At 41.8% G+C, this 57,671-nt stretch carries 53 protein-coding genes and 1 pseudogene (1 of these 54 running past the window's edge); 33 read left to right on the plus strand and 21 right to left on the minus strand.

Annotated features, from left to right (window positions below; translation table 11 throughout):
- The first annotated feature begins 226 nt into the window (after positions 1 to 226).
- Positions 227 to 1,294 (plus strand): catalase family protein, encoded by a 1,068-nt coding sequence (locus IQ230_RS11920; protein WP_193932213.1) that lies wholly within the window; start codon positions 227 to 229, stop codon positions 1,292 to 1,294.
- A gap of 75 nt (positions 1,295 to 1,369) precedes the next feature.
- On the opposite strand, the gene purU is transcribed toward IQ230_RS11920, so the two are convergent.
- From purU to IQ230_RS11950, 6 genes and pseudogenes are all read right to left on the minus strand, one after another.
- The gene (gene purU / locus IQ230_RS11925; RefSeq protein ID WP_193932214.1) at positions 1,370 to 2,221 is read right to left on the minus strand and encodes a formyltetrahydrofolate deformylase; all 852 of its coding nucleotides are present in this window, start codon (positions 2,219 to 2,221) and stop codon (positions 1,370 to 1,372) included.
- Positions 2,218 to 3,042: a DUF4340 domain-containing protein gene (locus IQ230_RS27670; protein WP_322742393.1), complete on the minus strand. Its 825-nt coding sequence runs from the start codon at positions 3,040 to 3,042 to the stop codon at positions 2,218 to 2,220. Before IQ230_RS27670 ends, purU begins: the two co-directional genes overlap by 4 nt.
- Positions 3,043 to 3,063: 21 nt before the next feature.
- Positions 3,064 to 3,804, minus strand: a pseudogene (locus tag IQ230_RS11935) (PspA/IM30 family protein); the annotation flags it as partial.
- 45 nt (positions 3,805 to 3,849) lie between these two features.
- Entirely contained in the window at positions 3,850 to 5,388 is a 1,539-nt protein-coding gene (locus IQ230_RS11940; RefSeq protein WP_193932215.1) for a GldG family protein, read from the minus strand.
- A gap of 212 nt (positions 5,389 to 5,600) precedes the next feature.
- Positions 5,601 to 6,413, minus strand: a complete 813-nt coding sequence (locus IQ230_RS11945) for an ABC transporter permease (protein WP_193932216.1) — start codon at positions 6,411 to 6,413, stop codon at positions 5,601 to 5,603.
- Positions 6,410 to 7,438 (minus strand): ABC transporter ATP-binding protein, encoded by a 1,029-nt coding sequence (locus tag IQ230_RS11950; protein ID WP_193932217.1) that lies wholly within the window; start codon positions 7,436 to 7,438, stop codon positions 6,410 to 6,412. Before IQ230_RS11950 ends, IQ230_RS11945 begins: the two co-directional genes overlap by 4 nt.
- A 96-nt stretch (positions 7,439 to 7,534) precedes the next feature.
- Here IQ230_RS11950 and IQ230_RS11955 point away from each other — a divergent pair, with 96 nt between their 5' ends.
- Together IQ230_RS11955 and IQ230_RS11960 are read left to right on the plus strand one after the other, a co-directional pair.
- The gene (locus tag IQ230_RS11955; RefSeq protein WP_193932218.1) at positions 7,535 to 8,128 is read left to right on the plus strand and encodes a methyltransferase domain-containing protein; all 594 of its coding nucleotides are present in this window, start codon (positions 7,535 to 7,537) and stop codon (positions 8,126 to 8,128) included.
- A gap of 471 nt (positions 8,129 to 8,599) precedes the next feature.
- Positions 8,600 to 8,884 (plus strand): Calvin cycle protein CP12, encoded by a 285-nt coding sequence (locus tag IQ230_RS11960; protein WP_193932219.1) that lies wholly within the window; start codon positions 8,600 to 8,602, stop codon positions 8,882 to 8,884.
- Between the two features lie 160 nt (positions 8,885 to 9,044).
- Here IQ230_RS11960 and IQ230_RS11965 read toward each other — a convergent pair whose 3' ends face one another.
- Positions 9,045 to 9,194: a hypothetical protein gene (locus tag IQ230_RS11965; RefSeq protein WP_193932220.1), complete on the minus strand. Its 150-nt coding sequence runs from the start codon at positions 9,192 to 9,194 to the stop codon at positions 9,045 to 9,047.
- Positions 9,195 to 9,991: 797 nt separating this feature from the next.
- Between IQ230_RS11965 and IQ230_RS11970 the strand changes: the two genes are divergently transcribed.
- The 5 genes from IQ230_RS11970 (at position 9,992) to IQ230_RS11990 (ending at position 14,598) form a co-directional block, all read left to right on the plus strand.
- Entirely contained in the window at positions 9,992 to 10,489 is a 498-nt protein-coding gene (locus IQ230_RS11970) for a DUF2231 domain-containing protein (protein ID WP_193932221.1), read from the plus strand.
- Entirely contained in the window at positions 10,486 to 11,082 is a 597-nt protein-coding gene (locus IQ230_RS11975; RefSeq protein WP_193932222.1) for a DUF2231 domain-containing protein, read from the plus strand. Before IQ230_RS11970 ends, IQ230_RS11975 begins: the two co-directional genes overlap by 4 nt.
- Positions 11,083 to 11,245: 163 nt before the next feature.
- Positions 11,246 to 12,163 (plus strand): cytochrome c oxidase subunit II, encoded by a 918-nt coding sequence (locus IQ230_RS11980; RefSeq protein ID WP_228054811.1) that lies wholly within the window; start codon positions 11,246 to 11,248, stop codon positions 12,161 to 12,163.
- 45 nt (positions 12,164 to 12,208) lie between these two features.
- The gene (locus IQ230_RS11985; protein WP_193932224.1) at positions 12,209 to 13,924 is read left to right on the plus strand and encodes a cytochrome c oxidase subunit I; all 1,716 of its coding nucleotides are present in this window, start codon (positions 12,209 to 12,211) and stop codon (positions 13,922 to 13,924) included.
- A 65-nt stretch (positions 13,925 to 13,989) separates the two neighbouring features.
- A complete protein-coding gene (locus tag IQ230_RS11990; protein ID WP_193932225.1) occupies positions 13,990 to 14,598 on the plus strand; it encodes a cytochrome c oxidase subunit 3 in 609 nt (202 codons plus the stop codon).
- Positions 14,599 to 14,713: 115 nt separating this feature from the next.
- On the opposite strand, the gene IQ230_RS11995 is transcribed toward IQ230_RS11990, so the two are convergent.
- Entirely contained in the window at positions 14,714 to 14,977 is a 264-nt protein-coding gene (locus IQ230_RS11995) for a four helix bundle protein (protein WP_228054802.1), read from the minus strand.
- 117 nt (positions 14,978 to 15,094) lie between these two features.
- On the opposite strand from IQ230_RS11995, the gene IQ230_RS12000 reads away from it, so the two are divergent.
- The 3 genes from IQ230_RS12000 (at position 15,095) to IQ230_RS12010 (ending at position 18,006) form a co-directional block, all read left to right on the plus strand.
- Positions 15,095 to 16,597 carry a GMC oxidoreductase gene (locus tag IQ230_RS12000; protein ID WP_193932226.1) on the plus strand — a complete coding sequence of 501 codons (1,503 nt, stop codon included), beginning with the start codon at positions 15,095 to 15,097 and terminating at the stop codon, positions 16,595 to 16,597.
- A gap of 111 nt (positions 16,598 to 16,708) precedes the next feature.
- The gene (locus IQ230_RS12005; protein WP_193932227.1) at positions 16,709 to 17,383 is read left to right on the plus strand and encodes a HEAT repeat domain-containing protein; all 675 of its coding nucleotides are present in this window, start codon (positions 16,709 to 16,711) and stop codon (positions 17,381 to 17,383) included.
- Positions 17,384 to 17,442: 59 nt separating this feature from the next.
- The gene (locus tag IQ230_RS12010; protein WP_193932266.1) at positions 17,443 to 18,006 is read left to right on the plus strand and encodes a phycobiliprotein lyase; all 564 of its coding nucleotides are present in this window, start codon (positions 17,443 to 17,445) and stop codon (positions 18,004 to 18,006) included.
- A gap of 165 nt (positions 18,007 to 18,171) precedes the next feature.
- Here IQ230_RS12010 and IQ230_RS12015 read toward each other — a convergent pair whose 3' ends face one another.
- Together IQ230_RS12015 and IQ230_RS12020 are read right to left on the minus strand one after the other, a co-directional pair.
- Positions 18,172 to 18,723 carry a hypothetical protein gene (locus IQ230_RS12015; protein ID WP_193932228.1) on the minus strand — a complete coding sequence of 184 codons (552 nt, stop codon included), beginning with the start codon at positions 18,721 to 18,723 and terminating at the stop codon, positions 18,172 to 18,174.
- 43 nt (positions 18,724 to 18,766) lie between these two features.
- Complete coding sequence (locus IQ230_RS12020) at positions 18,767 to 20,914, minus strand: PD-(D/E)XK nuclease family protein (RefSeq protein WP_193932229.1); 2,148 nt, start codon at positions 20,912 to 20,914, stop codon at positions 18,767 to 18,769.
- Between the two features lie 87 nt (positions 20,915 to 21,001).
- Between IQ230_RS12020 and IQ230_RS12025 the strand changes: the two genes are divergently transcribed.
- The gene (locus IQ230_RS12025; RefSeq protein WP_228054805.1) at positions 21,002 to 22,342 is read left to right on the plus strand and encodes a proton extrusion protein PcxA; all 1,341 of its coding nucleotides are present in this window, start codon (positions 21,002 to 21,004) and stop codon (positions 22,340 to 22,342) included.
- Between the two features lie 108 nt (positions 22,343 to 22,450).
- On the opposite strand, the gene IQ230_RS12030 is transcribed toward IQ230_RS12025, so the two are convergent.
- On the minus strand, positions 22,451 to 23,125 hold the full coding sequence (locus IQ230_RS12030) for a hypothetical protein (RefSeq protein ID WP_193932230.1): 675 nt from the start codon (positions 23,123 to 23,125) through the stop codon (positions 22,451 to 22,453).
- A 181-nt stretch (positions 23,126 to 23,306) separates the two neighbouring features.
- On the opposite strand from IQ230_RS12030, the gene cobU reads away from it, so the two are divergent.
- From cobU to IQ230_RS12060, 6 genes are all read left to right on the plus strand, one after another.
- Entirely contained in the window at positions 23,307 to 23,876 is a 570-nt protein-coding gene (gene cobU / locus IQ230_RS12035) for a bifunctional adenosylcobinamide kinase/adenosylcobinamide-phosphate guanylyltransferase (RefSeq protein WP_193932268.1), read from the plus strand.
- Positions 23,877 to 23,972: 96 nt separating this feature from the next.
- On the plus strand, positions 23,973 to 24,401 hold the full coding sequence (locus IQ230_RS12040) for a hypothetical protein (RefSeq protein ID WP_193932231.1): 429 nt from the start codon (positions 23,973 to 23,975) through the stop codon (positions 24,399 to 24,401).
- A gap of 323 nt (positions 24,402 to 24,724) precedes the next feature.
- Positions 24,725 to 25,438 carry a hypothetical protein gene (locus IQ230_RS12045; protein ID WP_193932232.1) on the plus strand — a complete coding sequence of 238 codons (714 nt, stop codon included), beginning with the start codon at positions 24,725 to 24,727 and terminating at the stop codon, positions 25,436 to 25,438.
- 3 nt (positions 25,439 to 25,441) lie between these two features.
- The gene (locus IQ230_RS12050; RefSeq protein WP_193932233.1) at positions 25,442 to 26,119 is read left to right on the plus strand and encodes a response regulator; all 678 of its coding nucleotides are present in this window, start codon (positions 25,442 to 25,444) and stop codon (positions 26,117 to 26,119) included.
- Between the two features lie 190 nt (positions 26,120 to 26,309).
- Positions 26,310 to 28,187 carry a sensor histidine kinase gene (locus tag IQ230_RS12055; protein WP_193932234.1) on the plus strand — a complete coding sequence of 626 codons (1,878 nt, stop codon included), beginning with the start codon at positions 26,310 to 26,312 and terminating at the stop codon, positions 28,185 to 28,187.
- A gap of 302 nt (positions 28,188 to 28,489) precedes the next feature.
- Positions 28,490 to 29,263: a DUF928 domain-containing protein gene (locus tag IQ230_RS12060; RefSeq protein WP_193932235.1), complete on the plus strand. Its 774-nt coding sequence runs from the start codon at positions 28,490 to 28,492 to the stop codon at positions 29,261 to 29,263.
- 59 nt (positions 29,264 to 29,322) lie between these two features.
- On the opposite strand, the gene IQ230_RS12065 is transcribed toward IQ230_RS12060, so the two are convergent.
- The gene (locus tag IQ230_RS12065; protein WP_193932236.1) at positions 29,323 to 31,914 is read right to left on the minus strand and encodes a CHAT domain-containing protein; all 2,592 of its coding nucleotides are present in this window, start codon (positions 31,912 to 31,914) and stop codon (positions 29,323 to 29,325) included.
- Between the two features lie 167 nt (positions 31,915 to 32,081).
- Here IQ230_RS12065 and IQ230_RS12070 point away from each other — a divergent pair, with 167 nt between their 5' ends.
- Positions 32,082 to 34,832: a two-partner secretion domain-containing protein gene (locus IQ230_RS12070; protein ID WP_193932237.1), complete on the plus strand. Its 2,751-nt coding sequence runs from the start codon at positions 32,082 to 32,084 to the stop codon at positions 34,830 to 34,832.
- Between the two features lie 302 nt (positions 34,833 to 35,134).
- A complete protein-coding gene (locus tag IQ230_RS12075; protein ID WP_193932238.1) occupies positions 35,135 to 36,967 on the plus strand; it encodes a S8 family serine peptidase in 1,833 nt (610 codons plus the stop codon).
- A gap of 176 nt (positions 36,968 to 37,143) precedes the next feature.
- Here the strand turns inward: IQ230_RS12075 and IQ230_RS12080 are convergent, their stop codons facing one another.
- The 3 genes from IQ230_RS12080 to IQ230_RS12090 form a co-directional block, all read right to left on the minus strand.
- Complete coding sequence (locus IQ230_RS12080; RefSeq protein WP_193932239.1) at positions 37,144 to 37,914, minus strand: SDR family oxidoreductase; 771 nt, start codon at positions 37,912 to 37,914, stop codon at positions 37,144 to 37,146.
- 223 nt (positions 37,915 to 38,137) lie between these two features.
- Positions 38,138 to 38,854, minus strand: coding sequence for an HAD family hydrolase (locus IQ230_RS12085; protein WP_193932240.1), 717 nt, complete (start codon positions 38,852 to 38,854; stop codon positions 38,138 to 38,140).
- A 15-nt stretch (positions 38,855 to 38,869) separates the two neighbouring features.
- Positions 38,870 to 39,736 (minus strand): methyltransferase domain-containing protein, encoded by an 867-nt coding sequence (locus IQ230_RS12090; RefSeq protein WP_193932241.1) that lies wholly within the window; start codon positions 39,734 to 39,736, stop codon positions 38,870 to 38,872.
- A gap of 320 nt (positions 39,737 to 40,056) precedes the next feature.
- Between IQ230_RS12090 and IQ230_RS12095 the strand changes: the two genes are divergently transcribed.
- From IQ230_RS12095 to IQ230_RS12105, 3 genes are all read left to right on the plus strand, one after another.
- Positions 40,057 to 40,830: a DUF3891 family protein gene (locus IQ230_RS12095; protein WP_193932242.1), complete on the plus strand. Its 774-nt coding sequence runs from the start codon at positions 40,057 to 40,059 to the stop codon at positions 40,828 to 40,830.
- A gap of 27 nt (positions 40,831 to 40,857) precedes the next feature.
- The gene (locus IQ230_RS12100) at positions 40,858 to 41,418 is read left to right on the plus strand and encodes a Uma2 family endonuclease (RefSeq protein WP_193932243.1); all 561 of its coding nucleotides are present in this window, start codon (positions 40,858 to 40,860) and stop codon (positions 41,416 to 41,418) included.
- 252 nt (positions 41,419 to 41,670) lie between these two features.
- Positions 41,671 to 42,879 carry a hypothetical protein gene (locus IQ230_RS12105; protein ID WP_193932244.1) on the plus strand — a complete coding sequence of 403 codons (1,209 nt, stop codon included), beginning with the start codon at positions 41,671 to 41,673 and terminating at the stop codon, positions 42,877 to 42,879.
- Between the two features lie 72 nt (positions 42,880 to 42,951).
- Here the strand turns inward: IQ230_RS12105 and IQ230_RS12110 are convergent, their stop codons facing one another.
- The 4 genes from IQ230_RS12110 to csaB all read right to left on the minus strand — a co-directional run bounded on the left by IQ230_RS12110 (position 42,952) and on the right by csaB (position 48,292).
- Positions 42,952 to 45,600, minus strand: a complete 2,649-nt coding sequence (locus tag IQ230_RS12110) for a diguanylate cyclase (RefSeq protein WP_193932245.1) — start codon at positions 45,598 to 45,600, stop codon at positions 42,952 to 42,954.
- Positions 45,601 to 45,918: 318 nt separating this feature from the next.
- Positions 45,919 to 46,710, minus strand: a complete 792-nt coding sequence (locus IQ230_RS12115) for a bacteriorhodopsin (protein WP_322742394.1) — start codon at positions 46,708 to 46,710, stop codon at positions 45,919 to 45,921.
- A gap of 3 nt (positions 46,711 to 46,713) precedes the next feature.
- Positions 46,714 to 46,890 carry a hypothetical protein gene (locus IQ230_RS12120; protein WP_193932247.1) on the minus strand — a complete coding sequence of 59 codons (177 nt, stop codon included), beginning with the start codon at positions 46,888 to 46,890 and terminating at the stop codon, positions 46,714 to 46,716.
- Positions 46,891 to 47,248: 358 nt separating this feature from the next.
- Positions 47,249 to 48,292 carry a polysaccharide pyruvyl transferase CsaB gene (gene csaB, locus IQ230_RS12125; RefSeq protein WP_193932269.1) on the minus strand — a complete coding sequence of 348 codons (1,044 nt, stop codon included), beginning with the start codon at positions 48,290 to 48,292 and terminating at the stop codon, positions 47,249 to 47,251.
- A gap of 150 nt (positions 48,293 to 48,442) precedes the next feature.
- On the opposite strand from csaB, the gene IQ230_RS12130 reads away from it, so the two are divergent.
- From IQ230_RS12130 to IQ230_RS12145, 4 genes are read left to right on the plus strand one after another with little or no spacing between them, the layout of a single operon-like run.
- Positions 48,443 to 48,787, plus strand: a complete 345-nt coding sequence (locus IQ230_RS12130; RefSeq protein WP_193932248.1) for a DUF2499 domain-containing protein — start codon at positions 48,443 to 48,445, stop codon at positions 48,785 to 48,787.
- Entirely contained in the window at positions 48,784 to 49,104 is a 321-nt protein-coding gene (locus tag IQ230_RS12135) for a DUF3593 domain-containing protein (protein ID WP_193932249.1), read from the plus strand. The genes IQ230_RS12130 and IQ230_RS12135 overlap by 4 nt, the downstream gene beginning before the upstream one ends.
- Positions 49,105 to 49,150: 46 nt before the next feature.
- Positions 49,151 to 49,924 (plus strand): 1-(5-phosphoribosyl)-5-[(5-phosphoribosylamino)methylideneamino]imidazole-4-carboxamide isomerase, encoded by a 774-nt coding sequence (gene hisA / locus IQ230_RS12140; protein ID WP_193932250.1) that lies wholly within the window; start codon positions 49,151 to 49,153, stop codon positions 49,922 to 49,924.
- A 10-nt stretch (positions 49,925 to 49,934) separates the two neighbouring features.
- Complete coding sequence (locus tag IQ230_RS12145; RefSeq protein ID WP_193932251.1) at positions 49,935 to 50,480, plus strand: Uma2 family endonuclease; 546 nt, start codon at positions 49,935 to 49,937, stop codon at positions 50,478 to 50,480.
- Here the strand turns inward: IQ230_RS12145 and IQ230_RS12150 are convergent.
- Complete coding sequence (locus IQ230_RS12150; RefSeq protein ID WP_193932252.1) at positions 50,477 to 50,752, minus strand: hypothetical protein; 276 nt, start codon at positions 50,750 to 50,752, stop codon at positions 50,477 to 50,479. The genes IQ230_RS12145 and IQ230_RS12150 overlap by 4 nt on opposite strands.
- Positions 50,753 to 50,931: 179 nt before the next feature.
- Here IQ230_RS12150 and IQ230_RS12155 point away from each other — a divergent pair, with 179 nt between their 5' ends.
- The 3 genes from IQ230_RS12155 (at position 50,932) to IQ230_RS12165 (ending at position 54,342) form a co-directional block, all read left to right on the plus strand.
- Complete coding sequence (locus IQ230_RS12155) at positions 50,932 to 51,882, plus strand: LysR family transcriptional regulator (RefSeq protein ID WP_228054807.1); 951 nt, start codon at positions 50,932 to 50,934, stop codon at positions 51,880 to 51,882.
- A 116-nt stretch (positions 51,883 to 51,998) separates the two neighbouring features.
- Entirely contained in the window at positions 51,999 to 52,940 is a 942-nt protein-coding gene (locus IQ230_RS12160; protein ID WP_193932253.1) for a GNAT family N-acetyltransferase, read from the plus strand.
- Between the two features lie 319 nt (positions 52,941 to 53,259).
- The gene (locus IQ230_RS12165; RefSeq protein WP_193932254.1) at positions 53,260 to 54,342 is read left to right on the plus strand and encodes an AI-2E family transporter; all 1,083 of its coding nucleotides are present in this window, start codon (positions 53,260 to 53,262) and stop codon (positions 54,340 to 54,342) included.
- Here the strand turns inward: IQ230_RS12165 and IQ230_RS12170 are convergent.
- The gene (locus IQ230_RS12170) at positions 54,302 to 56,233 is read right to left on the minus strand and encodes a heavy metal translocating P-type ATPase (protein ID WP_193932255.1); all 1,932 of its coding nucleotides are present in this window, start codon (positions 56,231 to 56,233) and stop codon (positions 54,302 to 54,304) included. The two genes, IQ230_RS12165 and IQ230_RS12170, sit on opposite strands and share 41 nt — an antisense overlap.
- Before the next feature lie 126 nt (positions 56,234 to 56,359).
- On the opposite strand from IQ230_RS12170, the gene IQ230_RS12175 reads away from it, so the two are divergent.
- The 3 genes in view from IQ230_RS12175 to IQ230_RS12185 are tightly spaced (at most 16 nt apart) and all read left to right on the plus strand, a layout consistent with a single transcriptional unit that may run on beyond the window.
- Positions 56,360 to 56,692 carry a type II toxin-antitoxin system RelE/ParE family toxin gene (locus IQ230_RS12175; protein WP_193932256.1) on the plus strand — a complete coding sequence of 111 codons (333 nt, stop codon included), beginning with the start codon at positions 56,360 to 56,362 and terminating at the stop codon, positions 56,690 to 56,692.
- Positions 56,693 to 56,708: 16 nt separating this feature from the next.
- On the plus strand, positions 56,709 to 57,077 hold the full coding sequence (locus IQ230_RS12180; RefSeq protein ID WP_193932257.1) for a helix-turn-helix transcriptional regulator: 369 nt from the start codon (positions 56,709 to 56,711) through the stop codon (positions 57,075 to 57,077).
- A 2-nt stretch (positions 57,078 to 57,079) separates the two neighbouring features.
- Positions 57,080 to 57,671: the 5' portion of a precorrin-8X methylmutase gene (locus IQ230_RS12185; RefSeq protein WP_193932258.1), read on the plus strand. Its footprint extends 503 nt past the window's final position; the window shows 592 of its 1,095 coding nt (coding positions 1-592); it begins with the start codon at positions 57,080 to 57,082; its stop codon lies beyond the right edge, outside the window.

Raw genomic sequence — 57,671 nt, forward strand, 5'->3', positions numbered from 1 at the left:
CAGTAATTCCCATTGTTCATCTGTGAGATCGGTACGATATGATTGACCCATGACTCTCGTTCTCTGTCATTTTTTGCTATTGACAGGTTATTGTAACGAGAGCTTTTTTACTTTTCAGACCTCCTCTAAGAATGTAGCTCGCCAACAACTAGCGTTACTCAGGTGACTTAGTTATAGCAATACAGTTGAATTCTTACTTCAAAAGAGTATAAAAATAGAAACTATTATGCAGCTTAAAAAAGAAAAAATTGAACTTGGCAAAGAGTATCCTATTACAGGAGAAATAGCAGGTATCAAAGAAATTGAGCAAATTAGTATCGATGCCCTGAAGCAAAGTTTTCCAGATAATATTAGACCTGTTTTACGCGATGCTCATCCTAAACATCATGGTTGTCTTCGAGCAGAATTTATTATTCATGATGATATTCCCCAAGAACTAAAAGTTGGTATTTTCAAACAGCCTCGTACTTTTAATGCTGGAATTCGTTTTTCTAATAATAAAGTGCAGGATGATACCAAAAAAGATGTTCGAGGAATGGCAATTAAGCTCTTTGGAATAGAAGGCGAAAAACTCTTAGAACAACAAAAAGATGAGAAAACTCAAGATTTACTCTTAATTAATCATCCAGTCTTTTTTATCAAAGATGTGCAAGATTATGTTGAATTCTTTAGAGCAAGACAAGCCGCAAAAGGGAATTTACCGCTAAAGTTCTTCTTCCTCAATCCCAATCCATTTAAATGGCACTTGCGAGAATTTATTATTGGTATGGTTATGCTCAACAAAAAAGTGAGTAGTCCTTTAGCCATTCAATATTGGAGCAGTACACCTTATAAACTAGGCGATCGCGCGATCAAATTCACAGTTGTACCTAATTCTAATAATGCTACACATTCAGTTGCTAAATCGCCAGACTATCTGCGTCAAGCAATGGTTGAGCATTTAAATAGTCAAGAGGCTAGTTTTGATTTCTTAATTCAGTTGCAAACAGATGCAAAGAAAATGCCCATTGAAGATCCGAGAATTGAATGGAAATCACCGTTTCAAAAAGTAGCAACAATTAAAATTCCTCGTCAGCAATTTGATTCTCTACAACAGATGGAATTCTGCGAACATTTATCTTTTACTCCTTGGCATTCTTTACCAGAACATCAACCTTTAGGCGGAGTTAATCGGGCACGGAAGCAGGTATATGAAGCACTATCGGAATTACGCCACAATTTGAATAATGTCGTTGTTAAAGAACCGTCAGAAGAGGAATTCTTGAAGCTGTTTGGTAGAATGCCTTCCGACTGAAGTCGGGGCTACTCAGACAAAGTGTACCTTCGTACACTAAAACAAAAACAAGTAGCAGCGAATTCATTCGCCAAGTTATTCAAATACCACTGTACGATTCCCGTAAACTAAAACACGATTTTGTAAGTGTAATCGCACTGCTCTTGCTAACACTACGCGCTCTAAATCTTTTCCTTTACGGATCAAATCAGCTACATCATCGCGGTGGCTAACTCGCGCCACATCTTGCTCAATAATGGGTCCTGCATCCAGTTCAGATGTAACATAATGAGCCGTAGCACCAATGATTTTTACTCCTCGTTCATAAGCTTGATGATAAGGACTTGCACCGACAAAAGCTGGTAAAAATGAATGATGAATATTAATAATCTTAGGAAACTGAGTAATAAATTCTGTACTGACAATTTGCATATATTTTGCCAGAACGACTAAATTAATTTTATATTCTTGTAATAGTTCGAGTTGTTTTACTTCTTGAGTAGATTTATTTTCTTTTGTAATTGGGATATAATGAAAATCGATACCAAACTGCTCAGCAACTTCTTTTAAATCAGGGTGATTACTAATAATTACTGGAATTTCAGCAGTAAATTCTTTCGCTTTTTGTCGCCAAATTAAGTCAAATAAACAATGATCTTGCTTACTTACCCAAATTGCAATACGCGGGATAGTATCAGAAAAGTGTAACTGCCAATGTGCTTGTAATGGTTGGGCGATCGCACTAAATGCTGGTGCAATGAATTCCCGTGGTAAATTAAATTCATCAAGTTGCCATTCTATACGCGTTAAGAATAAGCCTGCAGCAAAATCTGTATGCTGATCGGCATGAATGATATTACCGCCATTGGCGTAGATAAAGTTAGCAATTTTGGCGACTAAACCTTTTTGATCGGGACAGGAAATCAGTAAAGTTGCAGTAGGGTTCATGGAGAAGGAGATGGGCTAGCCGGAGTAGGTGTTTGCGGTGTAGGATTATCAGCATCTGGTGTATCGTTTTCAATTCTCCATTCTGCTAAATCGCGATTTACTGCATTTTGAAAATCTGCAGACACCAAGAGTAAATCTACATTACCGCTAGGGTTATTTCCAGGATCAGCTTGAGCATATAAAGAGTTGCCACTAAAATCAGCATTGCCTAGATTCAACTGATGTGTTTGCTGGTTATTGAGCGTGACTATAACAGTTGCTTGTGGATCGGCTAAACCATAATCTGCAAGTTGATTTGTGGGAACTTGAATTGTGCGATCGCTTCTTCCTTGCACAAGTAAATCGAGTAAATAAGAAATTGACGCATTACTTGCGGGAGTCTTTTCAGGCGACGTCATCACCCATTGTCCATTTTGATTGCGTTCAAAGCCTAATGTTTGTCCTTGAGTTTGAATATTTAATGTTTGTACTTGTTCTTGAGTAAACGCAAAAATTTGCTGTTCTCTGACTTCCGCTTCTTGTCGCTGAGTCGCACCTCGGATTTCGTAGAAATAAACAAATCCTCCTAACCCTAGTGCTAAAAGTAGCAAAATCAAAGTGGTACGCTGTAACTTCATAGTGGAAACACAAGGATGACTAACTGTTGGATCTAGTTGTTTGTCTGGTTGTTCTAATTCTGCATTACTAGGGAGCTGAGATTGAGGTGCAGATGATTGTTTTTCCGAGGGTGATGCTGGTTGTGATATAGCTGGAGAAGACACTTGAGCTGTAAGTGTTGCTAATTCCTCGTCAACAATATTGTTTCCTACTTCCAACGCCATAAACTGGCTATTTTGATTGGCACTATCAATAACTGACTCAAACTTGGGTGCAGATGATTGTTTTTCCGAGGATGGTAGTGATGCTTGTTGCAGTGAACTTCCTGGGAGTGACATTTGCGCTTTGAGTGCTGCAAGTTCATCATCAATATCACTTCTGGCTTCTAACGCTGCAAACTGACTTTCAAGATTATCCGTTGCTAACTCGGTTGCGGGTTGAGCGCGGGCTTCTTGCAGCATTATTTTTTCTTCCATCCGCTCAAATGCTGCCATTGCACTGCTTGTTCCCATTCTACCGATCGCGCCTTGCATTTGCTCTTGAGCTTTAGCTGTGGTTATCCGCGCCTTGACCATCTCTTTCTTCGTTTTAGCTTCCGAAATTTTGCTTTCTAGTGCGATCAGGTTGCGCTTAAGCGTGTCAATCTGGCTGGATTGTTGGTCGAAGCTACCGCGTAAAGCAATTGTTGTTTCGACGTAGGTTTTCTTACGTTCGAGTGCTTGGCGTGCTAAGTTTTCGTTGCCTTTTTGCAGTGCTAACTGTGTATTGCTTCGCCACTTATTCACTTCATTTTGCGCTTGATTGTACTGTTGCTCGATACGTTTTTGTGCGGCGATCGCTTGAGCTACACTCTGACGTAGTTGAACTAAGTCTTCTTGCATTTCTAGAAGTAATTGTTCCAGCATTTTTTCGGGATCTTCTGCTTTGCTAACCATGTCGTTGAGGTTAGCTTTGACTACCCGATGACTACGCTCAAATAATTCCATAGCTCTAAAGTTATGCCTTTTTCTTAAGCTTAAGTGTCCTGCACTTTATCTCCTGCGCCACCATAAGAAAACTGCTGAGGCGAAGCCAATTAAGGGAATCAACAGTAGTGCAGTTAAACCTAAAACGTTGGCTTGCTGTGCGGCTAAATTAATCCGGCGGTTTCTTGGTTCTCTGGGGCGAATTGAGAGTGTTTCTTCGTCTTGCTTACTTAACCAACCAACGGAGTTAAGAAATACGTCGCCATTGAGTTGCTGTTCAAATAATCCATCTACCGCAAAATTAGAATCACCAAAAATAACAAGTCTTGCTTCTTGCGACGCTTGATTGTTAACTTGACGGCTCAGTGCAGCACCTATTGTGAGTGGACCTTGAACGTCGGTTTCTGGATTAAACTGCAATTGATCGCCCTGCAAATTACTTTCTGCCCAAGTTTGAGGGCTAGTGATTAATAACGGTGTAGCTTGCACTCCAGCAACTTCACTGAGTTCTAGCGATCGCGCTTCACTGTAAAAAGAAATTCCATTGTTAAAGTCTTGCGTAATCGGATGTTCGCCGTAGGTGTCTACCACAGGAACCGCTGGACCAAAACCGATACTTGCACCCGCTGGATCAATGACAATGCGATCGTCGAGGGTGACGCCCCAAGATTTTAATAAACTATCTAGCCCTGGATTCGTGTTGGGGTCAGTCATCAGAAGTAGACTACCACCAGAATTAAGATAATCAGTCAAAGCCTTGACTTCTGGAGGAAATAGTGCCTGTTTTGGACTTGCGACCACAATCATTGTGGCATCTTGAGGAATCGTCGGGTTTTGAATTAAGTTGAGTGGTTCTGTTGTGTAGCTGCGATCTCCTAACGCCGTGAGTGCTTGTGAGAGTCCGCCTTGTTCAGATGTGACAGGAAGTTCGCCGTGTCCCTGAAGAAAGTAAACTTTCGCAGTGCGATCGCTAATTACTTGCTGAATGCTATTTGTTAAACGAACTTCGGACAATCGTTGCTCATTATTGACAACTTGTACTAATCGCCGCTGTTGTCCTGCTTCGAGATGAACTTCACCAAATTGTTTGACTCCAAACTTTTCGGCTAACCCTCTTTGAACTTGCGGATCGACATACTCAAAGCTAAATTGAGGATTTTGCCGACGATAATTCTCTAGCAATTCGCGATCTTGCTGATCTTGATTGCGGTCAAAAATCCACACATTCACAGGTTGCGATAAATTCCGTACAAGTTGCTGTGATTGTGGTGCTAAAGTAAATAACTGTGCTTCAGTAAAGTCTCTTCGCACTGGATAGCGCACCGCTAAGAAGTTAATTAACCCTAAAAGTGCCAATACAGATAGTGTGGCAATAAGTGCATTAGTTCCCGCTTGTGTTGAACGGCGACTCCACCAGCGGTTTTGGTTAGCACTAAATATCAGCCATAAGCCAGTGATGACAACACCAGCAATCAGTAACCCTAAAGGTACTGGTTCCCAATCGTTAGATACCAATCCAGCAGTTAATCCAGCAACAAAAAGAACTGGACCAAGCCAAAACAGATACTTCCAATATTTATAATTTCTTCTCGCAATAGACTTCATAAACAACTAAGATTTAGAGGGGCAGGGGTTGGGTAGGCGGGTAGTTGGGTAGTTTGGTAGGTGGGGAAACTAAGAGAGTTATGAATGTTGAGTGTTGAGTTAAGAAAACTCAAAGTTCAAATTTCTTTTAATTCAAAACGTGCTAACGCACCGCTACGCTAACAGAACTCAAAACTCAAAACTCTATTACCTACACTCCTACTTTGCTTGTCTTAAGAACGTTGAAAGCGTAGTGCATCGATAGATTGGGCAGTTAAAAAGATACCTAAAAAAATGTAACTGGCAAATACAACAATACTACCTGTGTCAAAAATGCCTTGGACTAAATTATTAAAATGTCTGAGTAACGAAAGATGACCTAATGCTTCTCCTATTGGACCACTAAATGCTCGTGCAACGGTATCAATTACCCAAAGAAATAGAACTAAGGCAAATGTGAGTACTGCTGCGAGTAATGTACTATCTGTCAGCGAAGAGATAAACATTCCCAAAGACAACACACTGGCTGCTAGAAGAATCAAGCCCAAGTGTCCTAGCAAAGGAACTGCGGGCGGAACCGGAGGATTTGAGGCGCTAAGAGCGATCGCTTGATACGCTAATAACGGTAGAATCATGGCAATAAAAAACGTCAGTACTCCCAATAACTTACCGACAGCAACAGCCCAATTTGTCACAGGTGACGTCGCGAGTAACTCTAAAGTGCCGCGTTTGCGTTCTTCAGCATACAAACCCATCGAGAGGATGGGAAGGACAAATAATGCCAGCGAACCCATAATCCCTAAAAAAGCGCGTAAAAACTCGTAAGCAACATCAATTGGTGGTGCTGGTAATCCGATTTGTTGGGCTTGTAAATCGGCTTGGGCAGCCAGGGAAATATATCCTTGGGGACCTAAGAGAATAATCGTAAAGAAGAAGCCCGACAATAGCCAAAAAATCCCAGCGATTGCGTATGCTAAGGGCGATGCAAAGTAGCTTTGTAACTCTTTGCGATAAATCGCCACAATATTAGCCCAAATCAGTCTCATGGCGTTACCTCTTCTTTTTGCTTTTCTTCTGTTGCGGTTGCGTTCACGAAGTGTGCGCTTTGCGCATTCGCACCGTCTTCTAATTTTTCTTGAGTCGTTAGACGTAAAAAGACATCTTCTAAACTCGCCCGCGTACGTCGCATTTCACACACACCAATTCCCATACTCACTAAAGTGGCAATAATTTCTTTTCCTGGTTCAATTCCAGGTTCAGATACGACGCGCAAAACCGCCCGATTTGCGGGGATTTCAGTTGTTGCAATTGGTTCTACTACCCGCACTCCTGACACTCGTTGTATTTGTTGCTGGGCAGCGGTAGAATTACCTTCAATTTCTAACTCATAGCCAGAACCACCCGCTAAACTTGCTTCAAGATTATCCGGCGTATTTGTCGCCACAACTTTTCCTTGATTAATAATTGTGACGCGGTTACACGTCATACTCACTTCGGGCAAGATATGCGTAGACAGGATAATCGTGTGAGTTCCTGCTAGGCTTTTGATCAGATTGCGGACATCAATAATCTGTCGCGGATCGAGTCCGACGGTTGGTTCATCGAGAATAATTGCGGGAGGATCGTGAACGATCGCTTGGGCAATTCCAACACGTTGGCGAAAACCTTTAGAAAGTTTGCGAATCAACACCCGACGTTTTTCTAGCAAATTACAGCGCTTGAGGGCAGCGTCTACTTTTGACGGGCGATCGCCTGCGGGGACTCCTTTGAGTCTCGTGACAAAGTACAAAAACGCCTCAACAGTCATTTCAGGATACAACGGCGGCGTTTCTGGCAAATAACCTATTCGCTGTCGTACGGCTAAGGAATTCTCATGGACATCGTACCCTGCAATTTTGGCACTTCCACTTGTTGCGGGGAGATAGCCAGTCAAAATCCGCATTGTCGTGGTTTTACCTGCGCCGTTTGGTCCTAAAAAACCGACAATCTCACCTGGTTCGACACTAAAGGTGACATCTTGGATTGCTGGGGTAGATCCGTAAATCTTACTTAAATGCTCAACTGAAATCATCGTTTTGCAGCGGATTTAGTTTGAGACTCTATATTAAACCACCATGTGTTTTAGCATAAAAAGGGGTGAGGAGCGAGTAGTGAGGGGTGAGGATTAGTGGTTAGTACCTCAGAATATTGGGAACAGCGATATCAAGAAGGAACAACTCGTTGGGATTTGGGACAAGCTGCACCAGCGTTTGTGAGTTTATTGCAGTCACATTCTTTACAACCAGGCAAGGCAGCAGTTTTAGGTAGTGGTCGCGGCTATGATGCGATCGCATTTGCCAAGTATGGCTTTGATGTCATCGGTTTTGATTTTGCACTCCTCGCGATCGCTGAAGCTACTGCAATTGCCCAAGCTAGAGACAGTTCAGCTCAATTTTTGCAACGTGATATTTTTGACTTGCCTGCTGAATTCTCTCGGTATTTTCACTACATTATTGAACATACTTGTTTTTGTGCGATTAATCCACAACAGCGACAGGATTATGTAAAATTAGTGCGAGAAATTTTGCAACCACGAGGCGAACTGATCGCAATCTTTTTTACACATTCTCGTCCTGGCGGTCCCCCTTTTGGCGTTAGTCCAGAGGAAATTAAACAGTATTTTGCCACAGATTTTGAAATTCTGAAGTTACAGCCAATTACTAATTCTGTACCAGCGCGTCAAGGCGAAGAACACTTTGGACACTTTCGCTTGAAACTGTAAAAAGTAGTACTACTAATATCATGTTGCTAGCTGCTAAATAACATGAGAAGAGCTGATTCGGTTTCAACCGCAACTACACCAATAGAAGCAACAGGGGAGATAGAAGATTAGAGCGTTTAATTGGGTGCAACCATTTTTTTATTGGTATGAGTAAACGTGGTATGAGTAAACGAATCCTACCTTTATCGATTTATACAAGCCTGATTTTATGAGTCCACCTCAGTGAACTACCCTGTGGGAAGCCGCTGCGCGTCTATGTTTGTTTAGCTGCGAATATTATTTGCCAAGCGCTAAATTCACCGAATACGTTCCAAAACGGCTGCTAGAGGTGTACGGGCTAGTATCTTGCAGTTAAGCAAACCCTATCATTAATAGAAACAACTTATATTTTAATGGTATTGTTATTAGAACTATTTATTGTTAAAGTGAGTCCAGTTAGCGAAACCGACAGCACTTAACAGGAGAAGTTCAATGGTTTACATTGCTGAGAAACAACTAGTTACAACAACTTCAATCTCTCGCTCTGAAAGCAAAAAATCTTTGGAAACATCCCTCCAAGCTGCTTTGGAGCACGCTCGTCGCCTCACCCAAATGTACGGGATTGGAGTAACTGAGGTAGCTGTAGCCTGGGACGTGGTCGAAGAATTAGCAACTGCCAGGTTTCGCCAGCGGGAAAATAAAAGTTCTTCTTCTGCATTTGAACGCTACTGTGCCTTACATCCAGATGCACCTGAATGTCGCATTTACGACGTTTAAACAGCAGATGCTTCATTCGCAACGTATCTTCTCGGATGAAGCCTACACTGCCTTGGTGTGATAGTTCACGATGTTGTTGCGATCTCACTTAGCGTGAGCCTTTAGATCTTTCCTTGCAGGAGCATAACAAATGGCTACGCCAAAACGGCAGGGTAATGTTTTAGCTAAGTTGACAACGAGATTTACTGTCTGCTTTCACTATTGCGTTGTAGTGCGATCGCTGCATCCAACGCGGTGACAAATTTACAGACAAAGCAGAGCCAACACCTGCACAGCGCGGGCGTTGCAGTTTCTTCTTTGCCCTTGTCATCCCTGCTTGTAGTCGCTGGCTCGGTATGTTCGGCTAAATGTTGAATCACCATATCTGTGCCAGCATCTAGCAATTCTGAAATAGTGGTTAACTGCTGCTATAAATAATAAGATTTACTTATAATCTATCTAGAAGCTATTAGCTTTGGGTTTAAGACCTCCGTTAAAAATCTCTGATTTTAACGGAATTCCTTTAACGGTGAGTGCCATCTCCCATTAAAAATTAATTCTCGTACTATGCCAATAAACCAAGCTCGAGCATCGCGCCAGCTAACGGCTAACAGCTATTGAATGTATAAAAAGAATTTATCTTAAATACAGATTATTAATTTAACAACAGAAGTGATAGAAAATAAATAGCTAGGATGCTTATATGATAAGTATTTCAGCCTTGGTGTAACTTTTTTGTTATTACTTATATCAACACAACGATCCCAACTGGGGTAGCTGAGGCTATCGCCTATGGCTAGCGCGATCAATGCCATTAAGAACCACAACAATCTGCCAGGGCAGTCGCACGATCTCAAGTGGGCAATTACAATCAATGTGCTGAAGAATTTCTCAACTAATCAGCAGGGCATTGAATGCATTATTGGGGAGAGAAAGGAGGACGCTTCTCTCTAAAGAGAGATTTTGTAAAATCAAAAATGAAGATAACCTCCAGACAGAAACTCTTGCAACTCAGGTATTATGGCTCTATTCCTATTAGACCTTTTTAAACACCCATTAAACAGTTAAATTGCCCACTTATCTCAGTACTCTCGCCATTTTACTGTAACTGCATTATTCTAAAAACCTGTGTTTAAGTATCTTCCACCTCTCAATGAGCATAACCTTCCTTATCCCGATACCATTCACCCAATCGTGGTGCATTTCGTGATTGCGATGGTGCTGTTTGCAGTGTTTTGCGATATTCTTGGGTATTTCACAAAAAATTCTAAATTGTATGAAGTCAGTTGGTGGAATCTGGCTTTCGCAACAGTTTCGATCTTCATTGCAATTATTTTTGGACAGATTGAAGCAGGTCTGGCAGAACCTTATGCTGCATCTGTTTCAACGCTGAATGTCCATACAGTTTTGGGCTGGTCGCTCTCAGGAATTCTGGCGATCGTCACTGCATGGCGCTATGTGATTCGGTTACAGGAAAGACCGCAGTTACCCATTCCTTACCTTGCAGCGAATGTGCTGCTAGTTGGGCTAGTTTGCGTTCAGTCATACCTGGGCAGCTTACTCGTTTGGGTCTATGGTTTGCATACGATTCCTGTCGTAGAGGCAATCAGAGGAGGTCTACTATGAATCCAGAGCTGCTGAACCAGTGGAGTAGTTTGGGAGCGAATGGGTTGCCTTACCCAATTCCCATCCATCCCAACCTGGTGCATCTAACACTAGGGTTATTTATCGTGGCGATCGCTTTTGACATTGTAGGGGCGTTGTTTCCCGTCGAGAAAGCAGTTTTTAAGTTTCTAGCGATTCCCGTTACCCGTTCGTCGCTGTTTGATGTCGGTTGGTATAACCTGTTGGCATCAGCGATCATTACCTTTTTTACGGTCATGGCTGGTTTGTTTGAAGTTTCTTTGGCTGTACCGCTTGCGGATGTCACTAGTGCCTGGGGGCTTCATGCCCTAGAAACGATGATTCTACACGGTGTTGGGGGGGTGCTCATTTTGACATTGATTGTGGGAATGACCGTTTGGCGCGGCTTTCAACGCTATCAGTGGCGCAAAGACAAGGCAAGACAGGTGCAGTGGATTTATCTCGCTGCTGGTTTATTTGTTTTCGCTTTGATGTTTGTGCAGGGAACACTAGGCGCACATTTGGGTGGTGAGTTCGGCGTTCACGTTACAGCAGATCAGATGCTGTACTTAGGCGAAAATCCTAATCAACTGTAGGGAAGGCGAAAGGCAAAGGACAAAAGTTGAAAGTCTTCCTGCCTCCTGCCTTATCCTCCCAGTTCACTGTTATAACTATGGTGCGATCGCTGTCATGAGCAAACTCCGCGCAATTTTAATAATGACGGTCTATGCCATCTTGGTGACGTTGGCTAGTATTTGGATGGCAAAACAATCCTACTCATGGTTTCCGCCAGAAGCATCGGCAGAATCGAAACTGCTGGACGATCTGTTCAGTCTCTTCACGGGGTTAGGCACGTTCATTTATTTGGGCGTGATCGGACCTTTCCTCTACTCGCTGGTCTTTCATCGAGCCAGGAAATATGACATGAGCGATGGTCCCCCGATTGAGGGTAATACCTGGCTGGAGATTGTCTGGACGGCAGTGCCATTGGTTTTGGTGTTAACGCTTTCCTTTGTTAGCTATCGTACTTACGAAAAAATGGCGGTGCGGGGTCCGATGGAACTCGTGCATTTGCACCTACCCCAGATAATACAGCCTGCTTACGCTGCACCTTTTGATAGCACGCCGCAGCAGGAGATTGAGAATGCAGTAGAAACTGCTCCCATTGAAGAAATTGACGTGACCGCTAAGCAATGGGCATGGGTTTTCCATTATCCAAAACAGGATATCACCAGCACTGAATTACATTTACCTGTCAATCGCCGAGTGCGGTTCACGTTGCGATCGGAGGATGTGTTGCATGGCTTTTACATTCCGGCATTTCGCCTGAAGCAAGATGTCGTTCCCAATCACGAAATCGATTTTGAACTAACTCCTGTTAAAACTGGCACCTATCGCCTGCGTGATTCCATGTTTAGTGGTACTTACTTTGCGGCAAATCAGGCAGATGTCGTTGTTCAGCCATTCAACGAGTATCAACAATGGCTTGCTGATGCTGCTGCTGCGTCGCCCACCCCTGCGTTTAATCAGGCTGCTTTTGAGTACAGTCAAGCAAACGATCAAGAGGGTGCAACGAAAGACAACGTAGTCGTTCGCGGTTGGGACACGATCCCACCAGCATCACCACCTGTGGTGAATTATGCCCCTAAGCACGAACCTGACAGTCCACCTACCTGATGTGGCTTACTTTCATAAGAGCGTTCGCTCAAGGATTACTAACTTATGACGAATATCTCGCTTGAGGCTCCAGAAGTCGTTCGCGGACAGCCCTACCCTGGTGCGCCCGACAACTGGAAGCGATTCTTTACCTTCAGCACCGATCACAAAGTCATCGGCATTCAATACATCGTCACATCGTTCTTCTTTTTCCTAATTGGTGGCACGTTGTCAATGATTATGCGGGGTGAACTCATTACCCCCGATGCCGATTTAGTCGATCGCACCGTTTATAATGCGCTATTCACGATGCATGGCTCGATCATGCTGTTTATGTGGACATTCCCCGTTTTAGTGGGACTGGGAAATTACCTGGTGCCGCTGATGATCGGGGCACGAGATATGGCATTTCCTCGGCTCAATGCGGTTTCTTTCTGGATGGTTCCCGTGGTGGGCGTGTTGATGCTTGCCAGTTTCCTGGTACCAGGAGGTCCATCGCAGTCGGGATGGTGGGCATATCCGCCTGTCAGTATACAAAACCCAACAGGAAACCTGCTGAACGGGCAGGTGTTATGGATTTTGGCAGTGGCAATTTCGGGTGTGTCTTCGATCATGGGCGCGGTGAATTTTGTCACCACTATCTTCCGAATGCGGACACCAGGAATGACCTGGTTTAGAACACCTGCTTTTGTCTGGTCAGTGCTAGGAGCACAGTTAATTCAACTGTATGGGCTGCCTGCACTAACTGGAGGAGCAGTGATGCTGTTGCTCGATATCACGATCGGTACCAGTTTTTTTGCACCAGAGCGGGGTGGCAATCCCATCTTGTATCAACACTTTTTCTGGTTTTACTCGCATCCGGCAGTCTATGTAATGATTCTGCCAGTGTTCGGGATGTTTTCCGAAATTTTGCCCGTTCATGCCCGTAAACCTCTATTTGGCTATCGGGTGATTGCAGCATCATCTATTTTGATTACGGTTGTCAGTGGTTTGGTGTGGGTGCATCATATGTTTGCCAGTGCAACCCCCAGTTGGATGCGGATACTGTTTATGGTGACATCAATGCTGGTTGCCATTCCATCGGGTATCAAGGTGTTTGGTTGGGTCGCAACGATTTGGGGTGGCAAGATTCGCTTCACTACGCCAATGCTGTTTGCTCTGGGCGGCATTAGTAACTGGCTATTTGCTGGAATTACCGGAATCTTTCTTGCTTCTGTGCCGATCGATATCCACGTCAACAACACCTACTTTGTGGTCGGACATTTCCATTACGTGCTATATGGCGCGATCGTCATGGGTATCTATGCCGGAATTTATCACTGGTTTCCCAAAATGACCGGACGCATGTATTACGAAGGTTTGGGCAAACTGCACTTTGCCTTGACTTATCTGGGAACGGCGTTAACCTTCCTGCCGATGCACCCCGCTGGATTGATGGGAATGCCGCGTCGTGTCGCATCCTATGACCTGGAATTTGCTTACTGGAATGTCTTAGCAAGTCTTGGCGGTTTTCTATTGGGTCTGTCTACGCTACCATTTATTCTCAATATGGTGAGTTCCTGGATTCGTGGCGAGAAAGTGGGCAACAATCCCTGGCGAGCATACGGCTTAGAGTGGCTCACCTCTTCACCACCGACTGTCGAAAACTTTGAAGAACTGCCGCTTGTGGTTTCGGGACCCTACGGCTACGGCAGGAACCAACCATTGGTAGGAAATACTCCCAATCCAGGCTTGACTGAATTTCCTGAATCTCTCACCGCTATGCAGAGTGATGAGTTATGAATGATGAATTTTGAATTATAAATAATGAATGGGATTAACTCAAAACTTTTGAAGCAGCAAACATCATGACAGCAGAAAGAGTCATTTCCCAAGACGTTGAAGCGACCGTTCGACAGCACCAGGAGCATGACGCAGCAGGAAACAGTAAGTTTGGCTTTATCGTGTTTTTGCTCTCGGAAAGTGTCATCTTCCTGAGCTTCTTTACGGGTTACATTGTCTACAAAACCACCAATCCTGACTGGTATCCACCAGGTGTGACTGGTTTGGAAACCAGAGAGCCACTGATTAATACGCTTGTGTTGGTATCGAGTAGTTTTGTCATCTACGTGGCTGAGCGTTATTTACACGATAAAAAACTGTGGGGGTTTCGGATATTTCTGCTAGCAACAATGGCAATGGGGGGATACTTCTTGCTTGGGCAGGCAGTGGAATGGAGCAGTTTACCGTTTGGATTTAAAGACGGTTTGTTCGGGGGCATGTTCTATTTACTGACCGGATTTCATGGTCTGCATGTCCTCACAGGCATTCTACTGCAAACATTGATGCTGGGGCGATCGTTTATCTCCGGTAACTACGACAACGGTTTCTTTGGTGTTGAAGCAACGTCTTTATTCTGGCACTTTGTTGATGTCATTTGGATTGTGTTATACACGCTAATTTATGTTTGGCAGTGAGGAAGGCAGGAGGCAGGAGATTAGGTATGGGATTTGAGTTTGTTGAGGGTTGCGACTAGAAGTCTTTGCATTTGTTCGATATCGCTTAGGAGAGCAGTGAATTTTGATGCTTCAGCTAGATTAACTTGTTGAGCGATGACCAATTAGTGTATCGAGTTCTCGCAACGAACCCAGAGCAATATGTAGAAACTGGATATACGTCGCGCTTTGTTTTTCTACCATATCCCTCTGCAATGTTAGATGCAACTGAAACAGATGCTCGTCTAATTTGACTCGTTAAACCATAAATTTCTGAGCGCGGAAAACCTTGCGTCAGCTGGTAACACTTAACAGCTAACTCCACTCCCTTCCTCCAAATAAACTGCTCCCTATGACTCATCACTAATATCCAACATATCTAATAGCACCTTATTTCTAATAATTCCCACTATCCTCCAATATCTACTCTCTACCTTCTACTACCCTCTACCCTTCTTCCCCCTAACAGGAGATTTCTATGATCGTTGACGACCAATACTATGACGTAATTATTGTTGGCACGGGTGCAGGCGGTGGAACCCTGGCGCGAAAGCTAGCACCAACTGGTAAAAAGATCTTGCTGGTAGAGAGGGGAGAACTGATCTATCGCGAAAGCTCAGAGTTGGTCGATACAGAAATTTTTAAGAAAGAACAATTTCATGCGCCTGAATCCTGGTACGACAATACAGGAGAGCCATTTTATCCGCAAACATATTACGCCGTTGGTGGCAATACAAAAATCTGGAGTGGCGTTCTGCAGCGCATGCGCGAACGTGACTTTGAGGAAGTGCAGCATCAAGGAGGAATTTCTCCCGCATGGGCGCTGAAATATCATGACTTTGAGCCTTACTACACAGAAGCCGAGAAGTTGTATCAAGTACACGGTAAAGTCGAAGATGACCCCACTGAGCCGCCCCGTAGCGAAGCGTATCCTTTTCCAGAAGTTGCCCATGAGCCGATGGTGCAACGCATTGGCGACGCCCTTTCTCAGCAGGGTTTGCATCCTGTTCATTTGCCTTTAGGGTTGGGTAATCGCGGTAGAACTGATGCTGAGGACACCGGAGTTAGCCCAGTCCTCAACAACGAAAACGTGACGCTCAAAACCTCTGCTCAGGTTGTTTGTCTGCATACCAATCCATCAGGCTCAGGGATCAAAGCAGTTCAAGCAAAAATTGGGGAACAGTCCTATTTGTTTTTAGGCGACATTGTGGTTCTTGCCTGTGGTGCTGTGAACTCGGCAGCCTTGCTGCTGCGGTCTGCCAACGAAAAACATCCCAACGGAATTGCGAACGGCTCTAATCAGGTGGGGCGCAATTTGATGAAACAACTGCTGTCGGTTGTGGTGCAGTTAACCTCTACCGCTAATTCTGGGTCATTCTCCCGCACAATGGGGCTAAATGATTTTTATTGGGGAGACAAGGATTTTCCGTATCCGATGGGTCACGTACAAAACTCTGGTGGCATTTTTCAAGATGTGATTTTTGCCGAAGCACCACCGATTTTATCGGCATTATCTAGGCTGATGCCAAATTTTGGCTTGCGGCAGTTGGCAACCCATTCAATCGGTTGGTGGCTGAAAACGGAAGACTTGCCCCATCCCAACAATCGCGTTCGCTATGTGGGAGACAAACTGCGAATTGATTACACCGCGAATAATGTAGAAGCGCACGATCGCTTGGTATATCGTTGGGTTGATGTATTGAAAAGCGTCGAGCAGTCTCAACCCAATATATTTAACCGCGCAACCCATCCTCGCAGCGATATGCCTGTACAGGTTATTGCTCATCAGTGCGGCACTTGTCGATTTGGAGAAGATCCGGCGACTTCTGTGTTGGATCTGAACTGTCGTGCCCACGAAGTGCATAATCTCTATGTTGTAGACAGCAGTTTTTTCCCATCTCATGCCAGTGTTAGTCCTGGTTTAACTGTCATTGCCAATGCTTTGCGGGTAGGCGATCGCTTAATCGAGCAGTTGAAGTAATACCTATTTTCACTTCCTAAATTCTCCAAAACCTCTCGTTTGGAGGTAGATCTCAACGTCAAAAATGGTAACAGTATATTAAGAACATTAAAATAAGGCATTGAAAACTATATGGCAAACTCCAGCCTAGCAGAAATTTCCGCACAGTTAGAAAGTCCAAATTCGCGCGATCGCATGTTGGCGCTTGCATCGTTGCGCGATGTTTCTCCAGCCGATGCTGTCCCTCTGATTAAAAAAGTCTTAGAAGATGAAATTTTGCAAATCCGCTCAATGGCGGTGTTTGCGTTGGGAATCAAGCCAACAGATGAATGTTATCCAATCTTAGTCAAACTCTTAGAAACCGATCCTGATTACGGAATTCGTGCTGATGCAGCTGGGGCTTTGGGTTATTTAGGTGACTTGAGAGCATTTGAACCTCTAGTACGAGCATTTTATGAAGATACCGAGTGGTTAGTTCGCTTTAGTGCGGCGGTATCGCTAGGGAATTTAAAAGATTCTCGCGCCCATGAAGTGCTGTTGCAAGCCTTAGACAGTGATGAAGTTGTGTTACAGCAAGCAGCGATCGCTGCTTTAGGTGAAATTAAAGACATTGAATCAGTCGATCATATTCTGCGTTTTGCCCAATCAGAAGACTGGTTGACGAGACAACGCTTGGCTGAAGCTTTGAGTCAGTTACCTAGTGACAAGAGCGTATCTGCACTAAAATATCTAGAAAAAGATAGCCACCCTAATGTTGCAGCAGCAGCAAAAATTGCTCTAGAACGCCTTAACCAAGCTTCTACTTGATTTGAAACACTCCAGCAAGCTGCTAACTTAGGAAATAGGTTTAAATGCAGGATAAATTAATGGATATTCAAGAATTTTTTGAGCAAAGTGCTGGCAAATGGTTTTCACATCGCACAAGTCATCACTTAGCTTTTAAACAATCTGAGTCGGGAAAATCTGACATCACAATTGAAACATTACCAAACGATCACCCAGAAGTGATTAAACTTTGCGAACAGTATGAGGTCGATCCTGCACAAGCAAGTTGTGGTGCGCGTGTTAGCTGGAATGGCACAATGGAATGGGATGAAGAAAAACACGTTGGTTCTACGGTTTTAGTTTCAGTTCCCGATCCTGAAAATCCCCAACAAGGTAAGCTACTCCGCGAGATTGGTTACGCCGAGAAAGTTCCTGTTGCAGGGCGTTATATGATGGGTGACGATGGGGCGTTAACCCTAATAACAGAATACGAAACGATGTCTTCTGAAGAACGGCTATGGTTTGCCAGTCCCAATTTGCGGATGCGAGTCAGCGTCTTAAAGCGCTTTGGTGGCTTTAGCATGGCGTCGTTTACTTCTGAGATTCGTATGGGTGGTGCGAAGCCTGCTTCTCAAGAAACTGAAACATCAAGTGTATCAACTTGAAGCTTGGCGAATGAATTCGCTAGCTAAACAAACCATATCCACCAATTTTTAGAGTTATGAGTTATGAGTGCTGAGTTATGAGTTATGAAGAGTCTCTTAATTCAAAACGTGCTAAGGCACCGCTACGCTAACAAAACTCAAAACTATGCCTGAGTAGCCCCGACTTTAGTCGGAAGGCAAGGATTCTGATTGCTTGTTTTTTGCACTGCGGGAAATTGCTTTGAGTTTTGCGTGAAAGTCTGAAGTGGTAGCTTCTGGTGGAGTAAATCGCACAATCGGCGAGTAGTTGCTGCTTGTGGGCGATCGCACTTCATGGGTGGATCTACTCACATGGGGTGTAATGGTTGTAGGCTTAACTACCATAACTGATGAGTTTTGGAGTGGATTAGCTGCGGCAACAAAATGCATTTGCTCGTAGTGCGTGCTATTGTCTGTAGATTCGAGTTCAACAAGTGTATCAGGTAAGTTAGCACAGACAAGACGCTCGAAGTCATGGGTGAAATGATGTAGTGCATCACCCCGACGTTGCCATACTGCCAAAATTTGATCGATAGAAACTGCTTTGTAACGTCCGCGATACAAGGCTTCAATGACCGCAGCACGTACCCATTTTTCTGGGTAATTATGGAACCACTGAGCAATTAATTCACTGCTTGTATAGCCTCCTAAATCAAAGCTGTAGTGAATTAACAACGCGGTCACTAATTCAGCGGTCATGTTTGTACCTAATTGATTCATCAGACCCCATGAAAGTGTCAAGCTAGATGAGAGTGTAATCTTTAAAGTTGATTGGTGCAGCAGCATTGACTAATGCTAGCAAAGGACCATCTTGTTCTTGTCCATTAACGGCTAAATCGCTGTGACATAAATAAACTCTCTCTTCTACTCTAGAAAGTAAATCTTGCAAAATTCGTTGTAGTCTTTGCCAGTCAGCATTGATGGTATCTTCGGCTGTCCAACCACGTGCATAGCGATCGTGCAGAAACAATGGCGCACCAAATAATGTTGCTGCACCACCACTCAACCACAGCGGCGAACCGGCATCAAGCCAAAATTGCCAGCGATGACATTTTCGACTCGAACGGTATTGAAAAATTGTTGCTAATGTAACAGCACGACTCATTGGACCAATTGGACGTACAGGATAGGGATTGGCAGTAATAGTTCCGCTTTGCAAAAGTTGAACGAATTGTGCTGTAGCTTGGGGCGGAGATTCCGTTGCTTCGGTCTGCCGACGAGTATCAACTTCCCAGTAGTGTTGCGCAGTTTCTAAAAGTTCTCGCAGGGCGGCTAATTGTTCGTAGGGTAAATTGCTACCATTCCATAAAAACCTCTGAATAGCGCGATCTAACAGGGAAATTGGGCTAGGAATTAATCGTTGTTCTTGCTGCGATCGCTGTAATTCGATCCATTGCACGATTTCTTCATAAGCTGTCGTCGCAGCATATCCCAAGCGATCCCAGCGATCGTATGCTGTTACTGGTAATAAATTAGGTTGTTCTGGATGCGGCGCATAGCAATAATCGGCAATTAATCCTGCCCGTACTAAATCTATATTAGGAATGAGCGATGACTCCTGGCGGTTTCTACTCAATACAACCAGCATCTCAGCTACCGCATTGCGATCTACCAAGCGTCCTAAACCAGGATAGACAAAGCTTAATAGCGTCAGTAAGGCACGAATAATTGGATAACTCACCAGTGGACGCTGATCGTTCAACGGGGCTACAGGAATTCCCTGTTTGGTTAGCAATTCTATAAGTGTATACCGCGCGATCGCGTCTAAACCTGGAGCAATAACAGCGATTTCTTGCGGTTGAATTTGGTGCGATCGCACTGCTTGGGTAATGACTTCGGCTGTTTGTTGTAATAAGTCACGCCGAGAAGTTGTTTGAATGGACTGAAATTCACTTGGTAGCGATATGACTCCAGCTGTGTTATCGAGTAATTCGCCAACTGGAAGTGATAAGGTATTGGCAAGGCAATTTAGGAGTGGCTGTGGTAAAAGCTCTACACGACAGCGATCGCGTAAACCTGCCATATAATCGGGATCGGCACCTAATCCTAAACGTACGCGACCATCGGGATTATAAGTAAATGCGCCAACAACTTTGCGACCGAGCAAAAAGTCAAAGAAATCGCGCATAATTCCTGGATAGTCATCAACGTCATCGGCAAGAACTGCTTGATAACGGCGCAGTAGATGTTGTTGATAGTTGCTATCGGGTAACAAATGTTGATAATACAGCTCAGTAATGATGCCATAAGTCAATAATCCACGTTCTAGACACCAATTTCGCCATTGCAACAGCATTGTCTCTAGTAAAGGCGTTTCCACGATTCCTGTCGTAGTGACTTCTGCTGCGCCAAAACTGCGTTCCAACAAAGGCGCAATTTCTGCGATCGGCGTTCCACTATAAGCTGCAAGTTGCAAAATATCGAGGATACGACGAATTAACCGATACTCATTTACATCCGTACGGCGTAATTCACTGTCAAAATGCGATCGCCACAAGTGGGTAGCTAACTCTTGTTCTGTTTCTGGACGCAATCGCACGGGAAACTGTGCTCTTAAGTTGAGGATCTGAATCAGGAGAGGCCAAAATAACATCACCTCATCTTGCAAAAAACCCAAAGGTGTCTTAGCGCGAACAGGATATTTTCCTGCAGTGGCACTGACAATTCTTTCTGCTAGTTCTCGACGATTCTCATCGTTTGCCGCTAAACACAATAGGGCTGGCGCTGTTTGATACTTGCTTAAGTATTCTTGACTATTTACAGCATTACGCTGCCTACGGGTATCAGATTGCCCGTTAGTCTTGTCTACCCAGGTGCAAAACTGCGCTATCAAGCGAGCCGACTTACCGCTACGACTCGAACCTTCAATCCAAACCGAATCTGAAAGCACTAACTGTAACCTCTGAGATTTGTTAAGATACCTCGTACATTGATTAACTAATAAAAATTACTATACAAGGCTGGATAACTGCCTGCCATGAAAAGGTCTATTCCCCAACAAGTTTACTCGTTCTTAGTAAAAGCACAACAGTGGTATTTGGATACGCCAGAGAGATCTTTAGAGGAAGCATATAAAGCAGCCTTATTAATTAAGGCAATGGAAGATGAACACTTTAATGGACAAAAGATAGCACCAAATCCGAATTATGGTAGCAGTGCGATCGCCTATTTTCAATCAGAACTTAAAAAACACTTAAAAACTATCCGAATGCGATTGACAGAGTTTAAGGCAAGTCGTTCTTGGATAAATCCTGATTACCAAAATATTACTAAAATCACTAAAAACGATGGCACATTTACTGATAAAGACTCCTTTGCAATTCAAAAAAGAAATAATCAATCACGGATTTTAGAGAAACTTCGGTTTATTGATGATATTCTCGCTAAGTACGATCCAGAAGTGTCTGTCGATGCTGTTGTTGTTACCGAGAATCCTATTGTTTCTTCCGAACTAGCACCACCGATTGCGCCTAACGCTGTTGTTAAGAATACTAGCACTAGTAAGAAACCAAAAACTAAGGCTGAAACAACAAGTGTACTACCACGGTCTATTCTTAGTACTATTAATCGTCTTAAAGTCGAATTAGATCCTCGCGCCGAAACTGAAGTCGTCAAAAATTTTCGTAATTCACAAAGACGAACATTTATTTCTATTAGATTAATTCTTTTACTAATTATAGTACCTTTTCTGACTCAACAGTTATCAAAGAATTTGATTATTAGTCCAATAGTCGAACACTTTCGTAACTCCCAAGAAGTTATTATCTTTCTTAATCCTGAGATGGAAGAAAGAGCCTTAATTGAAATGCAAAGGTTTGAAGAACAGCTTAAATTTAGAAATCTTTTGAATGAAGAAATGCAGCTTTCTCCTATCCAAATTGAACAACAAATGCATGAGAAAGTTAGAGAACTTGTTGAACACTTTCGTCAAGAAAGTTCCAATGCAGTCAAAAATGTATTTGCTGATTTATTATCTGTAGGAGCTTTTACATGGTTAATTGTCACAAGTAGAAAAGAGTTAGAAGTCCTTAAAGAATTTATGGATAATGTTGTTTATGGATTGAGTGATAGTGCTAAGGCATTTATTATTATTCTATTTACAGATATTTTTGTCGGATTTCACTCAACACACGGCTGGGAGGTTTTATTAGGAACTGCGTCGCGTCATTTTGGTTTACCTGAAAATAGAGATTTTATTTTCTTATTTATTGCAACATTTCCAGTCATTTTGGATGCTGTGTTTAAGTATTGGATTTTCCGCTACTTAAATCGGATTTCACCATCAGCCGTTGCAACTTATCGTAATATGAATGAGTAGGCTTAAGGGCTAGAAGAGGAGTGAGTGAATAGAGTGACTAGTGACTAGCAATTAGCAACCAACCAGCAGAACGATGCTGAAAGTTTGATTATTTAACCGGAGATGATATTAAATATTCCCTCTTCTTTCTCGTTCTTGTAGTCGTTCTAAAAAAGCTTCTAAAGAACGCTTGCGTGCCAAAAGATATTGCATTTTTTGGAAACGGGCAACTGCAAGACTTACACTAGCTAACTGTTCGACAGGACAAGGATAAGACCACTTTTGACCAAAGGTATCGACACCACAAAGGCGATAGCCTGGACGAGGTGATTCACAGGTAACTTCACTTTGATTGAACTTATAAGTCTCTTTTATATAGTCTATAGTCATAACTTCTGGTGCAGAATTTTGAGACTGCGACTCTAGCCAACCATCAACAATTGGTCCTTCCTGATAAAGATCTTTAATTTGTTGGACAATTTGCCGAATTTGGTTTTTGCACGTAGCCGCATCCATTTTTGGTTTGGGTAGAAATCGCCTGTAAGTTGAGTGATTGGTTTTGCGATCGCTGTTACTAGTACTAATAAACTGAGGTAACTGTGGTTCTCTATAGGTTTGATCTGAAGCTGAGAACGAGTCGTCAACTTGTGCAGAGTGATGTGCAGACATTTGTTGCTTCGTCTTGTCGCTGCGAATTTTAAAAGAATAGCTGTGATTCAACGCAGTATCTTGAGGTGAAGCAGAAGTGCTGATAATTTTTGCCTGGTGCCGATTTGGCTCTAATTTTCGTAGTTTTGGCTTCATAGTCTCCATCCGAGGAATCAGCAGCTTGTTTATTTTTAATGTTAAAAATGCAGTTATTGAAGAAACTCCTCAAGTATCGCATTTCTAGTCATGATACTGGTGGTAATTTTATCTGTTAGCAGCAGTTAGTACCAAAAATCAGGACAAAATATTGTATGACTTGGAATAGGTAAGGGTGACTTTGAGCAAAGTAATTCTTGTAACAGGACCAGCAAAATCGGGTAAAAGTGAATGGGCTGAAAACTTGGCTACTCAGACGGGTAAACCTGTCATTTATGTCGCAACCGCATTAACTGACGAAAATGATATTGAATGGCTGTCTCGAATCGAACAACACCGCCAGCGCCGCCCTAAAGCTTGGGTAACATGGGAAATTCCACTGCAATTAGTTGATGCAATTACGACGTCTCAAGATAGTTGTCTTTTAATTGATTCATTAGGTACTTGGGTAGCTAATTTGCTAGAGCAAGATCAGAGTAACTGGGAGCATACTATACAAAACTTGTGCTCAGGGTTGCAAGATGCTGAGCAGGATGTGATTCTGGTAGCAGAAGAAGTAGGGTGGGGGCTAGTTCCAGCTTATCCTGTTGGGAGAACTTTCCGCGATCGCCTAGGTCATTTAGTGCGTCGAATTGCAGCGATCGCTGATGTTGTTTACTTGGTTGCTGGCGGCTATGTACTGAATCTTACAGAGTTAGGTTCTCCTTTACCATCACATCAGGACTATGGAACTCTTAACGACCAAGTTTAGCTTTTCTTCATAGCCATTTATCTAGGTAATTTGTCACTATTGAGTAGTAGATCAGTATATTTGTATAATCCCTCGTCCCTCGCCCCTATCTTTGTTATGGCATCAGAACAAGAAGTGAGACAATATCTTGCCTACTGGTTTCAACTAGGTAAGAGAGTTATAGTAAACAACACTCAACAAGTTATCAAGCCAAAACTTGTGATTCAAAGCGGTCAGTATAGCCAAGAATTTGAAAATTGTTGGCAACAACTAAAAGCATTGGATTTAAATGAATCCTACCTAGAAGGTACAGAACAATCGATTGCTGAACTACTGACGCCTGCTTGGGAGATGAATTCCTGCGCCCGTTGTGCTATGCCTGTACCAATTCCTAGTGTAGGAGTTCCTTCACTGTCTTGTCCCTGTAATGATTTACCGACTTGGCCTAACACTGAAGTTCCTGCACCGCGATCGCCTGTTAATTCACAAGCACAACTTGCAGATATTCGCGATCGCCTTCTTGGTATTCCTAATCAAGGTAACTAGCAAAAATATTTTATGTCTGTGTTGACAATACCAGTACTTGTTTGCGTAGGTTTATATAAATCAAATATGACTGGGGTGGGGTAGGCAAGATGCCTGCCCTGCCTGTTATTGATATGACGGTTTGCAGTTTTCTGCAATTAACCTGTCTCATTAATGAACGCACATTAGCACTTTACACTAGTGCAGATATCAGTTGCTTTCAATTACTTTAGAAGAATGCTTGAGTAATGTACTAATTATTCGTCTATGAGCTAACGCTATAAAGATAGAAAATTAGCGTTTTGCAAGCTTTGTATATTCTTCTATTTATTGCTGTATCAATTGTGACTTTTCAAGATATTGTTTTGTCACTACTTTATTTTAGTAGTGCCATCTGGTTAATTGCATCTTACTTGAAAACTCAAAAAGCTTTGCAGTGGTGGTCTTACAGTCAATCAATTAAGCTTGCTAATGAAGCTGAACAAATTAGGGGCAGTTTACTACAAGAATCATGCTGTATGCGCCGTAGTATCGAGCGCTCAATTACTGAACTAGGAACTGCTAAAAGTAGTCGAGAGTGGATACAAACTGTTGAACTGCTACATCATTCTTTAGCTCATTTAGGCGATCGCCTTGCTCCTCCTCATATAGAATACAGTCTACCCTTAGCCATTGAATTCCTGATCGAATCGTGGCAAGCAAAAAACACTCAACTTAACATTAAGTCACAACTACCAAAGGTGTGGCGGGACGAAATCCCCGATCGCAGCATCATTATTCTCCAAATATTAGACGAATTACTGAGAATGCTCTCAGTAAAAAATTTAACAAAAATTTCACTAGAAATTAGCTTGATTCCACTACAATACGAACTCAATGAGCTAGCGATTGCAATTTCCTACCCTGATGTTCAAACATTTCTACTTTGTTCCAATTTAAAAGAACTGAAGTATCTTAAACAAACCTTTAGCTTCCTCACTTCTGGACAGTGCTTCTGTCGCAGAAAAAATCTCACCGAAACGTTATATTTTCGCTGGCGATCGCCTAAAAGGAGTTAAGCTATGAGCAATAATTTATTACAGCAAAAGCAAAAAATTCTTGTTATTGACGATCACGAAACTGTGCTTAATGGAACAATTTATGCTCTCAAACAACACTATCCAGAAGCAGAAATTCGCACAGCACAAACTGCACAACAATTACTAGAACAATTACCCAGTTTCAAACCCGATCTTGTGGTCATGGATCTTTCGATTCCAGAAAAGGTGGGGGAACATGATAAATCTGATGTAGGTATTCAACTACTCAAGACATTAATGCAGCAATATCCTACACTGAATTTTACAGTCCAAAGTAGTTATATGAAAGCTTTAGTACGCATCAAACCTGCCATTGATGCTCATCAAGGAGGCTTCACTGTAGCAGATAAAAGTCTTTCTACCAAAGAAATGTTAAAGCGAGTGGACTGGGCTTTACAAGGTTTGACCTATACGAAAGACTTAAAAGCTATACATAGTGGATTAGAAATTAAACAAGACTGGCTGACACTATTGCAACTCGCCTTTGAAGAAGAATTACAAGATAAGGAAATTGCCAAACGAATGTTGGTATCAGATCGTACTGTGCGCCACTACTGGACGAAAGTTCAAGACGTACTTGATGTCTATCCTGATGAAGGCAAAAAGAATATCCGCATTCAAACTGAAAAACGTGCCAGAGAAGCAGGATTAATTGATTAATCGGTAATTAGCATTTAGCAGTTAGCAATTAAATTATAGCTAATAAAAAAAATGAATACTGAGTCGGGTAGGCATCTTGCCTGCCTACACACATTTTATGAAGTTAACTTATCACTATGCAGAATTATACATGGTGAATTGTGAATGGGATCAACTCAAAACTCAAAACTTGGAAGAAAGGTAGAGTTCAGTGAAACGCGCTGTTTGGCAAAAAATTCTTGATACATATGCACGCTGGCAAATTGGTGCGCTACCAGGATTCACTTTTTTGGGATTAATCATTTTTGTACGTTTAACAGGGTTTTTTCAATATCACGAGTGGTTAGTTTTTGATAGTTTCCTGCGTTGGCGTCCAACAGAAGAAGTTGATGACCGAATTACAATCATTGGTATTAATGAAGCAGATATCCAAAGCTTAAAAGCATACCCAATTCCCGATCGCGAACTGGCTTTATTAATTGATACATTACAAGAATATCAACCAAGAGCAATTGGTTTAGATATTGTAAGAGATCACCCTGTTGAACCAGGTCATCAGGAACTCACTGCTGTATTTGAGAAGAGTAAAAACCTTTTTGTCGTTGAGAAGGTACTACCAGAGACAATTGCACCACCAATCATATCTACAGTGCAGATTGGGTTTATTGATGCGGTGTTTGATAATGATGGACGTTTGCGGCGTAGCTTGCTAGGAATGCCAAATCCACAAGATCGTCAAGACTATAAGCACTCATTAACTCTACGTCTAGCAACAGCTTATTTAGCTTCTGAAGGGATAAGTTTAGAAAACGGCATTCGCGATGTGAAAACAATGCGGTTTGGTGCGGTTGAACTGCCGCAAATACATCCGTATTCTGGTGGATATGTCAGAACAGATGCAGGTGGACTGCAAATTCTACTGAACTATCGTAATAGTCAAAACCCATTTCATTCCTTATCTCTTAATGATGTCAAAAGTAGGAATTTTGACCCTGCGTGGTTGCGCGATCGCATCATTATTATCGGCATGACTACTCCTAGTGCCAAAGATGTTTTCAATATTACGGCGATCGCCAGCAGTCATTCCGCACCTGGAGAGATTTATGGAGTCGAGGTTCAAGCCCATGCGGTGAGTCAAATTATTAGTACAGTCCTTGATGGGCGATCGCTTATTTGGACTTGGGCAGATGGATGGGAATATTTATGGATTATGGGCTGGGGTATTGTCGGCATTATCTTAGGATGGCTGCCACTTGCACCACACAAAAACTTTATCGGTGTTGGGATAGCAAGCATTTGTCTTGTGGGTGCGAGTTATGTACTGTTGATATGGTGGGGGTTGTGGATTCCTGTTGTTCCTACAGTACTTGTTTTAGTTCTAAATGGTGTAGGACTCACGGCTTTCTATCAATACGACCGCGCGATGCGATCGCGCCTGAATGAACGTCAATCAACAATTAATCACACTTATACTACTATCCACAATGGACCTTTACAAACGCTGAAATTACTTATTAAACAATCTCGCGATCGCGAGATACATCAAGATGAATTAATCTCGAAATTGACACAGATTGATAGTGAATTAAGGGAAGTTTACGAATCTCTTGAAAGAGAAGTTCAAACCCAAGAACACAGTTTACGTATTGGCAGTGGGCAAGAAATTAACTTAAATGCCCCTTTACACGAAACTTTATACCAAGTTTACAGCCAAACTCTCGAACGTGACTTTCCCTGCTACAGAACACTTCAACTGAAGATACCCAACTTTGAACCAATTGACGAACGACATCTTAGCATTGAGCAAAAACGTAGCCTGTGTCAATTTTTGGAAGAAGCTTTATGCAACGTTGGTAAACACGCCAAGGGAGTTACCCGCTTAAGAACTGATTGTCTGCAAAAAGAAGATCAATGTATTGTGCGTGTCAAAGACAACGGTTCAAATTCCAGTGTATCTTCTGAAGGTCGCGGAACCAAACAAGCAATGCAGCTTGCCCGACAACTACGCGGAAAGTTTCACCGCCAATCATCTCCTGAGGGTACAATATGTGAATTAACTTGGCGTACTAAAAAGTCTTGGTTTAGTTAAAGTTATGAGGGGGTAAGGTATGCCTTACCCGTATGTGTTGAGTTAAGAAAATTCTTTTAATAATTGCCTCCGGCACCTTTGTTCGCTTTCCAAAACTCTTTCACTCTTCTACTTGCCACTAAGTTCACTCACTCCTCGCAAGAGTGCTCCTCACCCCTCTTCTAGCCACTAGCCACTTAAGTCTCATTTTGTATTTTTCTGTCATTGCGTTAGCTCGAATCTGCTATTTCTTTAACATAAAGCACCGATGAAATTGAAATATTTCTCTCATATTGTGAAACTGAAGCGTTGAAGAATCTATTATGTTAAGCAAACTTACTAAAATTCTCACAAAACGCATTGATAGCAAGTTAGTCACAAGTTGTATTTTGGTTTACTCTTTAGTTCTAGGTAACACTGTTCTTGCTGAATACAGACCACCTGCTGACCAAAAACCTCCCACAACTAGGACAACTAGTACAGTGACGAGAACAGGGGGATGTCGCGGAGATAAACAAACAACATTAACAGCCCTTGCGCCTCAAAAGCATACCGGACAAACAGTTTCTTCTCATCCAACTTTTGCGTGGTTTGTACCTGATACAGAATCTTATCCGCTTGAATTTCGGCTTTATAGATATGAAGTAAGCGGCGATCGCACACTCATCCAAAAGATTCAATTACAAAGCGATCGCGGGATCATGTCCTTTTCTCTACCACTTGATACACCACTGGTAGCTGGACAAAGATATCATTGGCAAGTTGTTCTCTTGTGCAATCCAAATCGTCCTTCTAGCGCTTTAGTCACAGGTGCAGATCTCGATGTTGTCGCAACACCACATGAGTTGGCAAGCAAACTGGCAACAACTAATATCCCACAACAAAGATCCCATCTCTACGCAAGTGCAGGTTTATGGTACGACGCCCTAAGTACAGCTTTAACTGCTACAAATACGCAACAAAGGCTTGAGCTAGATTTATTAGAAGATTTAGCTAAGTTAGAAGATATTAGTGATGCACACACAGTCAAATACAGTAGTCGCATCAGACCTATTATCGAGCTAGAACGACAACAAAATACATCGTACTTGTATTAAGCTGTCTGAGGGCAGGCAAGATACCTACCCCACATTTTATGAGTATGTATCAGAATTAACTACAACCAATTGCCAATGAGAATAAATGGTGCCCAGTAAGCTGGATGAGTATATATACCACCTTGTTCAATCAGTGATAATTGGGCTGTTTGTAAAGCTTGTGCTTTGCTCATTCTAGACTCTTTCAAGCTTTCATAAAATTGTGCGGCTACTTGTGCAGTTGCAGCGTCTTCAATCGACCATAGCGATGCTAAAGCACTTTTGGCACCTGCTTGGACTGCAACCCCTGCAAGACCTAAAGCAGCGCGATCGTCTCCGATCGCAGTTTGACAAGCCGTTAAAGTCAAAAGTTCAATAGGTTCTGTGCTTTTGGTAGTACTGCGGATCAGCCTATCAAGTTCGGTAATTGTTAGCTTCTCCTGATTTCCAGTGACAAGAAACGTATTTTCTGGAACAGTACCAAATACTCCATGAGTAGCAATATGAATAATTGGATAAGTGTTGCTACTCAACTCTTGTTGCAAGCGCGTACGGTTAAACTCTTCGTTTAATAAAGGTGTGCTGCCTTTTAAATGTTCTTGAACTTCACCAATTTCTTGTTGGACATAGGGTAGTGGGGCAAATTCTTGACCGTCAATTTCAACTCTTTCGGTTAATCCTAACGCAAGTGCGCGTAAATTTTGTGGATTAGAGGCTTTCAACTCAGTTAAGCTTAAACCAGGAGTTGTGGCCACAGCATATTTTTGAATTAAAAACTTCTCTCCATCATGCAACGCAGCCATTGGCACACTACGTAAAATTCCATCCTGAATAAAAACAAGTGTATCAATTTGTGCTTGTTCCAATTCAGCTGTAAAAGGACGAATTAACCAATCATAAACTTTCTGTGCAGGTTGAGGATTATAATCATCAAAAAAGCTTTCAAGTCCCAAACGAAATTCGTTGATTTCTTTTCGTAGGCTTTCGCTATCTTTATCTAACCAAGTAACTTTTTTATCACCATTGGGAAAACTAGCAATAATTGCCGTACGCTCATCTAACACCAAAGAACTAAAAATTACGGTATTTCTATCTATGCTACCGATATCTACTCCCTGTGGATTAACAACTGTTAAAGCACAGTCGTCACCAAAATAGTTTTGGAGTTCTGCAAGTTTGAGTGAATCTGCTGTTGTGAGTACGGAAGTAAGATTTTTGGTATTTGCATCTGTTGCCGATAGTAGAACAGATGGTGGAACATCATTTAGTTTCAGCGTAATTAAATCACGATAAATTGGTTCAACAGTGTCTCGAAAATCAAACTGTAAATCGCGGTTAGCTGTCAGAATTTCGTCGCGAATTGTTTCAATAGTTGTTATTGCTTTTTCATAGGCACTAATTGCTGCTGGCTTTTGATTTTGTGCTTGATAAATTCTGCCAGTTTGCCATTCCCAAAGATAAAGACTATCTTTGTCTTGTTCGGCTGCCCACCGTGCTTGTTGAGTTAGTTTTAATGCTTGTGTGTAGTCTTTACGGCATTCGTAAATATGACCAAGTTCACCAACTACAAAGGATAATGCACGATTATCTTGAGTTTTTTGGGCAATACTAGTAGCTTGTTTTAGCAATGCGATCGCATTTGGTTGAACTCCTACATTCAGGCATTCTAAAGGTGAATTTGTACTTGATTGTTGTCGTTTAGCCAGGTCAATTGCTGTATAGATTTTGTTGCGATTGTCGGGGAGTTGCTGCCATAGTACAAGTGCTTGTTGATTTGCTTGTGCGGCAGCAATAAAGTTTTCTTGCTGATAATATAATGGAATTAAATTGATATAAGCACGAGTTTGATTTACTCGATCGTTTTGTTGCTGTGCGACCTTAAGGCTATTTTGAAAAAATTCTACAGCTTTAGTAGTGTGACTTACTACTTGTTGTCGTAGTTGATTTGCTTGTTCGCTTTCCCCAAGTCTTTCAGCAGATTTTGAAGCGCGATCGCTAACTTGGGCAAGATTACTATAAGTATTACCTAAGCTATTCAAAGCAGAGATATGCAACTGAAAACTAGCGATCTCTGTAGCGATTTTTAAGCTATGTTGCAGATAGTCAATTGCTTGCAAATAATCACCACGAATGCGATAAGCTTCTCCCAAACTTCCCCAAGCTGCGGCTTCTCCTAGCAAATCTTTGTGCGATCGCGCAATACTAACTGCTGTTTGTGGAAGACATTCTTGATTTGATTGTACTGCACCACATAACAGCGCGATCGCTTGACGGTTTTGCCCCATACTGCTATAAGATTGGGCTTGTTCGGTGAGGAGTCTTCCTGTTTGTTGTCGATCAATCGGGCGATAGTAGGCGATCGCTTGTTCCCAGTATTGAATTGCTTGGTTACTTTGACCGAGTTGTTGATAAGTTCGGGCTAAATTTTCTGCTACTATTGCTACTTCTTGCTGATTATTTTTAGCTTTTTGATATAAGATTAACGCTCTTTGCCAAGGTGCGATCGCGCCGTTATAGTCTCCTGCTTGATAACGTTCAATTCCTTGCTGGACAAATTGATGTGCATAGGGTACTTGAGCAAGTAAAGGCATATTACCCCACCACAAGCAAGTTAGGCTACTCAGAAGCATAATTAATATGAAGTAATAACGAGCTTTGCGGCGTTGTCGCATTGGATATCTCCACTATTAAATTCTGATATAAAAGTGAACTTCTTTTTATTTAAGATTAAATTTGCTTGCTGTTTTTTGACGCTCGTATTATATCTATCACTAACCGATAGCTATTGATCTGCTCACTCCTTAATTTTTTATAAAAAGTATCCAAGTCAATACATCTTATGACAATTTATAGTAGGATTATTTTTTATTCACAGTTAATCAGAAACTTATTAGTATTAGGAATTATCGGAAAAATCCTCTGTGTTTTACCAGCAATAGCACAAATTGTCCCAGATGAAACGCTAGAAAGTGAAAAGTCGGTCGTTACGTCATTTGACCCTGTACCTATTGATTTCGTTACAGGCGGTGCAACTCGTGGAATCAATCTCTTTCATAGTTTCCAAGAATTCAATGTTAATGCAGGACGCCAAGCTTACTTTAGTAACCCTGCAGGAATTGAAAACATTTTAAGTCGAGTAACTGGAAAAAATCCTTCTAGTATCTTAGGGCTTCTCGGTGTACTAGGTAATGCAAATTTATTTTTAATTAATCCCAACGGAATTATTTTTGGTTCAGAGGCAATCCTGGATGTTCAAGGATCGTTTGTCACGACAACAGCAAATGCTGTTCAGTTCGGCAATCAAGGTTTTTTTAATACTGCTAATCCTACTTCTATTTCACTTCTATCAGTTAATCCTTCAGCGTTTCTTTTTAATCAAATTGCACCGAATTCCTTTATTTATCAATCGACAAGCTTTCTTCAAGTACCTGGGAGTAACAGCTTGATATTCCTAGGTGGAAATGTGACTATTGATGGTGGAAGATTGTTTGCTCCAAGCGGTCGAGTGGAGATAGGAGGATTAGCTGGAGAAGGAAAAGTAGAGTTAACGATTAATGGTGGTAATTTGGATTTGAATTTTCCTCGTGATGTAGCAAGAGCAGATGTATTACTAACAAATGCAGCAGGAATCGGTGTAGCGGGAGAAGGTGGAGGTAGTATTGAAATCAACGCTAGAGATATCAATCTTTTAGGAGCAAGTTTCTTATCAGCAGGCATACAACCTAATTTAGGATCTATTGATACTCAAGCAGGAGATATTACACTTGACGCGTCAGGGCAAGTTACTTTAGGAGAATTTAGCTTAGTTGGTAACTTTGTCACTCCCAATTCTACTGGTAGTGGTGGCAATATTTATATTAAAACTGAGTCGCTATCTATTACAGAAGGAGCGCAAATTGGTGCTGCAACTGTTGGACAAGGTGATGGAGGAAACATAAAAATTGATGCCCGCGATACTGTGACTGTTGCTGGATTTAATAACGGCGAACGTAGTGGAATTTTGAGTACTGTGAACATTGGAGCAAATGGTAATGCTGGAAGTATCAGTATTGAAACAGAAAATTTATTTTTAAACGATGGTGCGCAAGTTGTTGCCAATACTTTCGGTGAAGGAAATGCTGGCAGTATATTTGTACAAGCTGACAATGTTTCGCTGGATAACGCGAGTGGAATCTTGAGTAGTGTGTCATCAGGCGCAGTCGGTGATGGTGGTGATATCAATATTCAAACGCGATCGCTCTCTTTAACAAATGGTTCGCAAGTACAAGCAGCGGTATTTCGAGAACAAGGAGAAATTCCAGGCGGACAGGGTAAGGGAGGTAATATCAGCATTAATGCAAGTGAATCTGTAGATCTGGTTGGTATTAGTTCAGTACAACTTCCCATTACTAGCCCTTTCAATCCTTTAAAACTCTTACCAACAGAAGGATTTTCGAGTGGACTATTCACAAGTACAGAAAAAGGCGCGATTGGATCGGGTGGAAACATTACTATCAATACAAGAAGCTTGCAAGTACGCAATGGTGCGATCGTCAACGCTCAAACTCTTAACTCTAGCGATGGTGGTAATATCACACTCAATGTAAATACTTTTACCGCTACTGGTGGTGGACAAGTTTTAACAGTAAGTCGCGATCGCGGTAAAGCAGGAAATATTACCCTAACTGCAACTGATAGTATTACTTTATCTGGTAACGATCCCAGCTTTTCTGAACGATTTGAGCGCTTTGGTAGGGATGTTGTGAATAATGAAGGTTCTGCTAGTGGCTTATTTGCAAGTACAGATGCAGATTCTACAGGTAGTGGCGGTACTATTAATTTAGGCACAAGAAATTTATTTTTAAGCGATCGCGCTGAAATCTCTGCTCAAAGCCTTGGAACTGGTATAGCAGGAAATATTAGTATTCGTGCTGATGAATCTGTAGAGGCTAATAATAGTGATATTGCTACTTCTGCTAGTCAATCCATTGGTGGTGCTATCAATATTGTTGCTGGAGATATTCGCTTGCATGGTGACAGTGATATTCGTACTAATGTTGCTAGTGGGGAAGGTGGCGGAGGTAATATTGCCTTAAGTGCTAACTCTGTCTTGGCTTTTGATGTCAGCGATATTTTAGCTTTTGCCCGCGATGGTCAAGGTGGCAATATTATATTGAATACACCTGTGTTCTTTGCCGAAAACTTTCAACCTGCTGCATTTAACACTAACCCAGATAACTTAGAAGGTAACAACCGTGCTGATGTCAATGCGAGTGGTGCTGTAGCTGGAGTTGTCACAGTACCTGATGTCAGTTTTATCCAAAATAGTCTGACAGATTTGCCAGAAAACCCTATCAATACTGATACTTTAATTGCCAATAGCTGTATCGCCCGCAGTCCTCAGCAAGGAGGAAATTTCTTAGTTACAGGTGCGGGTGGCTTACCATTGCGCCCAGGAGATTCTGTATCTACATATCCTACAGGAACTGTGCGATCAATTCCTAATAATACGTCATCCCGTCCTTGGCAATTAGGCGATCCTATCGTAGAACCGCAAGGAGTCTATCGATTGGCAAATGGACGATTACTATTGAGTCGCGAGTGTTTGTAATCAGAAATTGAATATTAAATGTAGGGTAGGCATCTTGCCTGCCCACGCCCGTTAGTCATTCTTAATTTACATTTATTCTGTCGAGAATATTACGGAAGATTGCGGTAGCAATGTCTACTGACAATTAAATTTACACAAAAATACAATAATATACCTGCACTTTTTTGTATTTTTAAAATATATATACAAACTTTTAACGCTGCTTTGAGGTATGGGTAAAAAGAAAGACAAATTAATATTTATGTTCTTTAAAACCAGCTACTCGATGCAGAAGTCAAAATAATTTTATAGAGAAAACAAAAATGCTAGCTAGCTCTCGTCGAAACAGTGAGTATTTTTCTATTACTAGTGCTAATGAGTCTTTAGACAAATTACGTTCAACATCTAGAGTCATCGAATCAGGAATCTTACCAGAATTTGACGATCCACCATCAAACAATAGAACATCGTATAGTTCTAGTTTCTCAAATTCAGTCACACCACTTGCACCTGATCCTGGAAGTAGTCTGAATACAGCGTATAATCTTGGCACTCTCAATCGTCCGTTTACCCTCACTGATTTTGTCGGCAATAGTAATGTTTCTGATATTTATCGCTTTAACTTAGCAAGTAATAGTAGTTTCAACTTATCTCTAAACGGTTTAACCGCAGATGTTAATGTCGAATTGCTTAATGGTAGTGGTACGCGCATTAGATGTTCTAATGCTTCTGGCACAACATCAGAATGGATAGACAGCATCCTAAATACAGGGACTTACTATGTTAAGATCTTCCAGCACAGTGGCAACACAAACTACCGACTTAGCATATCTGCTACGCCAATTGTCAATGGTGTCCGTACTGTTTTAGGAAACTTAGGCGCAGATACATTTACTTGGCAATCTGGGTTTAATCGTACAGTTATTTCTGGCAATGGCAATGTGGATTTTGGTAGTGGAGGATTAGACACACTGAATCTTGGTCTTGCTAACATTTCCTCAACTACAACTAGATTAAATCTTGCCAATGCTAATGGAGGAGGGGTGCTTTATAACCCTGGAAACGGTGTGCGTGTATTTGATGCAATTACACTTAACAATAGCAATCAAATTCTATTTGAAGGAATTGATCGCATTCGCTTTGCAGATCGGACAATTAACCGCTTTGTCAGACCTAATGATCCTTTGTTTAATCAACAGTGGAATTTGCATATGATGGGCGTGCATAATGCTTGGCACTTTACTAAAGGTTCCACAAATGTCGTGATTGGCGTTCAAGATACAGGGTTGGGAGTTAATAACAATGGTAATATCCACCCTGAACTACGCGCAGGCAATACTATTAGATTTGGTAATAACTACCGCGATGAGTTTACAGGCGGAGACTATTACACTTCTCACGGTAGTGCAGTTCAAGGCATTATTGCAGCGAGAAGTAATAATGGCATGGGAATAAGTGGCATCAACTGGAATTCTCCTGTTCTTAATATTGATGTATTAGGCGGAGATCAAGCAGATTACAACTTAGCTGAAGCTACAAAAGTCATGATTACTCAAGCTAATAGTCGGGGGCGAAAGCTGATCGTTAATATGAGTTTGGGAGGGGGAGGTCGTGATTTTGCATTTGAGCAATTAATTGCTAACAATCAATCAAATGCTTTGTTTGTTATTTCCTCTGGTAACAGTGATATCAATAGTATTTCTTACCCTGCTAACTTAGCTTCAATTTATAGCAATGTCATCGCAGTAGGTGCTTCTTGGGGTACTCGTGATGCAAACAATAGTGCAACCACACCAGGCGATCGCATCTCATATCCCTGGTTCTGGGGTTCTCAGTATGGAACTGGACTTACCTTGATGGGACCATCAGAGGTCATTGCCCCTTATGCCGATCTCAATGGACAATTTAGCTACTGGGGAACAGGAAGCACTTCTGGGTTTAATGGTACTTCAGCCTCAGCCCCAAACATCGCAGGTGTCGCATCTTTAGTATGGAGTGCTAATCGCAATCTTTCTGCTACCCGAATCAAGCAAATATTATCACAAACAGCTTTTGATTTAGGTGCAAGAGGCTACGATCCAGTGTATGGTCATGGATTTGTGAATGCTGATGCTGCTGTCCGACGCGCAATGGCAATTGGACGAGGTACCGCATAGAATATAGAATCAAAAGCTTGTGACAATGTTGAAATTGGGAAGCGCGATCGCACTTATTAGTAGTTGCCTTTCATTCAATTTAGTGGTTCTCGCTTACTATCTTCACAACCTATTCCTACGCTACAAAATAATAATAATGTGAAATCTGGGATGAATGAACACTTTAGTCATACTCGCTACTCACTACGGCGATGAACTAAAGTTGCACTAGACTGATCTGTTGCTAAAACGACTAATTCACTGATGTTAACGTGTGGCGGGCGACTGGCACAGAACAAGACAATATCAGCAATATCTTCGGCAGTAAGAGGAGTTATTCCTTGGTAGACTTTCTTTGCTCGCTCGACATCTCCATGAAAGCGAACTTGACTAAACTCAGTTTCCACCATACCAGGATCTATCGAACTAACACGTATAGGAGTACCGAGTAAATCCATCTTTAAACCTTCTGAGAGTGCTCTTACCGCTGCTTTGGTAGCACAATAGACGCTACCACCTGGGTAAGCTTGATGTCCGGCAATTGAACCAATATTGATGATATGTCCTTGTTCGCGATTAACCATTCCTGGTACAAGTAAGCGAGTCATGTAGAGCAAACCCTTAATGTTAGTATCAATCATCTCCTCCCAGTCTTGAATATCGGCTTCGTACAGTTTGTCTAAACCTCGGCTTAAACCGGCGTTGTTAATTAAAATATCAACATTTATCCAAGGTTCAGGAAGAGATTTCAGTGCTGATTCTACTGAGGAGCGATCGCACACATCTAAGGACAAACAATGAACCTGAGTAGCTTGCTTAAGTTCACTGGCTAGTTCCTCTAAGCGCTCTAAACGACGGGCTACAAGTATCAATTTTACTTTTTCTTGAGCAAAAGCCTTAGCACAAGCTGCTCCAATTCCACTACTTGCTCCTGTAATGAGAACAATTTTGTCTTGAATTGCAGCCATATTATGTCAGTTCCATGTAGTAACTAAAAACGCCGTTCGACTCGACTATAGTCGGGGCTATATGAGCAAAGTTTCAAGAGTGTTGAATCCTAAAGAGTTTTGAGTTCTCAGTTTTGTTAGCGTAGCGGTGCGTTAGCACGTTTTGAATTGAAGTTTCTCAACTCTTTTAAACTCATAATTCAGCACTCAACACTTCACGACTCTAACTGATTCGCACTCGCTCCTAAGCCACCAACTGATTTCGGTTAGTGTAAACTTGCTGTACGTATTCTAGGTCTAGATCGCATAAGTAATCGACAACCCAGTTAGCTTGTCTTTGCAACATATGAAACGGATAAGTATTTGCTATTCCAACAACAGAAATTCCAGCACTTTTAGCTGCGGTGATTCCGGCTGGGGTATCTTCAATTGCAAGACACTCTGTAGGCTGTAATTGTAAATCGGGTTCTAGTTCGTTTAGTTTTTCTACAGCAAGGAGATAACCATCTGGTTCAGGTTTACTTGTCGTGATGTCATCGCCGGCAACAATGATAGAGAAGTATTCAGTTAAACCAAGACGATTTAAAACAAGTTCCACTTCAGAACGCAATGCGCCACTGACAACTGCTAATTTGAGATGATGCGATCGCACTTGAAAAATGAGATCTTCTAATCCTGGGTATGTTGGTAACTTTTCTAGTTTTTCTAGTTCTTGTTGATATGCTTCAGCTTTGCGTTGAATAATTCGAGTGAGATATTCATCGCTGACAACTCGACCTCGACGCTGCAATAATTCACGAATACAAGCGCGATCGCTGCGTCCTAAACAAACTTGGCGATACTCTCCTGGCTTGGGGCGCAGATTCTCTGCAATTAAAACTTGATCGATGAGTTGCTGGTGAATGGGTTCATCGTTAATAATCACACCATTGAAGTCAAACAAAATCGCTTTTAAAGTCATACTGCACTGCCTCAACTAAGCTGGAGAAGGTATCCACCCTTCAAGCGGAATGTCTTCTTCAGTGCGATCGCTAACTCTTCCCTTTTGTGTTATTGGCTTCACGCCGCGAGTGACTTGATGAATGAACCATAAATCTTTTGTTTGCACAGCCTCAAAACCTGCTGCACCCATCCAAGCATCAACACTTTCTGCTGCAAAGTCACGGATGTACGGTTCTTCAAATACATTATTGAGCCAATCTAGTTGACGGAGTGTTTTTTGATTTCCGTCTAAAATTAATACCTCGCCACCTACAGTGAGTAATCGAAAACTTTCTTGCAAAATGGTTTGAGAAACAGCTGCTGGTGTCTCGTGGAACAGTAACGAAGCTGTGACTACATCAAAACTAGCATCAGGGAATCCTGTACATTCCGCATTACCGTGCCGCCATTGAATATCTAAATTTGCAGTTTTTGCCTTATACTCCGCCATCACTAACATATACGGTGATAAATCTAAACCAATCACTTCAGAGGAAGGAAATGCCTGTTTGAGCATTAGTGTTGTTGAGCCAGTACCGCAGCCTAAATCAAGAATTCGTCGTGGATGACTTTGAATTGTGTCAATTAGTCCCTGACGTATCAGGGTTTCATTTGGTGGCAACACATATTGCGTAATCGGATCGTAGGATACCGCTGCACCAGGATTGAGATAGCCTCGCTCAATGCCGTGGAAGTTTTGACTGCTGTAGTATAAAGGTGTTTCTACATCCGCTCGCTGAAATCTTACTGCTTCTTGCTGCCAATCAATACTCTCATAAAATTGCCGCAACTCTTTTTCGTTAATGAAGGAACGGACAATAGGTGAGAGAAAACGTTCCCAAATGGTATCTTGCCTGGGCATAGGAGTTAATCTAAATAAGCGTAGATGGCGATCGCATCAAGGTTTATCCCCTTTCTTTACAAATTGTAATATATAACTGCAAAGAACTGCTCTAATTGTCAGCATAATTTCTAGCACTAATTATATAAGTTTTAGATTTTTACATGAAATATTCAACTCAATTATAAAGAGTACATTTCCTTCTTTTGGGTGATGCATTTTTTATTAACTTTACCTAACGAAAATGATACTAGTATTAACTTAAATGAAACTAGAAAATGATAAATATTATGCCTATCTAATCAGACAATAAGTTTATCATCTACTCAAAGGATCAAATCATGCTACATCGCCAAGAAACAGCAGGACTTGTTGCAATTACTCAACCTACACATTCTTGGATTGCTGGTTGTCTAGCAAGGATGTGGGAAGAACAATGTGGTTTTACTCCTAGAGAAGAAGTTTGTCTTGCAGCTGAACAGCACGATATCGGCTGGGTAGTATGGGAAACTGCACCCACTTTGAATTTTGAAACAGGCTACCCCCACAACTTCATGGAATTGCCAACTGAGATACATACGCAGATTTGGTCAGGTGCCAAAAAATTAGCGTTACCATTTGGTAGGTATGCAACCCTTCTTGTCTCACTTCATGGTACTGGACTATTTGAGCGTTTCCGTAATTGGCAAGAATCACCCGCATCTTCTCGGTTAGTTAAAGCTTATTTAGAGCAAGAATATGATTTTCAAGAACAGTTGATTGCTAACCTAAAGAACGACTCACATTATGCATCTTATGCTACTCCAGAAATTATTGATCGTAACCGTTCTCTAGTTGCGCTTTGGGATACGCTTTCGCTGACTTTATGTATGGGGCTACGCGAAGAGAGACAATTTCATCAAGTCCCTACAGTATCAGGTGAAATGACACTTACTTTAACTCCTATGGAGAATGACATAATAAAAGTAAATCCTTGGGTATTTGAACAAAATGAAGTAACCCTTGTCTATGAAGGGCGACTACTACAAGAAAAGTTTGTAGATGAAACCGCAATGCGTAATGCATTAGAAAATGCAACGTGGGTAAGTATTGTTAATAGATTAATTCCCGCTTGATCAAATTTTTAATAAAAGCGATCGCTCATGGTAAAACTACCAACACAAGCCCTGACTCTAGAAGAGTTCCTCAAGCTACCTGAGACTAAACCAGCTAGCGAGTATATCAGTGGTCAAATTATTCAAAAACCTATGCCCCAAGGAAAGCATAGTAAGTTACAAGGTAAGTTAGTTACTACTATCAATGAGATAGCTGAGCCTCAAAAGATTGCACTTGCCTTTCCAGAATTACGCTGTACCTTTGGTGGACGATCAATAGTACCTGATGTTGCTGTATTTAGTTGGGAACGTATACCTGTTGATGAAAATGGAGATGTTGCTAATGTATTTACATCTACTCCAGATTGGACAATTGAAATTCTTTCTCCTGACCAAAGCCCAACCAAAGTAATTAGCAATATTCTACATTGTCTAACACATGGTTGTAAATTAGGTTGGCTAATTGATCCGGATGAGAAATCAGTTGTAGTTTATCCATCAGGAAAACAACCAATTTATTTTGAGGAGGCAGATGATTTACTTCCTGTAGCTGAGTTTTTAGAACTGCAACTTAAAGTAGAAGTGTTATTTAACTGGTTAAAAATATAGAAAATAGTTTTGATTTTAACTAATTGAATAGAAAATTTAAACTTGCATAGATATCTTAAGAATTGACGCTTTAGAGATGCTTTCTTCAAGTACTAGCAAAACCCCAGCGATTTTCTGACTTATGGTAATCTATAGCTATTTTTAGCTTAATTTCTATTTTAAGTAATTCTTCAGTAGTATTTACTATGCTAGATGAACTGGAACGTTATATCAGTTAAAAAGACAAATAATAGGTATAACGGAATACGAAATATGACACAAAGTAAAGATGTGGCACAATTGGGACTCTTCAGTACAACCATCTTAACATTCTTTTTATCAACTGCTGTATTACCACAAAAAGTACTAGCTGAAAATAGTGTAAGTACAGCAAATTTGACTGATTTAAAGCCAGGCGATCGCTTAGATAACTGGCAGTATAATTTTCAGGAAGTTAAATTAGAGCAGAATACCACAACAGTATTTGCAAATCAGTTTGTAAATGAAAATAGTTTTACGACTACAGAATTAGATCAACTGCCAAATTTTAATGACAACAATGTAAATCATGAATATCAATCTGCATACATTACAAGTTCTCAGCAAGTAGAAGTTTCCTATAATGCAGTAGATTTGTTAGCAGAAAATAGTTTAGAACAGCAGTTATTGATAGGTGAAGTTGATTTAGACACACTTTGTCGCACTTTTCCCCTAAATTCACGCTGCGCTGGCTACCAACAAACGTCCGAACAACAAACACAACAACAGCTAATACAACGACTATCGCAATCAGAACGACAAAACTTAGAAACACGTTTATTAGAAAGATTAGCACTCACACCAGAAGCACCTGTGCGGAGTGGTTTTGCACTAGGAGGTAAAGTTAGTACTTTGGGTGTTGGGATTGAGGGTGTTGGTGCGATTTCACCCAATTTGAATGGCAGACTAGGATTTAATTACTTAGGTTTTAGTGATGGATTTACCGAAAGTAACATCGATTATGACGGTGATTTACAACTACTAAACGCTACTGGAATGCTTGATTGGTTTCCTTCAAGTACAAGTGGTTTTCGAGTGACTGGAGGTTTAATCTATCAAAACAATCGAGTTGATGCGATCGCGCGTCCGGCTGAAGTCTTAGAAATTGGTGGTATTGAATTTCCGCTAGCTGTAGTTGGTCAACTTGAGGGTTCATTAACATTTCCTAACACAATTGCACCTTATATTGGCATTGGTTATGGTAATCCTGTGAGCCGCGGTAGTGCATTCAGCTTTAATATCGATTTAGGTGTTTTATTTCCAGGTTCACCACAAGCAGATTTGCAAGCAACAGGTCCAGGTGCAGATCTTATTGGCGGAATTCCTATATTAAATAATTTACTAGAGGATGCGATCGCCCAGGAAGAACAAGATATTGAAGATAACGTCAGTTGGCTTGGCGTGTATCCAGTACTTTCTATAGGAGTTTCTTATCAGTTTTAATGACAAATTGGTGCTGGCAATTCTTTCAGCAATGATTACACCTGCTGTGCTCATTGTTGCTTTTTTTCACATTCAAAAGGGTTGCGATCGCATACAAGCAACGCAATCGCGTGCCTCTTTTTTAGCACGGTATAATGCAGCATCCGCAGCACGAAGGAGTTCTTCTGGAGTATGACCATTTTCTGGAAAACAGGCAACTCCTAGAGAAAGAGTAATCTTACTAAGTAACTGCTGATTGTACTGGAGTTTTAGCAGTTTAACTTCTTGCCGGAGTTGCTCTGCACGCTGACACGCAACTTCCAAAGTTGTCTCTGGTAAAATCAGCGTGAACTCTTCACCTCCGTAACGACAGGCTACATCTGATTTACGGATAGAGTCTTGCAAAACTTGAGCTAATTTTTGTAAAACAAGGTCGCCCGCTTTATGACCAAACGTATCATTAAAGCGCTTAAAGTAGTCAATGTCGAGCATGATCAGTGCTAGTGGTTGCTGTTGGCGATCGCAGCGATAAAGTTCTAGTTCGAGTGATTCCGCCATGTAACGACGATTAAATAACCCTGTCAGTGGATCTCGAACGCTTTGATTGTGTAGTGTTTCGCGAAGTTTTACGTTTGCCAAAGAAAGCGAAATTCGTTCTGCTACTGTTAAAGCAAGCTGTTGCTTAACTTGTGTTAATTGTCCAGATTCTAGCGAATTTAAATACAGCATACCTAGTGCTTCACCTTGCGCCACCATTGGTATGCAGAGTGACTCGGCAGGGAATTGGTTATGATTGATGTGTTTGCATAGTAAACCGCTACAGGCATCATTCACAAAATGCGATCGCCCGCACCGTAGCGCCCAACAATCATTTGATGCAAACAAGTTATGGCTAGATAGTGGTGCTGAACCCCACGCAGTCACGGCTGTAAATAAATTTTGTGGTGCATTATGCAAAAAAATCGCACCTGTTATTTCAGGAAATAGCTGTGGCATTTGAGCAGCGATCGCCCGACAAGCTTCCTCAACTGTGAGACATGCTTGGAAAATATCACTCATTTCCGCAAGTTGAGCAATTTCGCGGTTACGTTGTTCTAAATAAGCCACTGAGTTCTTGAGTTGCTCGTTGACTTGCTGTAAAGCTGCTGCTCCCTGCTTGCGCTGTGTAATGTCTGTGTGTGAACCAACCATTCGCACTGGCTTGCCCGCTTCATCCCATAATGCTTGACCGCGATCTAAAATCCATTTATAAGTGCCGTCTTTGCACAGTACGCGATGCTCAGAGATATAAAAAGGTGTTTTCTGAGCAAAATGATCTTGAATAACTTGTGTAACCCAACCAAGATCGTCGGGATGCACGCGAGATGCCCATTCATCTAAATGGTTCGCAATTTCTTGCTCTTGGTAGCCTAACATTTCCTTCCACCGCGCCGAAAAGAACACTTGATTTGTTTTGACATTCCAATCCCAAATGCCATCATTGTTACCACGTAAAGCCAGTTGCCAACGTTCCTCACTTTCTTGCAGTGCATCTAATGCCTGTTTACGCGCTGTAATGTCTTGAATTTGCGCAATGAAGTACAACGGATTACCATTAGCGTCGTGAACTAACGAAACACTTAAAAGAATCCAGACGATATGCCCTAGTTTGTGGAAATAGCGCTTTTCCATCTGATAGGTGCGAATCGCGCCCGCTAACATTTGGCGAACATAATTAAGATCGATATCGAGATCGTCTGGATGCGTAATCGCTTGAAAATTAGTTGCAAGTAGTTCGTACTCTGAATAACCGACAATCTCACATATGGCGCGATTGACTTTTAGCCAGGTGCCGTCTAGTGCTACTAATGCTATCCCAATTGCTGCATAGTCAAACGCGCTCCGAAAGCGCTCTTCACTTTCTCGCAGCGCCTCCTCGGTTTGTGCTAATGCATCTAATGTCTGTTTATAGTTAATAATTTCGCTTTTGAGTTCTTGGTTAGCGACTTCAACTGCTTTGATACGTTGTAACGCTTGATTTTGGTTGCTCTTGGCAATTTCAGCAAGACATTCTAGTTGAGTTTGCGACTCGCGTCGAATTCGTGCTTGGTATTGCGGCAAAAAGTTTGCTAAATTAGGTTCTTCGTCTATGAGTAAAGAAAGATAGTTTTGTACTCGCTGATCTGCTGCGTATCCATACGCTACTTCGGGGTGGGCTTCCATCCAAGTGTGACAGGTTTTGATATAAGCAATTAATGTGACTAAGTATTGATAATTTTCAAAACCTAATAATCGCCGCAACTGAGTTTGGTCATACCCAGAAGTGTCTTTTCCTAAAAAAATGAATGCTGAACAGTAAATGAGACTTTCTTCAATTGCAGAATCAAAAGACAAGCGTGTTAAGTTATTCGTTGCGTTGACAAGCACTCGAAAATGATGCTCAATCTCGGTTTCTTCCAGAGGAGGTGGCGATTCTAGCAATATTAAGACTTCTCGTGCTTTCATCCCTAATGAGTATAAGGAGCAGCTATGGCATACCATGCAGTAAGGAACACTACAATAGCGAGAGAGGTATGCAGACAGCTTTTCCTTAAATAAAGTTGGTAAAGGATTGTCGAGATAGGCACTGAGAGTTTGCTGCCACAAGTTTTCTAAGATGTAGGGATTCTGTTGTGCCGGACTAAAGAAGGGAGGGAAAAAGCCTAGTTTTGCCTCAATCTCGACTTTGATTTGCTCACTCGTGCGCGTAGAATAGCTTTGCACTGCGTTAACTCTGGATGTGATTGATGGGGAACCTGAAATCAATACCTATGCAATGACTCATCAATTTGATGATTGCGCAAAGCGCAATGCCCAAAGCGATCGCACATCTATGAAGATGTGTTCTCTAGAATGACTTATCAATCAGCACCCTGGTCAATTATTCCCGCATTTTAGCTTTTATCAACACCTTTCACTAAAATTTCTCAGCAAAAAATTACAGATAGTCTTATGCTTTGCAGAGTACGCAGTGGCGATCGCAGATCTCAATTTCCACAACAGAATTTGTCTTGGACAGTGCAAGTAACACTAAAAATGTTCCTATGACTTAATTCTATCTGACTTAGGATGAGCATTTCTTTCAATATACTCGCGACTAGCACCACCACCGTCAATTTGTACTTGAATTGCTGGTTCGTAGCCTTCTGCTGCACTACGGATTTGTGCCACACTCGATAGCAATACGCCGTAAACTACTTTAGAAAAAATGTCTGCCATCGTGTAGAGAAATTGTCGCGTTACAGCTGCCCACGCACCCCATGCGGGAAAAGCCTTCCAAGCCCAAGGTACCAAGTAGGCTAAGGGATAAAGCGTCCAAGAAATCAAGATTAACCACCAAATTGTCCCCATAGTTTTATAGGCTTGGCGAGGTAAATTTTCACGTGATTTGAAGATCAAATTCCCCATCATATAGAGAATGTAAACGTAAAAAACGGTACTTACCGCACCCCAAAAGAGAAACCAACCAGTGTTTGTAATTTCAAAGTACTGTCCGATATATCCTGTGTAAATCATTAATAAACCAGCAGTGATGAAGCGAAACCGCAGCTTGCGGAAACGTCCTGGCGTAACATCAATCACAAATAACATTTGAGTTAGCAAACATGGTACATCAATTGACCAATTAAGGTAACGATAACCATTCGAGAACGTGCTTTCTGTAAATCTGCCTGCTGTACCAACACCCAGCCCCCAAACTGTTCCATCAAAGGCAAATGCTGACAGCCACTCTACTAATTGCAAACCTAGAATTAAGAAAGCTGACACCATGACGACAGCAGATAGCGTCGATGATGGTTGAAATCGCGGTAACGAGCGACTGTTAGTTGTAATAAATTATACAAATCCTACTGCCATCACACTCACACCAAGTGTTAATAAATGCGATATTAATTGGTGCTGTACTGGCGAGTAAGTGAGTAAGTTTTCCATAATCGTACCTTCTGGTACAACTACAGTCTGCGCCATCAAATTTTGTATAAAGGAAGTTGCCAGCACTCCTAACTCAAACATTAATTCTCCTCATTAACTGAACAGTAAAATAAGTAATAAAATATTTTATTTAAAAACATTTTTTATTCTATATTTATTTAGTAGAATATTAACTTGTCGCAGTATTAAAACAAAAAAACATCAATTGCTCAAGTTCTCTTGAAAGTATTATCTCTAATAAATATGTAACCAACTCTATCTCAAGATATATTTCATTTTGAAGAATGTGTATAGTATAAAACTAAAATTCTTAATAAGATTAGTACGACTTGACACACAGGCTAATAACAGTAGTATACACAGGCAGGTTAACAAGATTAGATTTAGATGATATAGCGGGGCAGCTATTTCATATTCAATGCGTTAACTTACTGTGCAATTAACTTGCGAATAGAATTTGATGTAGCAAATCTCGATGAATGGTTGCTTGATCTACTAAAGATTGAATTTGATCTGGAGTAAGAGAATCACCATTTGCATAATGTTCAAGCAATGTATTATAAATTACATGATATTCATCAGGAATTTCAGTTAAATTCCATCCTGGCATATCAAGTTCTGCCATCAATTTACTCACTTTAGGATCGTAACTTAAGGCAAAACAGCGACATCCCTCAGCCGCAGCCATAATTAAACTATGAAGGCGCATACCGATCGCCATTTCAACACCTCGAAATAAGCCTTTTAAAGCTTTAGGATCTTGCAAAGACAAAATTTTATAAACTCCAGGAAGTTGCGGTGCGATCGCTTCAGCAATTGCTAAATCTTGACTTTGCTGAAAAGGCACGAGCAAAATACAAGTTTGTGTTGCTTTTTGAAAATCAATTAAAGCACGGGTGAAATTACTAAGACGAGTTGCAGTTAATTGGGGGTGCGATCGCAATGTGACTGCAACTCTAGGTGCAGGTAAATCCCATAACCCAAGTACAGGCGAAGCCTCTAACGCCCATACTGGATCGGGGGCGAGAGTACATGGAATTCCCCATTCAGATAATAAAGCCGCACTACCTCGATCGCGGACACTCACTGCAGTACAATTTTCAAATGTCTGTCGTGCCAACTCCTGTGTAGTATTACGCTTTAGAGGACCAATTCCCTGCGCCCAAGCAATCGTTTTTAATCCGAGTTTTTGTGCAAGTGTCATTAATCCGCCGTAATACAAAGGGCTAATCGCACTCGTCACATCTTGCATCAAACTTCCACCACCCCAAATAAACGCATCCGACTTGCGCAAAGTTTGGAGTACGCTGAATAATCCCATGCGATCGCACGCTTCCACATGATAGCGATCGCGCGTCTCCTGCGGATTACCCGAAAGTACAATTGGTGTCACATGATCTGGTAACATTTGCAAAAGTGTTGCTAATAAAGCCTCATCACCACCATTGCCCTTACCATAGTATCCACACAAAACTGCCCGCATCTTACCCACGTTATTACCTCAGATAACCTAACAAAAACTCTATCCGAGATTGTCAGTCATTAACTAAATCTGAGCAGTACCATAAAAAAGCACTTGTATACAATTTGATCGCTACCCTCATCCCTCACCCCTCGCCCCTCATCCCTCATTATGCACGCCCTCTCAATTCCAACTTGGATTATTCACGTTTCTAGCGTGATTGAATGGATTGCCGCGATTTGGTTAATTTGGACATACGGTGAAGTGACTCGTAACCGTAGCTGGTGGGCTTTATCTCTGGCGATGTTACCTGCACTTGTGAGTGCAATGTGTGCGTGTACGTGGCACTTTTTCGACAATGCAGAATCGTTAGAGTGGTTAGTAACACTTCAAGCGACAATGACTGTTGTTGGTAACTTCACGCTGTTAATTGCTGCATGGTTAATTTGGCGTTCTACAACAGAAAAGAAAAGTTCTGAAGTGACTTCCAGTGTTAGCCAAAAGGCAAACTTATGATTCAAGACGTCTCCTTTCTTTTGCATCCTTCCAAAGAAACCTTATTTGCTTTATCATTGTTTCCCTACTTGGGTTTCTTATGGTTTCTCACTCGTACTTCCCAAATGCCACGTTTAGCATTAATTGGCTTTTACTGTACTTTGGTATTTGTTGGCGTGACAATTCCAGCAGGAATTTATGCTCAAGTTCACTACGGTGAATCATTAGCAAACGTTGATTGGTTACATGGGAGTGCAGAATTTTTCTTAACGCTATCGAATATTTTGGTCGTGCTAGGCTTCAGACAAGCTATCAAAGAAAGAGAAGCTAAAAGTTAATAACAGCGCATTACCAGTTACCAGTTACCAATTACCAATTACCCTTATGGAAGTCATACCAGCGATAGATTTACTTGCAGGCAAATGCGTGCGTTTGTATCAAGGAGATTATGCGCGATCGCAAGTCTTCAACGATAATCCCGCAGACGTAGCGCAGCAATGGGTAGAACAAGGCGCAACGCGATTGCACGTTGTCGATCTCGATGGCGCGAAGCAAGGTAAGATTGTGAATTTGGAAGCGATTGAGGCGATTACTGCGGCGGTATCCGTACCAATTCAAGTTGGCGGAGGATTACGCGATTCCACTAGCGTTGCACAGTTATTAGACTTAGGCGTACAGCGCGTGATTTTAGGAACCGTTGCTGTTGAACAACCGCAATTAGTCGCAGATTTATGTCAAGAGTTTCCTGGGCAAATCGTTGTTGGGATTGATGCACGCAATGGTAGAGTTGCAACGCACGGTTGGTTAGAAACATCGGAAGTGTTAGCAACACAACTCGCAACGCAGATGCAAGAATTGGGTGCTGCTGCAATAATTTATACTGATATTCACCGTGATGGTACGCTATCAGGACCTAATTTAGAAGCGCTAAGAGAACTCGCAACAGAAATTTCAATTCCGATTATCGCCTCTGGTGGTGTCAGTTCGGTTACAGATTTATTGAGTTTGCTGGCTCTTGAACCGTTAGGAGTCATCGGTGCAATTGTTGGTCGTGCATTATACACTGGAGATATTTCGCTCAAAAGTGCGGTGCAAGCAGTTGGACAAGGTAGATTACAAGATATTCCACCTGATTTAGGATTTTCAGCGTTTGCTTAAGCGACAAGTTATGGAAACATTGGCAAAGTGGACAGTAGACGATTATCACCGGATGATTGCATCGGGTATTTTAGACGATCGCCGCGTGGAATTGTTGGCGGGAGAAATTCACGAAATGACACCAGAAGCACCAATACACACATTTTGTGGAGGAAGCTTAGCTGATTATTTCCGCGATCGCCTCAATCGTCAAGCCCTTGTTCGCGAAGCCCGCCCAATTACACTGACATCTTCAGAACCAGAACCAGATATTGCCATAGTACGCGGTTCTTGGAGCGATTACCGAGAGCGTCACCCTGGAGCTAATGACATCTATCTAGTGGTAGAGATATCTAATTCAAGTTTAACCAAAGACTTAGAACAGAAGCAGCCCATATATGCAGCAGCAGAAATTCAAGAGTATTGGATATTAGATCTCACTACGCTACAGCTAATTGTGTTTCGCGATCCACAAGGAAATAAGTATCAATCACGGCAAGACATTAAAACTGGAATAGTCTCTCCATTAGCGTTTCCAGAGATTACTATATCAATTGAGCAATTATTTTCTGTTTAATAGCGATCGCGCCCTTCAATCCAAGCCAAAATTTGTTCTTCAGAAACATGATAAATTGAGCGCTGAGTTATTGGATTGTAAGCACTCCACCAAATATTACCCTGGCGATCGCACGTAGACCAAACTTGCAGTTCTGATGAGACTATCAAATATTTGCGTAGCAATTGCCAAATGCTATGTAGCTTGAATCGAAAAACTGGCTTACTCAAATTGTCTTTATTTTGGTTCGGTTTTGCTCGTTGATATTTTTGCCAATTTACCAAAGTTTTCATTGCACAAACCTTTAAATTTACAGTGTTTCTCTTTGAGTTATGAGCATCAAGTCGGGGTTGCTAACATTCCTATTAGCGATTAGCCAATACATTGCAGCGTTTAGATATTATGTAGAAACGCGATCAACAAACAAATCATGATTTGAATCACGTCTATCAGTAAATTTGATGGATGATTTTTGTATTTTTGCGACAATGCAGACAGTGCTGATATCTTCGTTATGGGTTTTGACTACCAAAGCCAACTCAAGCTGTCTCAACTGCAAGTTTTAATCGCAGTTGCCGATTGTGGTAGTTTTAGTGAGGCTGCCTTGCAACTGCAATTATCTCAGTCAGCAGTAAGTTATGCGATCGCGACTTTAGAAGAAGAACTAGGCATTTTACTTTTTATGCGAGGGCGTTATGGTGCGCATCTTACTCCTGTAGGCGAGCAAATTGTAGATCGGGCGCGTCAGATTTTGTACTTGATGGTAGATATCGTTAAACAAGCAAACCTAGCCAAAGGATTAGAAGGTGGCTTAGTACGGATCTCTGCATTTCGCAGTGCGGGAACGAATATTCTCCCAAGAATCATTGCACAATTTTGCCAGCGCTATCCGGCGATCGCGGTGAGTATTGCAGAGTACGACGATCGCGCGGATGTAGAAGATGATTTACGCAAAGGGCGTGCTGATATTGGGATTACGTATTTACCAACAAGCCATGAATTTGAAATTTGGGAATTGATGCATGATGAATTCGTAGTACTATTTCCTCCCAGCTTTGAGCCAAAATCCACTCAGCCGAGTTGGGAAGACTTAAAAGTTTATCCTTTGATCGTGCCTCCCGACGGCTGTGACTGCGATACGATGATGTACGCTCATTGTGCTAAATATGGTGTAACGCTACAGGCAACGTATAAAATTCGCTCTGATACCACAATAGTTAACATGGTTGCACAAGGATTAGGAACTGCAATTAGTCCTCGCCTTGCAGCTGAACCAATTCCAGAAGGGGTACAAGTTTTTAGTCTTCCAGTACCCTTTTTTCGGACGATTAGTGTTGCTATACTCGCAGACGCGTTACTAACTCCGGCTGGATTTGCTTTACTCGATCTTCTCAAGAGTAGCTTTGTACCAATTCGTAGTTAGACCTTATCGCTTGAGCCTCAGAGGTTGATAGCTCTTAGTAAAGATTGAATTCGTTGTTCTAAGTTGGCAAGGATTTATTGCTAAACTTTTTACACCAACAGCGGAGAGTGCCGCTCATGAACACCTCGATTCGGCTCCTTCAAGAAAATGAGCTAGCAACGGCTGACCATATCTTTCGACTTGCCTTCGGCACTTTTATCGGATTGTCTCAACCCACTGATTTTGGCAGTGATGCGAACTATGTTCAACCCCGCTGGAAAGTTGAGCCGTCAGCGGCATTTGCTGCTGAGGTTGATGGGAAACTGGTTGGCTCGAATATCGCCACTTGTTGGGGTAGCGTCGGTACTTTTGGTCCACTCACTATTCACCCTGACTTCTGGAATCGAGGCATTGCTCAGCGTTTGATTGAACCTGTGATGACTCAGTTTGCTCAATGGGGAACGCAACAGGCTGGGTTGTTTACCTTTCCAAATAGCCCAAAGCACCATACGCTTTATCAGAAGTTTGGATTCTATCCACGCTTTCTGACCTTTATTATGGCAAAACCAATTCAAGCAATTCAGCAGAACTTACCAGGAACGAAGTACTCCCAACTCGATCCACAGCAACAATCTCATTGTCTTAAAGAGTGTTCTCAACTCACAGATGCTATTTATTCAGGGCTAGATTTATCGCGCGAGATTGAAGCCGTTCATGCTCAAAATTTAGGTGACACCGTTTTGCTGTCGGATGAAACAGGTCTAACAGGATTCGCAATTTGTCATTGTGGTGCAGGCAGTGAAGCAGGTAGCGATGTATGCTATGTCAAGTTTGGAGCAGTACGCCCAGGAATACAAGCGGGAGAACAGTTTGAGAAGTTACTCGACCTGTGTGAAGCGTATGGAGCGTCTCAAAAAATGTTGCGTCTCGTTGCTGGCGTGAATACAAGCCATGATGCAGCCTATATCAAGATGGTTGCTCGCCATTTTCGCACTGAGATCGTCGGTGTCGTCATGCACAAGCCCAATGAGCCTGGTTACAATCGACCAGACGTTTTTGTATTAGACGATTGGCGTTAGGGAAAACGGGTTTGAATTAGCTTCCATACGAGTCAATACAGTTTGTGCAGTCATTGATAAAGAAATTCTCGATAGAATATTTGGCGAACAGCGTGCAGAGGTTGTGAAAGCGATCGCTCAAAAGCTTCCTGTTAAGCGGATTGGGAAACCTGAAGAAATTGCCGATTAAGTCCACGAAGGTGGACTATCCTGCGGGAAGCCGCTACGCGTCTACGTTTGTCTAGCAGCGAATTTATTCGCACTCGCATTCACGCAAGAGGTTTAATCTTCTAATTACGTAGCATAGGATAATATTTGTATATTCAAAAATACTCTCATTATGACTGATTCGCATAAAACTAAAGTGCAGCAATGGTTATCAATCGGATTGCCGTTTCCTTTAGTTATCTTAAATGGTTGGTTACTGTTACAAGCTTTTGAGTATTTTCAACCATTAGTGAGTATTTTTGTCTTAGCTGCTATTTTAGCTTTCATTTTAAACTATCCTGTTGATTTTTTGCAACAACGTCAAATAGAACGTCAATATGCTGTTGGAATTGTTTTTATCGCAGCTTTAGTCATTTTAGTTGGTTTAGGTATCACTTTAATTCCGATTTTTTTAGAAGAATTAAATGAAAGTGCTAGGCTGCTTCCACAGTGGATTGATTCGGGAAGTGAAAAACTTCATGCTGTTGATGACTGGGCAGCATCGCGAAATTTACCAATTAATTTTACAGAATTAGCCAGCCAAATTACCGCTCGTCTTCCCGATGAATTAGAATCATTAGCAAAACGGTTTTTAGGAGTTGCACTAGGGGCAATTGATAGCGTTTCCGAAGTTATTGTAACAGTTGTCATTAGTTTCTATTTTCTATTAGATGGCGAACGAATTTGGAAAGGTATTATTAAACGATTTCCACCACGTTTCGGTATTGCTTTACAGCAATCTTTAAAACAGAATTTTCAAAACTACTTTATTGGGCAAGTTGCGCTAGCCGTCATTGTTGGCATCGCAATGACTTTAGTATTTCTCTTTTTAGATGTTCCTTTCGGTTCAATTTTTGGTTTAGGTGTAGGAATTCTTACCCTAATTCCTTTCGGAGATGTTTTGAGTTTTAGTTTAGTGAGTTTATTAGTCGCTTCGCACGATTTTTGGCTAGGAGTTAAAACATTAGCTGTTGCACTTGTCGTCGATCAAATTATCGATCAAATCATTGCACCTAGGTTGCTTGGAAGTTTTACCGGACTTAGCCCTGTAGGAATTATTGCAGCTTTAGCCATAGGAACAAAACTTGCAGGGCTTTTAGGATTACTCGTTGCTGTACCTTTAGCAAGTTGTTTAAAAGACGTCTTAGATAGTATGCAAGATGAACCTGAAGAAACTAATTCCGCAGTAACCGCAGACCGCTTAGTATCACAATAACAGTTGACCCTTCATGCCCAATAACTCCTAAAGGCAAAGTAATATTACCCGCAAAATTTGCAATTAACAGTAAAACAATAAAACTCAAAGCAAACACAATATTTTGTTTGACAATTGACTGCGATCGCCTACCCAATCGAATCGCCGCAACTAACTTATCCAAACGATCCGCCATTAAGACAATATCCGCCGTTTCCAACGCAACATCACTCCCCGCCGCACCCATTGCAATCCCCACTGATGCTTGGGCAAGCGCAGGTGCATCATTAATTCCATCACCTACCATTGCCACAGTTTGATATTGTTTCTGTAAGTCACGAATCGCATTTACCTTGTCTTCCGGTAAAAGCCCCGCATAAACCCGATCAATCCCAATATCTTGCGCAATATTACGCGCAGTACGTTCATTATCCCCTGTCAGCATCACAACCTGCTGAACTCCTAAATGCTTCAAGTGCGAAACAATTTGAAAAGCTTGCGATCGCACCGTATCCGCCACTGCAACGATTCCCAACACTTGATTTTCTCTGGCTACCCACACCACAGTTTTACCCTGGGCTTCTAACTGCTGGCTGGATTTCCCCAACCTCTTGTTTGCAACAGAACTTTGTTCGCAGACAAATGTTGCTTTTCCTACCAAAACTTCCTGATTATCTACCTCTCCACTAATCCCCAAACCTGGATGCGATCGCACATTCTCTATTTTTTGTGTGTCGTTTCCCCGCTTCATCGCCTCAACGATCGCCTCACCAATCGGATGTTCTGAATAAGCCTCCAACGCCGCCGCTACTTGCAACACCTCCGATTCTGTCACCCCATCCGCCGGAATCACCTTGACAACCTGCAACTTCCCCGTCGTCAAAGTTCCCGTTTTATCAAAAGCGATCGCCTTTACCCGCCCCATCATTTCCAACTGCGCCCCACTTTTAAACAAAATCCCCTGACGCGCCCCATTAGCGATTCCCGATAATAATGTAGGCATAATCGCCGCCATCAACGCACACGGCGAAGCCACAACTAAAAAAATTAAAGCCCGATAAATCGTTGTTTCCCAATTCCAACCCCAAATCAACGGCGGTAAAATTGCCAGTAGCATTCCACATACCACAATTACCCGTGCATATCCGCGTTCAAAGCGTTCGATAAATAACTGCGATGGCGGGGCTTCGGTTTGCGCTTGTTTGACAAGTTGAATCACGCGCTGAATTAAACTACTTTCTGGTGGCTGATGAACTCGTAGTTGCAATGCACCATAACCATTCAGCGTACCTGCAAAGACTTCATCTCCAACTGTCTTCTCTACTGGTAGCGATTCACCTGTAATCGCGGCTTCGTTAAGCGTCGTGTAACCTTCAACAATAATGCCATCAGTAGGAATCAATTCTCCAGGTTTTACTAAAATGCGATCGCCCACTTCTAATTTTGCCACTGGAGTCATTTGTTCTTGCCCATGTAATAATACTCGTGCGGTATCTGCACTCAAACTCATCAAGCTACGAATATCTCGTTCGGTACGCTGCATTGCATAGCCTTCTAACGCACCACTGATGGCAAAGATTAATATTAATACTGCCCCATCAACAATCAAGTAATATTCTCGTCGCCACAAACCCAATCCTGCTGCACCTAACGCGGCGACAATCATCAGTAAGTCAACATCGAGTTCTCTTTCTTTCCATAAAGTTGTCAATCCTTCGCGGGCGCTTTCATAACCGCCAATGACATATGCTGCACACAGCAGTAACAACCCTAAACCCAACCAATCCCAGTACAACGATAACCAACCGCAGAATAAAAGAACGCCACAAGCGATCGCAGCAAGTGCATCAGGATGTTCTCTCAGTGTTTTGAGGCGAGGAATTGCCAAGGAATTAGCTATCACAGTAGTCATTAAATCAGGCGACTACCCTATGCTAAACCTTAACATTAATGTCAATGTCAAGCTTGAAGTTCAATAAATAGCGACGTTGTTCATGTAAAGATACATAATATGTCAATTTTGATATAATAATTTGAGATGAACGATGCTAACAAACCACTGGTGTGGCTGAGTGGTGAGGTGAAAACACCACCCTTCTCATCTGAAGCTCGCATTGAAGTTGGGTTTTTGTTACGTAAACTCCAGAATGGAGAGACATTATCGTTACCACATTCGCGCCCGATGCCTAGTATCGGTTCTCACTGCCATGAATTAAGAATTACAGACTTGAATAAAGAGTGGCGAATTATTTATCGCCTTGATGAAGATGCAATTGTAATTATAGAGGTTTTCCAAAAAACGACACAAAAAACACCATCTTCAGTGATTCAAAATTGCAAAAAGCGACTCAAGCGGTATGACGAAATATAAGAAAGGAGTATTAATTATGGATTCAGCGAAGCGTCAACGCTTAGAAGCAGCAGGCTGGAAAATTGGCACAGTAGAGGAGTTTCTAGAACTTTCTTCAGCAGAATTAGCACTGATTGAAATGAAGCTAGCATTAAGTAGAAAATTAAAGGAGCAGCGCTTAAATCGTAAACTTTCTCAAACTGCTGTAGCACGGCAGATTAATTCGAGTCAATCGAGAGTAGCAAAAATGGAAGCTGGAGAACCATCGGTTTCTACTGACTTGTTAATTCGTACTTTACTATCGATAGGAGCAACACCGAGAGAAATTGCTGAAGCAATTTCAGTTAGTCATGCTAGCATTCAAAATTCAGCTGATGATAATTTACAGTTGAGTGCAAGTCATTGATTATGGTAGATGAATATTTAACGATTAAAGAACTGACTGAAAGTGTGGGTGGTAATATGACTCCGCGCATGGTACGGCATTATCATCAAGTGGGGTTGTTAGCGCAACCCGTGCGATCGCACAGCAATTATCGGCTATATACGCAACAAGATGTTCAACAATTGCGGCGAATCGTTGCATTAAAACAACAAGGCTTTCAACTATCGCACATTCGTCAATTACTCGAAACCGATTCTGCAGGGGAAGTGAATACGCTGACAACGCAACTGCAACAACAATATCAGTCAGTTATGCAACAGTTAGCACGGTTGCGCCAAACCGCAGCAGCATTAGAAGGATTATTAGGGCGCGATCGCGCGTGTCAAAATTTGCAAGCCGAAGCAATTGCGCAACTACGGCTTTTAGAAGTGGAAACACAAGATGGATTAGGACAGTTAGAACAGTTGTGGGATAGCTGGGATGCAGCAACGCACGATCATCCTGAAGCTTTTGCGGAGTCGTTACAGCGGTTGTTACCCGATTTGTCGGATCGATCTGAAATTGAAGCTGATTTACTCGCAAAGTTGGTGTTAGCGTGTGGTGATGTGAGTTTAG

This window comes from Gloeocapsopsis crepidinum LEGE 06123 (assembly GCF_015207655.1).
Lineage (GTDB): Bacteria > Cyanobacteriota > Cyanobacteriia > Cyanobacteriales > Chroococcidiopsidaceae > Gloeocapsopsis > Gloeocapsopsis crepidinum.

Coding starts and splice junctions, on each gene's coding strand:
- IQ230_RS12105 (WP_193932244.1), top strand. CDS start 41,671: ATGACACAAAGTAAAGATGTGGCACAATTGGGACTCTTCAGTACAACC.
- IQ230_RS12145 (WP_193932251.1), top strand. CDS start 49,935: ATGGAAACATTGGCAAAGTGGACAGTAGACGATTATCACCGGATGATT.
- IQ230_RS12050 (WP_193932233.1), top strand. CDS start 25,442: ATGAGCAATAATTTATTACAGCAAAAGCAAAAAATTCTTGTTATTGAC.
- IQ230_RS12175 (WP_193932256.1), top strand. CDS start 56,360: ATGAACGATGCTAACAAACCACTGGTGTGGCTGAGTGGTGAGGTGAAA.
- IQ230_RS12030 (WP_193932230.1), bottom strand. CDS start 23,125: ATGAAGCCAAAACTACGAAAATTAGAGCCAAATCGGCACCAGGCAAAA.
- IQ230_RS12120 (WP_193932247.1), bottom strand. CDS start 46,890: ATGTTTGAGTTAGGAGTGCTGGCAACTTCCTTTATACAAAATTTGATG.
- IQ230_RS12040 (WP_193932231.1), top strand. CDS start 23,973: ATGGCATCAGAACAAGAAGTGAGACAATATCTTGCCTACTGGTTTCAA.
- IQ230_RS12000 (WP_193932226.1), top strand. CDS start 15,095: ATGATCGTTGACGACCAATACTATGACGTAATTATTGTTGGCACGGGT.
- IQ230_RS11950 (WP_193932217.1), bottom strand. CDS start 7,438: ATGATTTCAGTTGAGCATTTAAGTAAGATTTACGGATCTACCCCAGCA.
- IQ230_RS12080 (WP_193932239.1), bottom strand. CDS start 37,914: ATGGCTGCAATTCAAGACAAAATTGTTCTCATTACAGGAGCAAGTAGT.
- IQ230_RS12060 (WP_193932235.1), top strand. CDS start 28,490: ATGTTAAGCAAACTTACTAAAATTCTCACAAAACGCATTGATAGCAAG.
- IQ230_RS12025 (WP_228054805.1), top strand. CDS start 21,002: ATGAAAAGGTCTATTCCCCAACAAGTTTACTCGTTCTTAGTAAAAGCA.
- IQ230_RS12150 (WP_193932252.1), bottom strand. CDS start 50,752: ATGAAAACTTTGGTAAATTGGCAAAAATATCAACGAGCAAAACCGAAC.
- IQ230_RS12100 (WP_193932243.1), top strand. CDS start 40,858: ATGGTAAAACTACCAACACAAGCCCTGACTCTAGAAGAGTTCCTCAAG.
- IQ230_RS12160 (WP_193932253.1), top strand. CDS start 51,999: ATGAACACCTCGATTCGGCTCCTTCAAGAAAATGAGCTAGCAACGGCT.
- IQ230_RS11990 (WP_193932225.1), top strand. CDS start 13,990: ATGACAGCAGAAAGAGTCATTTCCCAAGACGTTGAAGCGACCGTTCGA.
- IQ230_RS11985 (WP_193932224.1), top strand. CDS start 12,209: ATGACGAATATCTCGCTTGAGGCTCCAGAAGTCGTTCGCGGACAGCCC.
- IQ230_RS27670 (WP_322742393.1), bottom strand. CDS start 3,042: ATGGCGTTGGAAGTAGGAAACAATATTGTTGACGAGGAATTAGCAACA.
- csaB (WP_193932269.1), bottom strand. CDS start 48,292: ATGCGGGCAGTTTTGTGTGGATACTATGGTAAGGGCAATGGTGGTGAT.
- IQ230_RS12065 (WP_193932236.1), bottom strand. CDS start 31,914: ATGCGACAACGCCGCAAAGCTCGTTATTACTTCATATTAATTATGCTT.
- IQ230_RS12010 (WP_193932266.1), top strand. CDS start 17,443: ATGGATATTCAAGAATTTTTTGAGCAAAGTGCTGGCAAATGGTTTTCA.
- IQ230_RS12070 (WP_193932237.1), top strand. CDS start 32,082: ATGACAATTTATAGTAGGATTATTTTTTATTCACAGTTAATCAGAAAC.
- IQ230_RS11945 (WP_193932216.1), bottom strand. CDS start 6,413: ATGAGACTGATTTGGGCTAATATTGTGGCGATTTATCGCAAAGAGTTA.
- IQ230_RS12005 (WP_193932227.1), top strand. CDS start 16,709: ATGGCAAACTCCAGCCTAGCAGAAATTTCCGCACAGTTAGAAAGTCCA.
- purU (WP_193932214.1), bottom strand. CDS start 2,221: ATGAACCCTACTGCAACTTTACTGATTTCCTGTCCCGATCAAAAAGGT.
- IQ230_RS12090 (WP_193932241.1), bottom strand. CDS start 39,736: ATGCCCAGGCAAGATACCATTTGGGAACGTTTTCTCTCACCTATTGTC.
- IQ230_RS12095 (WP_193932242.1), top strand. CDS start 40,057: ATGCTACATCGCCAAGAAACAGCAGGACTTGTTGCAATTACTCAACCT.
- IQ230_RS11980 (WP_228054811.1), top strand. CDS start 11,246: ATGGCAAAACAATCCTACTCATGGTTTCCGCCAGAAGCATCGGCAGAA.
- IQ230_RS11940 (WP_193932215.1), bottom strand. CDS start 5,388: ATGAAGTCTATTGCGAGAAGAAATTATAAATATTGGAAGTATCTGTTT.
- IQ230_RS11920 (WP_193932213.1), top strand. CDS start 227: ATGCAGCTTAAAAAAGAAAAAATTGAACTTGGCAAAGAGTATCCTATT.
- IQ230_RS11975 (WP_193932222.1), top strand. CDS start 10,486: ATGAATCCAGAGCTGCTGAACCAGTGGAGTAGTTTGGGAGCGAATGGG.
- IQ230_RS12135 (WP_193932249.1), top strand. CDS start 48,784: ATGATTCAAGACGTCTCCTTTCTTTTGCATCCTTCCAAAGAAACCTTA.
- hisA (WP_193932250.1), top strand. CDS start 49,151: ATGGAAGTCATACCAGCGATAGATTTACTTGCAGGCAAATGCGTGCGT.
- IQ230_RS11965 (WP_193932220.1), bottom strand. CDS start 9,194: ATGACAAGGGCAAAGAAGAAACTGCAACGCCCGCGCTGTGCAGGTGTT.
- IQ230_RS12165 (WP_193932254.1), top strand. CDS start 53,260: ATGACTGATTCGCATAAAACTAAAGTGCAGCAATGGTTATCAATCGGA.
- IQ230_RS12180 (WP_193932257.1), top strand. CDS start 56,709: ATGGATTCAGCGAAGCGTCAACGCTTAGAAGCAGCAGGCTGGAAAATT.
- IQ230_RS12130 (WP_193932248.1), top strand. CDS start 48,443: ATGCACGCCCTCTCAATTCCAACTTGGATTATTCACGTTTCTAGCGTG.
- IQ230_RS12015 (WP_193932228.1), bottom strand. CDS start 18,723: ATGACCGCTGAATTAGTGACCGCGTTGTTAATTCACTACAGCTTTGAT.
- IQ230_RS11995 (WP_228054802.1), bottom strand. CDS start 14,977: ATGAGTCATAGGGAGCAGTTTATTTGGAGGAAGGGAGTGGAGTTAGCT.
- IQ230_RS12085 (WP_193932240.1), bottom strand. CDS start 38,854: ATGACTTTAAAAGCGATTTTGTTTGACTTCAATGGTGTGATTATTAAC.
- IQ230_RS12075 (WP_193932238.1), top strand. CDS start 35,135: ATGCTAGCTAGCTCTCGTCGAAACAGTGAGTATTTTTCTATTACTAGT.
- IQ230_RS12170 (WP_193932255.1), bottom strand. CDS start 56,233: ATGACTACTGTGATAGCTAATTCCTTGGCAATTCCTCGCCTCAAAACA.
- IQ230_RS11960 (WP_193932219.1), top strand. CDS start 8,600: ATGGTTTACATTGCTGAGAAACAACTAGTTACAACAACTTCAATCTCT.